Genomic DNA, 57,671 nt, shown 5'->3' on the forward strand with positions numbered 1-57,671 from the left:
TTATGCGGTGGCAGTGAAGCGCGGCTATCCGGCCGGAAAATTCCCGGGCTGGCCCGCGGTGTTTCGCTCGTTCGCAGCCGCGTTGCCCGGCCTTCTGATCGTCGGCATCATCCTTGCCGGCATCCTTTCTGGCGTCTTCACCGCAACTGAATCCGCGGCCGTCGCGGTCACCTACACGATCCTGCTGACGTTCTTCATCTACCGCACCATGACCTTGCCGAATTTCCTGCGGGCTGCAGCGAAGGCGGTGAAGACGACGGGCGTGGTGCTGCTGCTGATCGGCGTCTCCACCATGTTCCAATATCTGATGGGGCTCTACGAAGTCGCCGACTTTGCCGGCGATCTGATGAGCAAGGTCTCCCAGCAACCGTGGGTCATCTTCCTGCTGATCAATATCATCCTGTTCGTGCTCGGCACGTTCATGGACATGGCTGCGACCATCCTGATCTGCACCCCGATCTTCCTGCCGATCGCGATGAAGGCCGGCATGGATCCGGTGCAGTTCGGCATGCTGATGCTGATCAACTGCGCGCTGGGGCTGAACACCCCGCCGGTCGGAACGACGCAGTTCGTGGGCTGCGCCATCGGCGGCATCTCGGTGGGCGCGGTGATGCGCACCATCCTGCCGTTCTACGCCGCCCTGATCGCAGCTCTGATGTTCGTGACTTACGTGCCCGCATTCTCGCTGTGGCTGCCCCGCCTTTTGATGGGTTACAAGGGATAGCAGCAACACAGGGAGACACCGTCCGTGACTGACTATCGCAAGCTCTTCGACCTCACCGGCAAGACGGCCGTCGTACTCGGCGCCGCCTCCGGCATCGGCAAATCGTCCGCCGAAGCGCTGGCGGGGCTCGGCGCCCGCGTCGTCTGCGCCGATCGCGCGCTTGACGCAGCGGAGGCGACGGCCGCGGGCATCCGCGACAAGGGCGGATGGGCCGAGGCTGCCGCGTGCGATGCCGCGAGCGCTGCGGACGTCAACGCGCTGGCCAAAACCGTGATGCAGAAATTTTCGCGGCTCGACATCGCCGTGACGACGCCCGGGCTCAACATCCGCAAAACCATCCTCGACTACACCGAGGAGGATCTCGACCGCGTCCTCAACCTCAACGTCAAGGGCACCGTCTGGTTCTTCCAGGCTTTTGGCCGCATCATGGTTGCGCAGAAGGGCGGCAGCATCATCGCCTGTTCCTCGGTCCGTGCGGTGACCATCGAGCCCGGCCTTGGCGTCTACGGCTCGACCAAGGCAGCCATTGGCCTGCTGGTGAAGGGCTTTGCCTCCGAGGTCGGCCACGCTGGCGTGCGCGTCAACGCAATTGCGCCGAGCATCGCCGAGACCGCGCTGACCGGCCCGTTCAAGCAGCGGCCCGACATCTATAATCTCTACGCCGGTCACACCGTGTTCAACCGCTGGAGCAGCGCCGACGAGGTCGCCACCGCCGTGGCCTATCTTGCCTCGGACGCCGCGAGCTACGTCAGCGGCAGCACGCTGTTCGTCGATGGCGGCTGGACCGCGGTCGACGGTCCGCCGACCGGTCTCACCCAACTGCACAAATAGGGCGCCCATCCGCACCTAGCCGGCAAAACCCACGCGCTGGCGCAACTCCCTGTGATCCGCGCCGGTCAGCAACGCGATCAGCGCGGCGGCCTCCTTCGGGTGCGCGGCCCGCGTGGTCACCCCGGCCGTGTACATCGTCACCAGCTCACATCCCGGGGGCAGAGATCCTGATAGTGCAATGCCATCGGTCGCGATGATCTCGGTCGCCTGGGTGCAACCGATGGGCCTTTGCGCTGTAGAGTTCGCAAGCTCCCGCATCGCAGTCGCGCCGTTCGGGAATATCTTGAGGCGCGATGCGATCTCATAGGCGATGCCGAGCTGGTCGAGCACTCCAGCGAAATGTTGTCCCGCGGTGGAGGCCTTTGTGTCGGGAACGTAGATGGCGTCGGCGGAACGCAGCACCTCGCGCAAGTCGGGTTCGGACTTCACCACCACCTTGGGATCACGGCTGCGGACCGCCAGTGCGGTCTCGACCTTGCCGATGTCCGCGATCGAGGTGGGGACGACGAGCTTGTCTCCGGCCAGCTTCGCAAGGAGCGCCTGCGTCAGGATGACGAGATCGGCCGGTGTGCTCGCGCGCAGCTTGTCGGCCATGATACCGACCGCACCGAATTCGCCGTCGATGCCGAAGCCGGTCTGCGCCTTGAAGGGCTCGGTGAGGCCGCGCACCAGGCCTTGCGCCGCGCCGCCGCTCAAAATGGTCACTGTCGTCACGATGCAAGCTCCATGGCTGCGATGATCCTGTCGCGCGTGATCGGCAGGTCGCGCACGCGAACGCCGAGGCAATCATAGACCGCATTCGCGATCGCGGCGGTCACGGGGCCGTGGGCGGCTTCGCCGGCGCCGACCGGCTCGATCTCCGGCCGCTGGATGATCTCGACATCCACCGCCGGCACGTCGCTGAAGGTCAGGATCGGATACTCCGTCCAGGACGTCGATGTGATGCGGGTCCGGTCGAAGCGGACGCGCTCCTTCAGCACCCAACTTGTGGCCTGAATCGCGCCACCCTCGATCTGGTTGATCACGCCATCGGGATTGATGGCCTCGCCGACGTCGACCGCAAGCGTCAGCCGCCTCACGCGGATGTCGTCTGCGCCTTCGATCTCCGCGATCGCGGCGCAATAGGCGCCCGTGTTCTTGTAGCGCGCGAATGCGACGCCGTGACCGACACCGGATCGCCTCTCGGGCTTCCACGCCGCGCGTCGCGCCGTGGCGCGGATGACGTCCTTGGCCCGATCGTCACGGAGATGCCGCAAGCGAAATTCGATCGGGTCCTCACCACGCAAGGCGGCGATTTCGTCGAGCACGGATTCGATCGCGAACACATTGCCTTGCGCACCCAGGGTCCGCAGCGCCGAGGTGCGCACTGGCATTGTCAGCAGCCGGTGGCTCGTGATCGTCCAGGCCGGAAGATCATAGAGCGGGACGGAGTTGCGGTCGCCGCCGCCGCCATTGGCCGCGGGCGGGTTCGTTGAGATCATGCGGGGGTAGGGATTTGCGATCTCGGATGCGGCGAGCAGGGCCGGCTGCGTTGCGCGTCCCGGCCGCGCCGCATGGCCGTTGCTCCAGATCGCATGGCGCCAGCCCACGATCTCGTTATCCGCGTCGAGATCGGCCTCGATCTCGATGGCCATGGCCGCGCCGAACGGCGCGTGGGACATCTCGTCGTGGCGCGACCACTGCACCCGGACCGGACGGCCACCGCCGGCTTTCGCCAGCAGCACGGCATCGAGCGCGACGTCGTCGGCCGCATTGTGACCGTAACAGCCCGCGCCCTCCATGTGCTCGACGACGATGTTTTCGGCGGGCAGCTTGAGCACGATCGCGAGATCGGCGCGCAGCAGATAGACGCCCTGGCTGTGCGTCCAGACATGGACGCGACCGCCATCCCATTGCGCTATGGCGCAGGAGGGCGCGATCGAGGCGTGTGCGATGTAGGGACGGGTGTATTGCCGGCGGACGGTGCGTGCAGCTTTCTTCGTCGATGCCGCCGTCCTGGTGTCGATGACGGTCGTCTCGACCGGCTGACTCTTCAGGAAGCCTGCCAGATCATCTTCATCAGGCAGCGGCTCGGCTGCCGACCACGTCGCGCCTTTGCGCAAGGCTTTCAGTGCGACTTCCGCCGCCGCCTCGCTGTCGGCGACCACGCCGGCAAATCCGCCGTCACGGACGATCGCAATGAAGCCGGGGACGGCGTGCGCAGCCGTCTCGTCGAGCGAGATCAATTTGGCGCCCGAGATCTCCGGCCGCAGCATGCGTCCGTGCAGGAGGCCCAGTCGCGCATGATCATGAATGAAGCGCGGCCGCGCGAACACCTTGTCGGGAATGTCGACACGCTGGGTCGAATGTCCGGCGACCGCGCGCTTGGCAATGCTCTTCGCCCGTGCGCCTGTGGTCGCGTCGTGGTCGAGCGAGACCTCGCCAGCCAGCTCCCAATAGCTGGTCCTGACATTGCCGGTGCCCAAGATCGTGCCATCATCGACTTCGAGCAGCGACGGGTCGACACCAAGACGCTCCGATGCAGCAGCGAGGATGCGCTGGCGCACCTCGGCGCAGGCGTGTCGCAGCGCGCGGCCGGATTGCTGGATCGACAGGCTCCCCGAGGTGACACCTTCGTTCGGGCTGGTCGCCGTCGAGGCGCGGATCATCTCGATCCTGGTGATATCGACGTCGAGCTCGTCAGCCGCGATCTGGGCCAGCGCCGTGACGATGCCCTGGCCGATCTCGACCTTGCCGGGCGAGATCGTCACGCGGCCTTCGCCGCTGAACCTCACCCAGGACGACAGTCTTGGATTGGCGACGAGGCTGACCGGCAGCTTTGGGGCAGGGGACGGCTCGCTCATGACGTCGCCATTTCCGAGGCGGCCCGTAGCACGGCGCGGACCATGCGGTTATGCGATCCGCAGCGGCACAGATTGCGATCCAGCGCCGCTCTGACCTCGGCCTCTGTCGGCGACGGATTGCGCTTCAGCAGTGCCGCCGCGCTGATCAATATCCCCGAGACGCAATAGCCGCATTGCATAGCCTGCTCGGAGATGAAGGCGCGTTGCAGGGGATGCGGTTGCTCCACTGTACCGAGGCCTTCTGTCGTGACGACGTCCTTGTCCGCAACCGACCACATCGGCATGTCACAGGACGCCATCGCGCGGCCATCGACCATGACATGACAGGCGCCGCATTCACCGGCCCCGCAGCCGAAATGCGCGCCGGTGATGCCGAGCCGGCCGCGCAGCACATCGAGCAGCGACTGATCCGGATCGGCATCCACGGCCATCGCCGCGCCGTTGAGCTGGAATTCAATGACGGGCATTCTCGATCTACCGCCTCACGATTTGTCGAACTTCTTGACGACATCTGCCCATCTCTCGATGTCGCCGCGCAGGAATTTGTCGAATTGCTCCGGCGTCATGGACATGGGTACGGCACCCTGTTCGGTCCAGAGCTTTATGATGTCGGGCCGCTTCACCATTGCGTTCACGGCGGCATTGAGCTTGTCGATGACAGGCTTTGGCGTGCCGGCCGGCGCCATCAGGCCGAGCCAGATGGTCGCCTCATAGCCCGCGACGCCCGCCTCGCCAGCGGTGGGCACGTTCGGCAGCACGGCCGAGCGTTGTTTGCCCGTGGTGGCCAGAGCACGGACCTGGTTCTCGCCGACGTTCGGCGCCATTGCCGTGACCGCGTCGATCATCATCTGCACCTGTCCGCCGATCACGCCGCTACGCGCCTCGCCGCTGTTGCGATAGGGCACATGGACGACGTCGATGCCCGCCATCGCTTTGAACAGCTCGCCGGCCATGTGATAGGGCGTGCCCTGCCCGGAGGAGGCGTAGTTCAGCTTGCCCGGTTGCGCCTTGGTGAGTGCGATGAACTCTTGCAACGTTTTCGCCGGAACCTGCGGGTTCACCACGATGACGAGATCGGAAGAGTTCACCGGCGCGATCGGCGCGAGGTCGCGCATCAGCTCGTATTTGCGCTTGTCCGGCGTCAGCAGCGATTCGTTCGCCGTCTGGGTGTTGGACATCATCAGCAGCGTGTAGCCGTCGGCCGGCGATTTTGCCGCCTCGACCGTGCCGATGACGCCGCCCGCGCCGGTGCGGTTCTCGATCACGAAGGGCTGGCCAAAACTCTCCTGGAGCACGTTGCCGATCAGCCGGGCCGCGACGTCGGCCGGGCCGCCTGCGCCGAAGGGCACGACGATCCGGACCGCGTGGTTGGGATAATCCTGTGCGAATGAGGGGGCGGCGGCGCATACGCCGAGCAGGCCGGCCAGCGCCAGCATCAATCGTCGGGCCATTGCGCCCACCTCCCTGATATCGTTCTTGTTGGCCGGCACTCTAGCGGCAGGGGATGCGGACTGTCGACGCCTCACAAAGCCGATCGGGCGGGGAATATCGGGCTGTTTTCGGTGTGACCGCGCCGCATTTCGCGGTCGCGGCAGGAACCGGCGGCGCATGCGGTTTGAGCAAATCGCATAGGCATTGCGGATAAATGCCCTCGGCGGGCTGGTATTTTGGTGTTACGAACTGGGACATGAACCAGCACGCCAAGATCGAAATCCGCCATTCGACCTGTCCGCATGATTGCCCCTCGGCCTGCGCCCTCGATATCGAGGTGGTCGAGGGACGCAGCATCGGTCGCGTCCGTGGTTCGAAAAAGCAGACTTACACGGCGGGCGTGGTGTGCGCCAAGGTCGCTCGCTACGCCGAGCGCATCCATCACCCCGGACGGCTGTTGCATCCGCTGCGCCGAACGGGTCCGAAGGGCTCCGGGCAGTTCGCGCGGATCACCTGGGACGAGGCGCTGGACGAGATCGGGCATCGCTTCAATCAGGCCGAGCGCGCGTTCGGCGCGGAATCGATCTGGCCTTATTACTATGCCGGCACGATGGGGCTGGTGATGCGCGACGGCCTCAACCGTCTCACGCATGTGAAGAAATATTCGCGCTTCTATCAGACCATCTGCGCCAATGTCGGGCGGATCGGTTTTGCGATCGGCACCGGCAAGATCGCCGGCGTCGATCCGCGCGAGATGGCGCTCTCCGACCTCGTCGTGATCTGGGGCACCAATCCCGTCAACACGCAGGTCAATGTGATGACGCACGCCGCCCGTGCCCGCAAGGAGCGCGGCGCGAAGATTGCGGCGGTCGACATCTACGACAACGAAACGATGAAGCAGGCGGACATCAAGGTCCTGCTGCGACCCGGTACCGACGGCGCCTTTGCCTGCGGCGTGATGCACGTTCTGTTCCGCGACGGCTATGCCGACCGCGCCTATATGGACAAATACACCGACTGCCCCGCCGAGCTCGAGGCGCATCTGAAGACACGCACGCCGGAGTGGGCGTCTGCGATCTGCGGCGTTCCGGTGGCGGAGATCGAGGCCTTTGCCAAGGCGGTCGGCGAGACCAAACGGACCTTCTTTCGCCTCGGCTACGGCTTCACCCGTTCGCGCAACGGCGCGACGCAGATGCATGCCGCGAACTGCATTCCCGCGGTAACAGGTGCCTGGCAATATGAAGGCGGCGGCGCTTTCTTCAACAATTACGCGCTGTGGCATTTCAACGAATCCCTCATCGAAGCCCACGACGCGATCGATACGACCACGCGCGCACTCGACCAATCGCAGATCGGCCGCATCCTCACCGGCGATGCCGAAGCCCTGCTCGGCAAGGGGCCAGTCAAGGCAATGCTGATCCAGAATACCAATCCGATGACGGTGGCGCCGGAGCAGGCGCTGGTGCGTCAGGGATTTGCACGCGAGGATCTGTTCGTCGCAGTGCACGAGCAGTTCATGACCGAGACGGCACAGATGGCCGACATCGTGCTGCCGGCGACCATGTTCATGGAGCATGACGACCTCTATTACGGCGGCGGCCATCAGCACATCTCGGTCGGGCCGAAGCTGATCGACTCGCCCGGCGAATGCCGCTCCAACCATCAGCTGTTGCAGGCGCTGGCGCCGCGGCTTGGCGCGCAGCACAAGGGTTTTGAGATGACGCCGCGCGAGTTGATCGACGCGACGCTGAAGCTCAGCGACCACGGGGACATCGCCAGCCTCGAAGCCGATATCTGGCGCGATTTGCAGCCGGACTTCCGCACCTCGCATTATCTCGACGGCTTCGCTCATGCCGACAAAAAATTCCATTTTAAAGCCGATTGGGCGCATCCGCCGTTCGGCCGGACGATGGGCGATTTCGACAAGATGCCTGATCTGCCGGACCATTGGGCGGTGATCGAGCACACCGATCAGGCCCATCCGTTCCGGCTCGCGACCAGCCCCTCGCGAAGCTTTCTCAACACCACCTTCAACGAGACGCCGTCCTCGCAGGCGCGCGAGGGCAAAGCGAGCGTGATGATTCATCCGCTGGATGCGGCAGCACTCGACATCGCCGACGGCGATGCCGTGACGCTCGGCAACACCCGCGGCGAGACCTCGCTGGTCGCCGTATTGTTCGAGGGTGTGCGGCGCGGCGTGCTGATCGCGGAGTCCGTGCACCCCAACAAGAATCATATCGGCGGTCGCGGCATCAATACGCTGACGGGGGCCGATACGATCGCGCCGATCGGTGGCGCTGCATTCCACGACAACAAGGTGTGGATCAGGAAAGCGGCCTCGGCCTGAGGCGCACTCGCGCGTCGATCGTCTGCAAATTTGTGTCGAGGCGCTAAAGCGGCGCCGCGCCGCAGATTGCCCTTGCACCTCGCACCCGAGCTGCCGCAAATGGCTGCAAAACGGGAGCAAGGAAGCGATGTCATGACCGACACCACAGCTGTCATCACCGAGAAGCGCGGGCAGGCGTTCTGGATCACCATCAACCGGCCGGAGAAGCGCAACGCGCTGAATGGCGATGTCATCGCCGGCATCACACGCGGCTATCGCGACGCGCATGACGACAAGGACGTTCGCGTCATCGTGCTGACCGGCGCGGGCGACAAGGCGTTCTGCGCCGGCGCCGATTTGCAGAATTCCGGCGCGGCCTTCGCGATGGATCATTCCAGGCCGAATGTCGATTATGCCGATCTGCTGCGCCTGTCGCAGAACGCCACCAAGCCCGCGATCGCGCGGGTCGGCGGCGTCTGCATGGCCGGCGGCATGGGCTTGCTCTGCATGACCGACATGGCGGTGGCTGCCGATCACGTCATCTTCGGCCTGCCGGAGGTGAAGGTCGGCGTGTTCCCGATGCAGGTGCTGAGCCTGTTGCAGTCCATCGCACCGCCGCGCCTCGTCAACGAATGGGCGCTCACGGGCGAGCCCTTTGACGCGAGAGCGGCGCAAGGGGCGGGGCTGCTCAACTACGTCGTGCCCACGGCCGAGCTCGACGCAAAAGTCGATTGGCTGATCGACCGCATCGTCGACAAATCCCCGACCGCGATCCGCCGAGGCAAGTACGCCATGCGCGCCATCGCCTCGATGTCGTTCGACGAGAGCATCGCCTACACGGAAAGCCAGATCGCGCTGCTGGCGATGACCGAGGATGCCAGGGAGGGGCTGAAGGCGTTTGGGGAAAAGAGGAAGCCGGTCTGGACGGGACGGTGAGAGGGCGCTCGCGTGTCCCGGACGCGCTGCAGCGTGCAACGCTGCTGCGCAGAGCCGGGACCCAGAACGCGGCAGGGTAACACGCGGTAAGATGGGCCCCGGCTCTGCAGCGCACCGCTGAAGAAGCGCTGCGCTGCGTCCGGGGCACGAGACCCCCGGCTAGATCGACCAAGTTCACATGTCAAACAGCAGACGCAGATTCGCCTTCTCGCGGCGCAGTGCGCCCGAGCTTTGCTCTTCGCTTCACGCCCTCTCCGAGGAAAGGGCGCAGGGAAGGCCGGGTGCCGGCTGGCACCCGCAAGACTCCCGTGCAAGAATGATGCACACGCAAGGCACAGGAGCGATGACAGGGCAGCCAGACATCCGGCCTTCCCTGCGCAGTGGTTTGACGGCTTATGCGCGCTCTCCCCGGAGACGAGTTCCCTTTTGCCTCCGTCACCTCCGCGAAATTCACGGACGCCGCCCCGGTTGAAGCGGCGTCGCATTCGCAGAGGCTTGACCGTAGCAACGACGGCCAGGACCACGCGGTTTCGCCGTACGCATTCAGCGCCGTCCGTCGTGTGCGGGAGGTCGCGCGCTCACGGGGTTCATCCCGCCCTGCACACGTCCTTTCCGCATCGACGCTGATCGCGTCCACCGCAGCCCGATCCGCGGCTCGTGACGACGTACGACCGCCCCTTTCCCGGATCGGGATGGCGAGAGAATGCGTCAAAACAGAAATTCTGTAAAGGCGAATATTTTGTCGGGCGGTGGTTGACCGAGGGGATGGGTGTTTTGCCCGTCGGGCAGCGCAAGCGCTGGTGCGTAGGGGGGTTACGCCCTGCGGACTACGCTTCGCGCAGCCGCAGTGCTAACCCACCCGACGGCGCCTCACCCCGCGTTGGCCTTGAGGCCCGCCGCCTGAATGCCCGCGACCGCGCAGGCCTCGTCATTGTCGGAGGTGTCGCCGGACACGCCGACGGCGCCGAGCAGCGTGGTGCCGTCCATGATCAGCACGCCGCCGGGGACCGGCACCAGAGCGCCCTTCGCCATGGTGTTCACGGCATCGATGAAATAGGCCTGCTCCTGGGCGCGCTGGAACAGCGCGCGCGAGCCCATGCCCATGGCGAGCGCGCCATAGGCCTTGCCGTGGGCAATCTCGGCGCGCATCAGGCTGGTGCCGTCCTGCGCCGCCGCGAGCTTGAGCACGCCGCGCGCGTCCAGGATGGTGACGACCAGCGGCTTCAGCTTCAGCTCGCCCGCTTTTGCGAAGGCGGCGTCGAGGATTTTTCGAGCAGTGTCGAGCGTGAGATCAGCCATAGCTGGTTTCCTTTTCAGTGTGAGGAAGTGGAATTGGTTCCGGCGCGGTCGAGGCTCATTGCCAGCACGCGTGCGACGTGAAGTGCCTCGCGCTGGGCGCCGTCGTGGATCTGGTGCCGGCAGGAGGTGCCGTCGGCGACGACCAGTGTATTTTGATCCGCGCGGCGCACCGCCGGCAGCAGCGACAGCTCGGCCATCTGGATCGAGGCGTCATAGGTGTCGGCGCCATAGCCGAAAGCGCCGGCCATACCGCAGCAGCTCGACTCGATGGTCTCGACTTTCAAGCCGGGGACGAGCCGCAGCACCTGCTCGACCGGCTTGAAGGCGCCGAAGGATTTTTGGTGGCAATGGCCGTGGACCACGGCCTTCTCGGCGAGGGTGCCGAGCGGCAGTTGTAGCCGGCCCGCTTCCGCCTCGCGCACCAAAAATTCCTCGAAGGTCAGCGCATGCGCGCCGACGGCCTTGGCATCGCTGTCCTTGCGCAGCGACGCGAGCTCGTCGCGAAGCGTCAACAGGCAGCTTGGCTCCAGGCCGACGATCGGCACGCCGCGCGCGGCAAAGGGCGCGAAGGTGGCGACGAGACGATCGAGCTCGGACCTGGCTTCGTCGACGAGACCGGCGGACAGGAAGGTGCGGCCGCAGCAGAGCGGGCGGCTGCCGCTCGCAGGTTTTGGCATGTGCACGCGATAGCCGCCGGCAGCCAGCACGCGCAGTGCAGCGTCGAGATTCTCGCGCTCGTAGATGCGATTGAACGTGTCGGCGAACAGAACGACTTCGCGGCCGGTTTCAGGCCCCAGGCTATCGGCCGGCGACACGAACACGTCGCTGCGGAAAGCGGGGATGGCGCGGCGCGCGCTGATGCCGGCAAAGCGCTCGAACAGCTTTCGCAACAGCGGGCTGTGATTGCGCAAATTCGCCAGCGGCGCGAAGCGAGACGCGAGGCCGGCGTAGCGCGGGAGATAGCCGACCAGGCGATCGCGCAGCGTCAGGCCGTGCGAGGCTGCGCGGGCGGACAGCACCTCGATCTTCATCTTGGCCATGTCGACGCCGGTCGGGCATTCGTGGCGGCAGGCCTTGCAGGAGACGCAAAGTTTTAGCGTCTCCATCATCTCGTCGGACGACAACGCGCCCGCGCCGAGCTGGCCGGAGATCGCCAGCCGCAAGGTGTTCGCACGCCCACGCGTGACATCCTTCTCGTTGCGTGTCGCGCGGTAGGACGGGCACATCACGCCGCCCTCGAGCTTGCGGCAGGCGCCGTTGTTGTTGCACATCTCGACCGCGCCCTGAAAACCGCCGCCGGCGCCGGGATAAGCGGACCAGTCGAGCTTCGTCTTCAGTTCGCCAACGCGATAGTCCGGCTTGAAGCGGAACAGCGAGCGGTCGTCCATCTTCGGTGCATCGACGATCTTGCCGGGGTTGAGCGTGCCGTCGGGATCGAAGCGGCTCTTCACCTCCCTGAAGTCGGCGACGAGGCGCTCGCCGAACATCGTCTCGTGGAATTCGGAGCGCACCAGGCCGTCGCCATGCTCGCCGGAATGCGAACCCTTGTACTCGCGGACCAGCTCGAAGGCTTCTTCGGCGATGGCGCGCATCGCCTTGACGTCCTTCTCCAGCTTCAAATTCAGCACCGGGCGCACATGGAGGCAGCCTTCGGAGGCGTGCGCATACATCGTGCCGCTGGTGCCGTGCTTGGCAAAAACTTCGCCCAGCCGCTGCGTGTAGTCGGCGAGATGCGGCAGCGGCACGGCGCAGTCCTCGACGAAGGAGACCGGCTTGCCCTCCTGCTTCATCGACATCATGACGTTAAGGCCGGCGGCGCGGAAATCGGCGATGCCGCTCTGGAGCGCGGGCTCTGATATCTCGACCACGCCGCCCCATTTGCGCTTCTCGTTATTCCAGCCGAAGCCGAGATCGCCCATCAGCTCGCTGAGCTGCTTGAGACGCGCCAGATTATCCGCCTGGTCTTCTTCGGCGAACTCGACCACCAGCACGGCATCCGGATCGCCCTTGATCGCCGCGTTGATGATCGGCTTGAACATCGCGATGTCGCGGCCGAGCGCGACCATGGTGCGGTCGACCAGCTCGACCGCGATCGGCTTCAGCTTGACCAGATGCTGGGCCGCATCCATCGCCTCGTAGAAACTGCCGAAATGGCAGATTCCGAGCGCCTTGTTGCGGATCACAGGCCAAAGCTTCAATTCGACCTTGGTGGTGAAGGCGAGCGTGCCCTCCGAGCCGACCAGCAAATGCGCCATGTTGTTGCGCGCGTTGCGCGGCACCAGCGCATCGAGATTGTAGCCGCCGACGCGGCGCTGCACTTTTGGGAAGCGCGCGGCGATCTCGTCGGCCTCACGCGTGCCGAGATCGAGCATATCGCGGAACAGGGCGCGCATGGTGTCGCCTGCGTCGCTATCGGAGAGGTCGCGCGAGACCTCGCCAAAGCGGCTCAGCGTGCCGTCAGCGAGGGAAGCCTCGAGCGACAGTGTGTTGTCGCGCATGGTGCCGTAGCGAAGCGAGCGGCCGCCGCAGGAATTGTTGCCGGCCATGCCGCCGATGGTGGCGCGCGAGGCCGTGGAGACGTCGACCGGAAACCACAGGCCGTGCTTTCTAAGCTGGCGGTTGAGGTCGTCGAGCACGATGCCGGGTTCGACCACGCAGGTGCGGCCCTCGACGTCGAGCGACAGGATGCGGTTGAGGTGTTTTGAGAGATCGACCACGAGGCCGTCATTGACGGTCTGGCCACATTGCGAGGTGCCACCGCCGCGCGGGGTGACCTTCAGCCCCTCCTCCCGGGCGATCGCCAGAGCCCGCAGGGCCTCGTCCATGGTTTTGGGCACCACCACGCCCGCGGGCATGATCTGGTAGAACGAGGCGTCGGTGGCGTAGCGGCCGCGGCTAAAGCCGTCGAACAGGACGTCGCCGGTCATTTCCGCGCGCAGGCGCCGTTCGAGCGAGGAGGCGTTTGTCATCCCTGATCCTGGACTGCCTCAGCGAGGCAGCTCAGCCCTGCTGAGTTATTCATTATATTTCCCGATCGATTATATTATGAATTCAAAATGAGCAAGCCGACAGCCCTCAGGGCGACGCCGGCGCGTCCTCTTGGGGCTCGGTCAGGTGCTCGATCGCGGCCGCCCGCTTGTTGCGCAGGTGCTGGAACAGGATGTCGCTGAGTTCGCTGCCGGCGCGACGGCGCAGGGCGTCGAGAATGGCCTCGTGCTCGCGCATCGCCTCCGCCCAGCGCTGCCGCTTGCGGGCGAAATTGGCGGAGTAGCGGACGCGGCGGATTCGCCCGGCGAAATTGGCGTAGGTCGTCTTCAGCGTCTCGTTGCGCGCGGCGGCGACGATGCTCTCGTGGATGCGCTGGTTGGCCTGGAAATAGCCGTGCATGTCGCGGTGCAGGTAATGGCCGTACATCTCGTAATGCATCTGCTCGATCGCGATGATCTCTTCATCCGTAATGGCCTCGCAGGCGAGGCGTCCGGCGAGGCTCTCCAGCCCCGCCATCACGTCGAACAGTTCTTCCAGGTCGCGCTGGCTGAGCTGGCGCACCCGCGCGCCGCGGTTCGGCAGCAGCTCGATCAGCCCCTCGGCGGCGAGCACCTTCAATGCCTCGCGCAAGGGCGTGCGGGAGATGCCGAGCATCTCGCAGAGTTGCCGCTCGGGGACGCGCGCACCGTCGGGAATGTTGCCTTCCACGACGTAGTCGCGCAGCCGCAGCAGGACCTCACCGTGAAGCGAGGCCTCCTGGCGGTCGCCGCCATTTTGGGCGGGCGGGGCGATCGGAACCCCAGCGTCGGGAATCGTGGATTTCATTTGCAGCACAATAGTTTGCTCGTTTGGTCGCGTCGACGTCCGCAATCGAATACCAAATTTTGATTGAAAGGACAAAAAATGAATGCAAAATGACTTCCGAGCCGGCCAGAATCCGCCGGCAGGGAGGTTTTCATGCATCAGGGACGCCATTTCCTTCAGATTCCGGGCCCGAGCCCGGTCCCCGAGCGCGTCCTGCGCGCCATGGATATGCCTGTCATCGACCACCGGAGCGCGGAATTCGGCGAACTCGGCCGGGCTGTGCTCGAAGGCAGCCAGAAAATCTTCCAGACCGCTGGCCCGGTCGTGATCTTCCCCTCGTCGGGGACCGGCGCCTGGGAGGCCGCGATCGTCAACACGCTGTCACCGGGCGACAGAGTGCTGATGGTCGAGACCGGCCATTTCGCCACGTTGTGGCGGCAGATGGCCGGCCGGTTCGGCATCGAAGTCGATTTCGTGCCCGGCGACTGGCGCCGCGGCGCCGACCCCGCGGTGATCGAGGCGAAGCTCACCGAGGACAAGGCGCGTGCGATCAAGGCCGTGATGGTCGTGCACAACGAGACCTCGACCGGCGCGACCAGCCGCATCGCCGACATTCGCGCCGCGATCGACCGCACCGGCCATCCGGCGCTGCTGATGGTCGACACCATCTCCTCGCTCGGCTCGGTCGACTACCGCCACGACGAGTGGAAGGTCGACGTCAGCGTCAGCTGCTCGCAGAAGGGTTTTATGCTGCCGCCCGGCCTCGGCTTCAACGCGATCTCGGAGAAGGCCCGCGCCGCTGCGAAGACCAACAAGATGCCGCGCTCCTATTTCGACTGGGAGGAGATGCTCAAGCCGAACGCCAACGGCTTCTTCCCCTACACGCCGGCGACCAATCTGCTGTACGGCCTGCGCGAGGCGATCGCGATGTTGCTCGAAGAAGGGCTCGGCAACGTGTTCGCGCGCCATCAGCGGCTGGCTGCCGCAACCCGTGCGGCCGTCAATCATTGGGGGCTCGAAGTGCTCTGCCAGGAGCCGGCTGAGTTCTCGCCGGTGCTCACCGCTGTGCTGATGCCGCCGGAGCATGATGCGGACGCGTTCCGCAAGATCGTGCTCGAGAATTACAACATGTCGCTCGGCTCCGGCCTCTCCAAGGTCGCCGGAAAAGTCTTCCGCATCGGCCATCTCGGCGAATGCAATGCGCTGACATTGCTTGGTGCGCTCACCGGCGTGGAGATGGGCCTGTCGGTTGCGGGCGTGCCGCACCGCTCCGGCGGCGTCGATGTCGCGATGAAGCTCCTGGAGCAGCGCCCACAGGGCAATGCGTCGCCGCATCTGAAAGTGGTCGGGACTTAAGTCGCGCGGGACACGCGGGCGGCAATCATAAAAAACGGTCAGGGAGGGTGGAGATGGGTGTCAGGTTCAAGGCGACGCATGTCGTGCTGGCGATGCTCTGCGCGATGTATTTCATCACCTATGTCGACCGGGTGAACATCGGCACCGCCGCGAGCGAGATCCAGAAGGAGCTCGGCCTGTCGAATACCCAGCTCGGCCTCGTCTTCTCCGCCTTCGCTTATCCCTATCTCCTATTCCAGGTGATCGGCGGCTGGGTCGGCGATCGTTTCGGGCCGCGCAAGACGCTGTTCTGGTGCGGCATGATCTGGGCGGTGGCGACCATCTCGACTGGCTTCGTCAACGGTCTCTTCGCGCTGTTCATCGCGCGGTTCGCGCTCGGCTTCGGCGAGGGCGCGACATTCCCCACCGCAACGCGGGCGATGCAATATTGGACACCCGCGAACCGCCGTGGTTTTGCGCAGGGGCTCACGCACTCTTTCGCCCGGCTGGGCAATGCCGTGACGCCGCCGGTGGTGGCGCTGCTGATTCTGTGGCTGACCTGGCGCGGCGCGTTCGTCGTGCTCGGCTTCGTCAGCCTGATCTGGGGCGTGATCTGGGTCTGGTACTTCCGCAACGAGCCGAAGGAGCACGCCTCCATCACCGAGGCCGAGCTTGCCGCATTGCCGCCGCGTCCGACCGGCGAGCGGCCGCGCGTGCCGTGGGGCCCGCTATTGGGCCGGATGTGGCCGGTGACGCTGACCTATTTCTGCTACGGCTGGTGCCTGTGGCTGTACCTGAACTGGCTGCCACTGTTCTTCAAGAACAACTACAGCCTGGACATCAAGAACTCGGCGCTGTTCGCCTCTGGCGTCTTCTTTGCCGGCGTGGTTGGCGACAGCGTCGGCGGCGTGCTGTCGGACAAGATCCTCGATCGCACCGGCAATGTCCGCCTGGCGCGGCTCAGCGTTACCGTTGCGGGATTTGCGGGGGCGCTGCTCTCGCTGTTTCCGATCCTGTTCGTCCATGACATCACGATCGTGGCGCTGTGCCTGTCGGCGGGCTTCTTCTGTGCTGAGTTGGTGATCGGCCCGATGTGGTCGATCCCGATGGACATCGCCCCGAAATATTCCGGGACCGCCTCAGGCCTCATGAACACCGGCTCGGCCTTCGCCGCGATCGTCTCCCCGCTGGTTGCCGGCTTCGTGATCGACGCGACCGGCAATTGGTACCTGCCGTTCCTGATGTCGATGGGGCTGCTGCTGCTCGGCGGGGCCTCCGCCTTCCTGATGCATCCGGAGCGCCCGTTCACGGACGCCGAGGAGCGCCTGCCGTCCGGCAGGGTGGTGGCGGCGGAGTAGGGCGGCGGAGGACCGCCGGTTATGCATGGGAGTGGCCCTTTGGAGAGGGGACAAGCTGGTCAAATGGTGCTATTCGGCGGCCATCAAAATAAGGCAAGACCGGGAAGGACGCCGATGACCGTGCATACTGGAAGGCATTTTCTCCAGATTCCAGGACCGACCAACGTGCCCGACCGCGTGCTGCGGGCGATGGACATGCCGACGCTGGACCATCGCGGCCCGGAGTTCGCCGAGCTCGGCTTCGGCGTGCTTGCCGCGATGCAGCGGGTGTTCCGCACCAAGCAGCCCGTGATCATCTTCCCCTCGTCCGGCACCGGTGCCTGGGAAGCGGCGATGGTCAACGTGTTCGCCCCCGGCGACAAGGTCCTGATGTGCGAGACCGGCCAGTTCGCCGTGCTGTGGCGCGGCATCGCCGAAAAATTCAAGATCGACGTCGACTTCATCCCGAGCGACTGGCGCCATGGCGCCGACCTCGGCGAGATCGAGAAGCGCCTCGTCGCCGACAAGCAGCACGCGATCAAGGCTGTCTGCGTCGTCCACAACGAGACCTCGACCGGCTGCGTGACGCCGCCGCTGGAGGTGCGCAAGATACTAGATCGCACAAAACATCCGGCGTTGTTGATGGTCGATACCATCTCCGGCCTCGGCTCGATGGAATATGAGCACGATGCCTGGGGCATCGACGTCTCGGTCGCCGGCTCCCAGAAGGGCCTGATGCTGCCGCCGGGCCTCAGCTTCAACGCCGTCTCGGACAAGGCGCTCGCTGTCGCGAAGGCCAATCCCGGCATGCGCTCCTACTGGGATTGGCAGGAGGTCATCTCCTTCAACAAGCTCGGCACCTTCCCGTATACGCCCGCGACTAATCTGCTCTACGGCCTGCGCGAAGCGGTCAAGATGCTGGAGGAAGAGGGGCTCGAGAACGTCTGGTCCCGCCACAAGCGCCACAGCGCCGCGACGCGTGCCGCAGTCAAGGTCTGGGGCCTGGAGACGCAGTGTGCCGATCCTGCCGCGCATTCGCCGGCGCTGACCGGCGTGCGCGTGCCTGATGGCCACGACGCCGACGCCTTCCGCAAGGTGGTGCTGGAAAACTTCGACATGTCGCTCGGCACCGGCCTGAACAAGGTCAAGGGCAAGGTGTTCCGCATCGGCCATATCGGCCACTTCAACGATCTGATGCTGATGGGCACGCTCGCCGGCGTCGAGATGGGCCTGGATCTTGCAAAGATCCCGCATCGGAGCGGCGGCGTATTGGCGGCCATGGACGTCCTGAAGGGACGCGACGCGGTGCCGATGGCCAAGGCACAGGTTGCATAATGGTTCAGGCGGCCTGAACCACCTTAAGAGAAGAAGAGACGCGCGATGAACGCACCGACCACGACCAACGAAGACCTGCTCTACTCCGTCACGGACGGCATCGCGCGGATCACCTTCAACCGCCCGCAGGCGCGCAACGCCATGACCTTCGCCATGTATGACCGCATGGCGGAGATCTGCCAGGAGATCAACGCCGATCGCTCGATCAAGGCGCTGATCCTCACCGGTGCCGGCGACAAGGCGTTCGCCTCCGGCACCGACATTTCCCAGTTTCGCGCGTTCAAAACCGCGCAGGACGCGCTCGACTACGAGGCGCGGATCGACCGCGTGCTCGGCACGCTCGAACAGTGCCGCGTGCCCGTGATCGCGGCGATCGCGGGCGCCTGCACCGGCGGCGGCGCCGGCATTGCGGCCTGCTGCGATCTTCGCATCGGCACCGAGACGACGCGCATCGGCTTTCCGATCGCGCGCACGCTCGGCAACTGCCTGTCGATGTCCAACATCAGCCGCGTCGTGTCGCTGGTGGGTCCCGCCCGGACCAAGGATATGATCTTCAAGGCGCGCTTGGTCGAGGCGCCGGAAGCGCTGGCGCTCGGCCTGCTCAACGAAATCGTCCCCGATGTCGAGACGCTGCAGCGCCGCGCGGATGAGACCGCAAAGCTCGTCGCGAGCCACGCGCCGCTCACGCTGGAAGCGACCAAGGAAGCGGTGCGCCGCATCCGCCGCACGCTGTCGCGCGAGGAGGGCGAGGACCTGATCCTCAAGGCCTATATGAGCGAAGACTTTCGCGAGGGGATGGACGCTTTCCTCAACAAGCGTACGCCGGTCTGGAAGGGCAAGTAGCGGGCCCTCGGCCCACACGCCGGCTTTTCGCGCCGGATGCGCGGCGCGAAAAGCCAAGGCGATTGCTGACGATATTCGTCAGCTGTCCAGCGCAGCTCCTGTTGTCGCAAGGGTTTCAAGCGGTTCCGTCGCTCGGAACCGCGATTGCACGCGTGTGCGTCCGCGCGTTCACGTTGACGGCGCGACGAGCTCCGGCATAAGATCGTAGAGGTTGCATTCCACCGTCTCGTTTTTGAGGCGGCGGACCGGCCGGGTGATTCAAGTCCAGTCGAATTGAGTGACGTGAATTGCACGAAACGTTCTGTAGGGCCGTGCTCCAACCGGACGTCATTGAACTGAAATTGAACTGTAGAAATAGCGAACTAGTTTTCGACGACGCGAGACGCGCCAGAATTTCATTGCCGACATCCCAACGCCAGGCACGGCCTCGCGAATAAGCCCAAGCTCCTGAACCAAGACCCTTAAGCCAAGGCCTCATTCACGACCGTTGAGTCTCGTCTGATTTCTCAGACCGATTAGTCACGTCGCCGCGCCCCATGCGGCGGCGCCTTCATGGCAACGCAGGCAGGGATTTTTCATGACCAATCATACGCCGGTTTTCACCTCGTCTTCCGCGACGGGCAGCTTCACCGAATTCGCCAACCTCACCGATTCAACCACGCTGCACACGCTGTCGGGAACCATGAGTTTCAAGGACAGCGACAAGACCGACACCCATACGACGACCGCGACGCTGCATTCCGCGGTGGTCTCCGGCGGAACAATCGTCCCTGCGGCCTCGCTTGCGCATTTCCAGGCCGCGATGCAATCGCAAATCCTGAGCGATTCAAACGGCAACGGTCAGCTCAAATGGAGCTTTAGCGACCAGGACGAGGATTTCGATTTCCTCGCCAAGAACCAGACGCTGGTCCTGACTTACGACGTCAAGGTCTCCGACAACCACGGCGGCTATGCGATCCAGACGGTCAAGATCACCGTCACCGGCACCGACGACAAGCCCGTGATCAACATGACGACCGCCGCGACCGTCACCGAGCAGACCAACCAGACGCTGTCGCTCTCGCCTGACACGGTTCATGTCGCGCTCAATTTCACCGACGACGACCTCGCCAACACCGGCCATACCGCAACCGTGATCGGCGTCTCCGCCTCCGGCGCCACCGCGGGCCTGTTGCCGGGTTCGCTCGGCGATGCAGAGTTGATGTCGTTTTATCACGTCGACAACGTCGTCAAGGCGTCAGGCTCCTCGGCCGGCACCATCAACACCACCTTCTCCGCGCCCGATCTTGCCTTCGACTATCTTGCCGCGGGCCAGCATCTCGACATCACCTACACGGTGCAGCTCGACGACCATGCCGGCGGCGTCTCGACCCAGACCGTCATGGTCACCGTGGTCGGCACCAACGACAAGCCGGTGTACCTGTCGTGCCCGGAATCGGCTGCGCTCGTCGAAGATCAAAATGTCAGCCCGACCGGCAATCTCACCGCGCATGACAGCCTGCTCTTCGCCGACGTCGATCTCGCCGATGCGCATACCGTCTCGACGACGGTCACCGCGACGCGCTCGGGCGGCGGCGCGATACCCCTGACCAATGCGCAATTGCTGGCGGCGTTCGGCACCTCGCTCCAGGATTCGACCGGGCATGTGATCGGCGAAGTCGACTGGAATTTCGCGTTCCCCAATTCATCGGCGAATTTCCTCAACGGCGGCGAGACGCTCAAGCTCGTCTATCACGTTGCGGTCGACGACGGTCATGGCGGCTCCACCACCCAGGACGTCACCATCACCATCCTCGGCGTCAACCATCCGGTCGTGATCACGAGCGGGGCAGAATCCTCCACCGTGGTCGAGCAGGACGCCACCACGGGTTCGTCAGCGCCCGACACGACGCCGACGATACCCGCCGGCACGCTCGCTTTCACCGACCAGGACACCAACGACACCCATACGGTGACGGTTACGCTGGATTCGAGCTCCGGGCCGACGCCGCCGGCGGCGACGCAGGCCGATCTCGCCGCGGCGCTGACCACTGTGCTGCACGATTCCACGGGCACCGGTACCGGCAGCATCGACTGGAATTTCGCGATTCCGGATAAGGACCTCGATTATCTCGCGGCCAACGAAACACTGACGGTGAACTACAACGTCAAGGTCGCCGACGGCTCGACCAGCTCGACGCAGACCGTCTCCGTCGTCATCACCGGCGCCAACGATGCTGTTACGATGACCGGCGGACCGGGGTCGGCTTCGCTGTCCGAGCAGGCCGGCGTGACCGGATCGAATGCGATGGACACGACGAGCCCGGTGCCGACGGGGACGCTGAGCTTCAACGACGTCGACCTGTCGGACGTTCACTCCGTCAGCGTCGTGCTGAACTCCGCGGTGTGGTCGTTCGATCCGAGCTTCGTACCACCGGATACGCTGGCCGACCTCCAGAATGCGCTCACCACGGCCTTGCACGATTCGACCGGAACGGGCACGGGCAGTCTCGACTGGACATTCTCGATCCGGGACGGCGACCTCGACTTCCTCAGCCCCGGTGAGACGCTCACCGTGCAATATGACGTCATCGTCGCCGACGGCAGCACGACCTCGACCCAGACGGTGACGGTCACGATCAACGGCGCCTCGGACCCGCTGCTGGTGACACCGGTCACGGTGGAGACGTCCGACACCGCGGCGCCCGACACCGGCACCGTGCTTGCCAGCGGCGCGATCTCCGACGTGAGCCATCCGATCGACCTGTCTACGCCGCGGACCATCTCGGAGGTGAACGGCAGCGCCGCCAATGTCGGCGCGATGGTCGCTGGCGCCCATGGTTCGCTGCTGCTCAATTCGGACGGCAGCTACGCCTATTACGCCGACGCCTCGGTCGATCCGCTCCAGGCCGGCGACAATGTCAGCGACGTCTTCAGCTTCACCGTCGACGACGGTCAGGGCCATCAGGCCACGACGACGATGACCTTCAACATCGCAGGCACCAACGACTATCCCGTCATCACCGCGGCCAATGCGAGCGGATCGGTCACCGAGGACGCGGGGCCTACCTCGATCGTCAACGGCGATTTCGAGACCGGCAATCTCACGGGCTGGAGTGTCAGCGGGTCGCATATCCACGTTCTGCAATATGAGCTCGGCGGCAGCTTCGGCCATTATTCGGTGCAGCTTGCCCCGACTGACGTCGACGAGACGCTCTCCCAGGCCATAGCGACCACGCCCGGCCAGCACTATTTCCTCAGCTTCGACCTCATCGGCGATCCCGAACAGGCCAGCACGCCATTTTCGGTGATCTGGGACGGTATCACGCTGATGTCGACCGGCGTCTCGCCGGGCATTCATCACTATGCATTCGACGTGACCGGCGACCCGGTGCTGTCCACCTCCACATTGCAATTTAGCTACAACGACTTCACGGATGGCATGATCCTCGATTCCGTGAATGTCAGCCCGGCGACGGGGCCGGCGACCGAGTCCACGTCAGGCTCGTTCTCATTCTCCGACGCCGAGACGACCGATACGCACACGGCCAGCTTCGTGCCCGCGGATAGCAATTATGTCGGTACGTTCTCGCTCGATCCGGTCAGCGAGTCCGGCGGGGCGGGCTCGGTCGGTTGGCACTTCACGGTGAACAATGCCGACATCCAGTTCCTGGCGCAGGGGCAAACGCTGACCCAGGATTATTTCGTCACGGTCGACGACGGTCACGGTGGCACCGTCATTCAGGATGTCACCGTTACCATCGACGGCACCAACGACGCGCCGACTGCGGTCAGCGAGACTGTGGTGACGGATGCGGGAGCAGGCGGATCAGTTGCCATTGCGGCCTGGGCCTTGGCGCTGAACGACACCGATCCCGACACGACGGACAGCCACGCGCTCGGGGCCGTCACGTCGAGCTCCGGCGGCAGCGCCGGCGCAGCTTTCGGCTTTGCGTTCTTCACCGACGACGCAACGGCCGGCGGCTCGTTCGACTACACAGCCTCGGACGGGATGACGACGTCCTCCAACACCGCGACCGCTACCGTGATCAACAACGCCGCCAGCGCCTCGGTGCTGAACGGGACGAGCGGCGACGACATCATCGTCGCCACCAACGGGACTGAGGCCTTGAATGGCGGAGGCGGCAACGACGTCCTGATCGGGACCGCTTCCGGCCATGTCATGACCGGCGGCAGCGGCAACGATGTGTTCGCGTTTCTTCAGCCGCCGACCGCGCCCGGCCAGATCACGGACTTCAACAACACCACCGAGCACGACCGCATCGCCATCTCTGCGAACAGTTTTGGTGGCGGCCTGACGGCGGGCATGGACGTGACATCGACATTCGAGACCTCGGCCGACAACACCTTCTCCGGTGCGGCCGAATTCCATTTCGATAGCGGCAACCAGACGCTCTATTTCAGCGCGGATGGCACGCAAGGCTCGGCGGTCGCGGTTGTGGTCGTCCAGGCCGGTGCGGTGATCAACCCGCACGACATCCTGCTGGTGTAACCCGGCTGGCACCTGCTTGCGAGTGGCGCGGGCTCCGCAAGGGGCCCGCGCTTTTTTGCGGGGCGGCCGTGCTTGCAATCGGTCTCATTCCAAAGTCATAAGCGGTGCGGCGCCGGGCCGGCTTGAACTGACCGGCGATCGCCCGCACAATGCAGTCCGCTCGACATCGCGAATTGCCAATCCAAACAAGAACATAGGGAAGATGCGCGTGAGACATGGAATGAGGGCCGCAATGACGCTGGCAGCCGCGCTTTGCGGCACGCCGGCTTTTGCCGGCTGGGAGCCGACGAAGCCCGTTGAGATCGTGGTGGCGGCGGGCGCCGGCGGCGCCTCCGACCAGATGGCGCGGATGATGCAGGCCGCGATCCAGAAGAACAATCTGATGAAGCAGCCGATGGTGGTCTCGCTGAAGGGCGGGGCGTCGGGCGCGGAAGCGCTGATGTACATGAAGTCCAGCGAAGGCGACCCGAACAAGGTGCTGATTGCCTATTCGCTGATCTACATGCTGCCGCTGTCGGCGAAGATCCCGTTCAATTGGCGTGAGCTCACACCGGTCTCGGTGATCGCGCTCGACCAGTTCGTGCTCTGGGACAACAGCGAGGGTCCCAAGACGGTGAAGGAGTTCGTCGCCGCCGCGAAGGCTGCGAGCGCGCCGTTCAAGATGGGCGGCACCGGTTCCAAGCGCGAAGATCACGTGCTGACCGTGTTCCTGGAGCAGAAGACCGGCGCAAAGTTCTCCTATCTGCCCTACAAGTCCGGCGGCGAGGCCGCGACCCAGCTCGTCGGTAACCACACCGAATCCAACGTCAACAACCCGTCCGAAAATCTCGAGGTCTGGCGCGCCGGCCAGGTGCGTCCGCTCTGCGTGTTCGACAAGGAGCGCATCTCCTACACCAGCAAGGTGACGGACACGCAATCCTGGGCCGACATCCCGACCTGCAAGGAGGAGGGCGTCGACGTCCAGTACCTGATGCTGCGCGCGATGTTCCTGCCCGGCAAGGTCACGCCGGAGCAGCAGGCGTTCTATGTCGAGCTGTTCCACAAGGTGACACAGACCACGGAATACAAGGACTACATGGAGAAACAGGCATTGAAGCCGATCTTCCTCACCGGCAAGGATATGGTGCAATTCCTCGAGGAGGACGATGCCATCAACAAATCGCTGATGACGGAAGCCGGATTCGTCGCGAAGTGACCACATCCACCGCGTCATGCCCCGCGAAGGCGGGGCATCCAGTATTGCACAGAACTCGACGAAAGACGGCTTCTGCACGGCGTACTGGATCATCCGCTTTCGCGGATGATGACAGCGCAATTTGATCTTGCAGAGCTCATGTCCCAAACCGATCTTGAAATCGTCGTCGACGATCCGACCGCGCCTGAAGACGACTCGCCCTCCGTCGTCTCCTCCGGCACGGTGGAGATATTCGTCTGTCTGCTGCTGCTCGCACTGGCCATCACGCTCGGCTACGACAATTGGCGCACCGGCGCGTCCTGGGACGCAACCGGGCCCGAGCCCGGCTACTTCCCGTTCTATCTCTCCATCATCCTCGGCGGCGGCAGCCTCTACGGCCTGATCGCGGCACTGGTTGCACACCGCAAGGCGGCAGAGACCTTCGTCACGCGCGCGCAGGCGCGCCGCGTGATGGCGGTGTTCGTGCCGACGCTGCTGTTCTGCGGGGTGACGCAGTTCCTCGGTCTCTATATCGCGAGCTTCCTGCTGATCGCCGGCTTCATGCGCCTCGTCGGCAAGATCGCGCTGTGGAAGTCACTGCTCACCGCTTTTGTGTTCACGGCGATCATGTTCGTCACCTTCGACATCGCCTTCGACGTCATCATGCCGAAGGGGCCGTTCGAAGCGGCCTTCGGCCATTAGGCGGACCTGCGATGGAAGCTCTCGGTCTCTTGCTTCACGGCTTCGCCGTCCTGCTGACGTGGAAGACGCTCGTGCTGATGATGGTTGGGCTGGTGCTCGGCATTTTCGTTGGCGTGCTGCCCGGGCTCGGCGGCCCCAACGGCGTTGCGATCCTGCTGCCGCTGACCTTCACGATGGATCCGACCTCGGCGATCGTGATGCTGTCTTGTATCTATTGGGGCGCGCTGTTCGGCGGCGCGATCACCTCGATCCTGTTCAACATTCCCGGCGAAGCCTGGTCGGTCGCGACCACGTTCGACGGCTATCCGATGGCGCAGCAGGGCAGGGCGGCGGAGGCACTGACCGCGGCGTTCACCTCCTCCTTCATCGGCTCGCTGGTCGCGGTGCTCTTGATCACCTTCCTCGCGCCGATGATCTCGTCCTTTGCGCTGAAGTTCGGCCCGCCCGAGTTCTTCGCGGTGTATCTCTTGACCTTCTGCTCCTTCGTCGGCCTCGGCCGCGAAGCCAAGCACAAGACTGTCATCTCGATGTCGCTCGGCCTTCTGCTCGCCGGCATCGGCATGGACACGGTGTCGGGCAATCTGCGCATGACCTTCGGCTCGTCCGAGCTGTTGCGTGGCATCAATTTCCTCGTCGCCGTGATCGGCCTGTTCGGCATCAGCGAGATCCTGCTGACGATGGAGGAACGGCTGGCGCTGCGTGGGCACGCCGCGAGCATCTCGCTGCGAGTCGTGCTGAATGTGTGGAAGGACCTGCCGAAATATTGGGTGACGCTGCTGCGCTCCTCCTTCATCGGCTGCTGGCTCGGCATCACCCCGGGCGGCGCGATCGCAGCCTCCTTCATGGGCTACAATCTCGCCAAGCGCTTTTCGAAGGATCCCGAGAGTTTTGGCAAGGGCCGCATCGAGGGCGTGTTCGCGCCGGAAACGGCGGCCCACGCCTCCGGCACCGCGGCGCTGCTGCCGATGCTCGCGCTCGGCATTCCCGGCTCCGGCACCGCCGCGATCCTGCTTGGCGGCCTGATGGTGTGGGGACTCAATCCGGGCCCGCTGCTGTTCGTCGAGCACAAGGACTTCGTCTGGGGCCTGATCGCTTCGATGTATCTCGGCAATGTCGTCGGCCTCGTGCTGGTGCTGACGACGGTGCCGATCTTCGCCTCGATCCTGCGTGTGCCCTTCGCGGCGGTGGCGCCGATGATCGTGGTGTCCTGCGCGATCGGCGCCTACGCGATCCAGAACGCGATGTTCGACATCTGGCTGATGCTCGGCTTCGGTGTCGTCGGCTACGTCTTCAAGAAGATCGGCATTCCGCTTGCGCCCTTCACGCTGGCGCTCGTGCTCGGCAACCGTGCCGAGGATGCCTTCCGCCTGTCGATGATCGGCTCCGGCGGAACCCTGAAAGTGTTCTGGTCGAACGGCCTGGTCGGGTCGATCACAACCCTGGCGATCGTTCTGCTGTTCTGGCCGGTGATCGACGGCTTGCTCGCCCGCGTCGGATGGACGCAACGAACCAGAGCGACGTGAGGCGCTCACACCACCTTGGCGTTTCTGAGCCCTGCGATCTCGTCCGCGCCGAAGCCGAACTCCTTCAACACCTCGTCGGTCTGCTCGCCGAATTCCGGCGGCCGCGCCACCATCCTGCTTGGCGTGCGCGACAGCGTCACGGGCTGGCCGACCAGACGGATGTGGCGATCCTCCCCGTTCGGCACGTCCTGTGCGATGCCGAGATGTTTGACCTGCGCGTCATCGAACATCTGGTCGATCGCATAGATCGGCCCGCAGGGCACACCGGCGTCGTTGAACTCGCGGACCCAGGTCTCGGTCGACTTCGTCAGGGTGCGCTTCTCGATTTCGGCGTTGAGCGCGTCGCGGTTCTTGGAGCGGCTGGGTGCCGTCGCATAATCGGGATGGCTGTAGAGCTCGGGGGCACCGATCGTTTGCGCGCAACGCTCCCAGATCCGACCGCCCGTGGTGGCGATGTTGATGAAGCCGTCCGAGGTCTTGAACACGCCGGTCGGGATGCTGGTCGGATGGTTGTTGCCGGCCTGCTTGGCGACCTCCTTCTCCATTAGCCAGCGTGCGGCCTGGAAGTCGAGCATGAAGATCTGGGCCTGGAGCAGCGAGGTCTGCACCCACTGGCCCTTGCCCGAGACCTCACGCTCGAGCAGCGCGGTGAGGATGCCCATGGCGCAGAACAGGCCCGCGGTGAGGTCGGCGACGGGAATGCCGACCCGCATCGGCCCTTCGCCCGGCGCGCCGGTGATCGACATCAGCCCGCCCATGCCCTGTGCGATCTGATCGAAACCGGGCCGCTTGTGGTAGGGGCCGTCCTGGCCGAAGCCGGAAATGCTGCCGTAGACGATACCGGGGTTGATCGCGGCGAGGCTCTCATAGTCGATGCCCAGCTTTTTCTTGACATCGGGCCGGAAGTTCTCGACCACCACGTCGGCCTTAGCGGCGAGGCGCTTGAACACGGCAAGCCCGCGCGCGTCCTTCAGGTTCAGCGTCATCGCCCGCTTGTTACGGTGCAAATTCTGGAAGTCGGAGCCCCGGCGCGGTCCGCCCGGCTGCTCGCCGCCGGAATCCTCGGTGAGCGCGTCGATTTTGATCACCGTGGCGCCCCAGTCCGCGAGCTGCCGCACACAGGTCGGCCCGGACCGGACCCGGGTCAGATCGAGCACGGTGAAGCGCGACAGGGCTTCGGAGGCATGAGGGATGGGCATTGCGGACTCCGGCGGGGAGATTGGAAGGCAATCTCTTTCTCAGATGTCACATTAGCTCAAGAGCCGATTGCGTACACGTGAACTGCAAAAAAGCAGCCATGACCTGTAGTAGAGGCAACTTTCCGCTCACAACGCAGGATGATGGCGTGTTAATTTTTGCTAGGCTGAAATTTGTCGCGGCTCCGAAGTCGGACGCCCTGAGCGCCGACGGTATCGTAGGTGGTGGATTTGCGGCGAGGACCAAGGCTATACGATGAAAATCGCGGTGGCTGGCATCTCGTGACCTGAGCCTGCGCATGGTCTGTCTCGCCATGTGAGGCAGGCCAGCGATACGGCCCCGCGGGGGCATTGGGCCAGCCCTTGATTCGCTCCAGCGGCATCGCCTACACTTGTTTCGGCTCTCGCGCGCGTTCCATGCCTGCCGCTTGAATCCGGGCAGCAGATGGGGTCCTGTGGATGTCGCCGTCCTGTCGGCCTGGACGCACCGCACCATCCGAAAGGACGACAATTGAAATTGTCCATTGTCACCACTCTCTATCGCTCGGCAGCGACCGTCGATGAGTTCTATCGCCGTGTGATTGCGGCGGCCGAGCCGATCACGGGTGACATTGAGCTGGTGATGGTGAACGACGGCTCGCCCGACGACAGCCTTGCGCGCGCCATAGCGCTGCACCAGGCCGACCCCCGGGTTGTGGTGGTCGACCTGTCGCGCAATTTCGGCCACCATAAGGCGCTGATGACCGGCCTTGCGCAGGCGAGTGGCGATCTCGTGTTCCTGGTCGATAGTGACCTGGAGGAAGAGCCGGAGCTCTTGACGCGGTTCCACGAGCGGCTCTCACAGGGCGATTGCGACGTGGTGTACGGCGTTCAGGAGGTTCGGCGTGGCCATTGGTTCGAGCGCGTCACGGGCGAACTCTTCTTCGCGCTCGTCAACGCGCTCGGTGATCAGCCCCTGCCGCGCAACGTTCTGGTGGCGCGGCTCATGACCCGCGCCTATGTGCGCACGCTGGTCGCGCACGGGGAGCGCGAATTCCTGATCGGAAACCTGTTTCAGCTGGCGGGCTATCGCCAGGTCCCGCTTCAGATCCGGAAGCTGTCGACCTCGCCGACGACCTATTCGTTCCGCATGCGGCTGGAGATGGCGGTCAAGCATCTCACCACCACATCGACGCGATTGCTGTACTACGTGATGTATGGCGGCACCGCGATCTTCGTGACGTCGCTATTTACGATCGTCTATTATCTCTTCCGCTATTTCACCTCCGGCATCGGTGTCAGCGGCTACACATCGCTGATCATTTCGATCTGGTTTTTCGGAGGGGTGACAACTCTCGTTCTTGGCACGATAGGCATCTATGTCGCTGACATACTCGTCGAGGTCAAACAGCGTCCTTATACCGCGATACGAGAGATTTACCGGGCTGAAGTCGCCGAGAACGTCATCCACGTGATACCGCGAGACCAGAGGCATGAGACTGGTCGAGGTGTGCAATGAGCGATCATGTCGAGGGCGCGGAGTCTGCCCACGAGCATGATGTCATTCGCAGGCAAGTGACGTCTTACTACTCCTCGAAGCTTGCAGCTTGCGGACCGACATCGAGAGGTGTGGATTGGAACGGAATGGCCTCACACGAACTGCGCCATCGCCAATTCCTGCGTCTCTTGGACGGCGATCGAGAAGCCTCCGTACTGGATCTGGGCTGCGGTTACGGGGATTTTTGCCGATTCCTCCGCGCCGAGGGATATCACGGAGCCTTCACGGGCTACGACGTGGTGCCGGGCATGATCGCGGAGGCTCTGCGTCTTCATGGAGATCAAGGTTGTCGCTGGCGGGTTGGCGGTGAGCCGTCGGAGCCAGCCGACTTTGCTATTGCCAGTGGCATCTTCAACGTCAGGGGAAGTGTGGCTGTTGCGGCATGGACGCAATACGTTCATCAGACCATCGACATTCTTGCAGCCTCGAGCAACCGCGGCTTTGCATTCAATATTCTCAGCCTGTCCAGCGATCCTGAACGTCGCGCGACGCATCTCTATTACGCGGATGCCGCCGAGATGTTGTCGCATTGCTTGAAGCGCTTTGGCCGGTCCGTCGCGCTGCTGCAGGACTATGGTCTGTTCGAATTCACGGTCATCGTTCGACACCCTGTCGGGTAATGCTCAGTCCTGCTCGAGTATGGCTAGTCCGAAGCCGGCGTCACCGTACCGGCCGCCATTGTAGAGCATCAGCCGACCTATGTCTGAATCGAACACGAAAGGGTAGCAAATCATCGGGCCTTCCCAGCTTTCCGCATCGTTGTGGATTCCGGCAAGGGCGTCTCGGCGAGTCCAGGCCAGGCCATCAGGCGAGGTTGCGTAGCCGATCTGATAACCCCAATCGTTGCCGCGATAGGAGTACCAGGCCTTATAGCTGCCGTCGGCTTCGCGCAGGGGACAGAAGCGCGCGATCGCAACTTCGCCTGGATGCTCGAAAGTTAGTGCGTTCGTGCCCTCGATAGTCCAGTGGATTCCGTCGGCTGACTCCGCATAACGGATGTCGTAGGAGGGAAGCGCCCTGCCGTCTTGCAAGGTCCAACTGCGTCCGGACTGATACCACATGCGAAAGGTCTGACCTTCCACCATTACGGCGGGGTCGGCGACGAAGACGGGCTCCCGCATGCAACGATCCAGGATCGGACCAGAGCTGATGCGCTCAAAGGGGAGGTCCAGTCTGCCGGCCGGCCGCTCGGCAGCCCCGATCGCAGCATAGAAGCCTACGGTCACTCCAAGCGTCCAGCCTTGATAATAGAGCCGCTCAATTCCGTGGTGCTCTACGATCCAGCAGCCGATCGCGCCGCTGTCGTCGAAGCCGCCGAGAGGGCCCGGCGACAAGAGGGGATCGGTCGCCAAGCGCAGTATCCGAGTTGGATCGCGGACGTCGATGTCCAGCCACGACACGTTGGATCGTTTCTTTCGATCACGCGGCGTAAAATAAACCCTGTACCGATAGTCGCCCAGGCTTTTTGCGATAGGAAGCATGGCGTGACTGTGCGACCATTCCGAGTGGCCGCTCGCAACAAAAATGTGGCCGAGTTTTCTCCACCGCATGAGCCGCTTCCTTCAGATGCGACGCAGCCGGGTGCTCGGAACGGGAGAACGTTCGGTGCCGCGCGGTGCAACAACCGAGAAGTCGGGTTGATCCTCCAGGATCAACGCTCCGGCGCCCAGCACACATTTTTGTCCAATCGAGATATGGTCGCGCAAGGTCACGTTGACGCCGACGAAGCTTCCCCTGCCGATCTTCGCTCCCCCCGAGACCACCACGTGGGAAGCGAGGAAAACATCATCCTCGATTACCGAATGATGTCCTATATGGTTGCCGCTCCACAGGGTTACATTGGCTCCGATCTGCGCAAAGGGCTGGATCGTGTTGTCTTCCAGGATGAAGCAATTCTCCTTGATGCTCAGGCCGGGGAATATCGTCGCGCGGCTGCTGACGTAGGAAACCAGTTGATAACCTGCGTCACGTGCTGCTGCGACCTTGGCAGCTCGCAGTTCGTTCAAATTCGAGTAGCTGACGGCCACGAAGAGCCCATAATGCTCAGCGGGAAAATGCGTTGCGACAGCCTCGAAAGGCACGACAGGTCGCCCGCGAAACGTGGGGCTAGTAAGGTAGGGCTTATCGACGGTGAACCCCACGACTTCGAATTCGGAATCATGCGTGAAGTAAAAATCCGCAAGCTCGGCGAGCTCGCCGTTGCCGAATATGACGATCTGCTGCTTCACGCGTGTCGCTCCCGGACGAACGCTAGTCGGTTTCAGTCGCCTTGCGCAAGGTCTTCTCGAGCCACGCGACGATCGACAGTCCCTCGGCCGCCGCCTGCCTGACGATTGTCTCGCGCAGTTGCGGCGACACGCCTTCGAGCCGGCCGAAATAGCGGGTGCGGTGCGAGCCGCCGCGCCATCCGGGAAACTCGACGTCGAGGTCGAGCTGAGGCTCGCCGGCGCCGACCTCGAACGAGATCAGGTAGAATGAGCCATTGAGGACCCAGCGGCAGCTGACGTCGCGCGCATTGACCGGAATCCTGTCGAGCGGCGCCACATGCGCGAACAGGGGATTCGAATTCTTCAGGATCTTCGCGAATTCGGTTTCCGCGAGCCACGGGCCCACGCTCTCGTCGCCGGCGACGACGCGGCCCCCCGGTTTTACCACGCGCGCCATCTCCTTGAGCGCGCCGGCGATGTCGGGAAACAGGTTCAGGCCGCCGAAATGAAAGGCCGCATCGAAAAAGCCATCCGGGAACGGCAGCCGCATCGCGTCGCCTCGAAACAAGCGGACGCGGCTGAAATCGGCTCGGACGTCTTCCAGGCGCTGCTTGCCGATCGCGAGCATCTCGTAGGAGAGGTCGCCGGCATAGACAGTTGTGTCCCTGCGGAGCAGATGGACGGTGTCGCGGCAGGTCCCGCAGCCGATCTCCAGCACGCGCGCGCCGGGCAGGAGCTTGAGGCTCGCGACAATATCCTCGCGGACCGGTTCCTCCTCGGCGAGCAGCATCCGGAACATGACGCTGTTGCCGAGATCATATTCATGCGCCCGGGTGCGGTAGAAATCCTGGTTGCCGTGCAGCGGCTGCTCGCCGCCGGTCGCAGGGACGAAATCGGGGATGCCGTCGTGAATGGGATAGCGGGCGCCGTCGGCACCGACGAGCGCTGAGCCATCCGCGGCTGGGGTAAGGGGCTGGTAGTTTTCTGGGCTAACGAAGTCGAGCACGCGATATTCCGGTTTGGCGTCGATCCGAACTGAGCTTGTACAGATTGGGCCGGGACGTGTCACCCGCCAGCGAACCGGCCGACGATCGGCTCCTGGACGACAGTCGTCCGAATGCTTCCGCTCAGCGCGGCAGGCGTTTCAGGTCGGCGCGCGCCTTCTCGGCCAGCGGGTCGTCGCCATGGCGGGCGATGAAGAGCTCGTAGGCTTCCGCCGTGTTCTTGCGGCGGGCGGCCTCGTACTCCTCCGCAACCGCGGCGGACGGATCCCGGGCCGGTGGAACCGACGGAGAAGGTACTGATTTGCCGCTTTCGGCCGCTTTGGCCTTCCCGTCCATGATGGGCAGTCCTTCGGAGCTGTGATGGTCCGCCATGGCGAGAGCAAATATGGCGCCGAGAACACCGGCCGACAGTCGTGATATTCTCATGGTTTTCGTTGCAAATTCATCGCGCTGGACGGTTGCCGCCGCCTTTTCCGCGGTCCCGTATCAATACAGGATTTGATGTTTAACGGCTCGTTACGCAAGCCGCCGGGCATTGGCGCCAAAATTAAGCCAAACGTATCATTCTCAAGCTAGAATCGCCTGCCTGCACCCCGAATCGCGTCCGACGCGTTGCTCCGGAGAGTCCATTGGCCACGTCCGTCACCGTGAGTGCCACCAACAACGCCGATATCGATGGCCTGCTGTCGGGCTACAAATGGACCGGCGCGATCACCTACAGCTTTCCCGACTCGTCCAGCGACTACGCCAGTTCTTATGGCGGCGGCCACAGCGAGCCGATCACCTCGGGCTTTGCCTCGGCGCCGACCCAGATGCAGGCGGCGATCAACTACGCGATCGGACTGATTCTCGGCTACACCAACGCCAGCATCACGTATGCGGGCACAAACGGCGCCGATATCATGATCGCGCAGTCGCCCGCGGCCAATCCGACCTCCTACGCCTACTACCCCGGCAACTATGCGGCCGGCGGCGACGTGTGGTTCGGGACCCAGTACAATTACACACTGGCGCAGCTCGGCAATTACTATTTCACAACGGCGCTGCATGAGCTTGGCCACGCCCTCGGCCTCAAGCACAGCCAGGAGACTGGTGGCCCCGCCAATGTCGCGGTGCCGAGCGCGCATGACGACAGCGAATACACCGTCATGAGCTATCGCAGCTATGTCGGCGCCTCGACGACGGCTGGCTACACCAATGAGGCCTACGGATATCCGCAGACCTACATGGCCAACGATATTCTCGCGCTGCAGACGATGTACGGTGCGGACTACACGACCCAGAGCGGCAACACGGTCTACACCTGGAGCACGACGACCGGGCAGGAGTTCATCAACGGCGTCGCGCAGCTCGCGCCCGGCGGTGGCGCCGGCGGCTCGGCCAACCGTATCTACGAGACGGTCTGGGATGGTGGCGGCGTCGATACCTACGATTTGTCGAACTATACGACGAACCTGAACATCAATCTCAATCCCGGCGCTTCGTCGGTGTTCTCCACCGTGCAGCTGGCAAATCTCGGCGACGGCCATGACGCCTCGGGCAACATCTACAATGCCTATCTCTACAACGGCGACGCGCGGTCCTATATCGACAATGCCACCGGCGGCTCCGGCAACGACAGCCTCCTCGGCAACGCCATCGCCAACGTGCTGAACGGCGGCTCCGGCGACGATGCGATCACAGGTGGTGGAGGCAACGACACCATCATCGGCGGTTCCGGCACCGACACCGCAGTGTATTCGGGCAACGAAGCCAATTATGTCATCGTCTACAATTCGGCCACGCAGACGTTCACCCTGACTGACCAGCGATCCGGCACTCCAGACGGCAGCGATACGGTCACGGGTGTAGAGTATTTCCAGTTCGCTGACGGAACGGTCACGAGCGCCGCTCTCGCGGCTTTCGCCGCCGGCCACGCCGCAACCCGGGAGCCTGATTTCAACGGTGACGGCAAGACCGACCTGCTATTCCTCAATGACACCACGCACGGCGTCGCCGTCTGGGACATGAATGGCACCCAGGTGCTCGACAACACGCAGGTCGGCACCTCGTCCACCGGCTCCCACTATGCCGCGAAGGGCGACTTCAACGGCGATGGCAAATCCGACCTGTTGTTCCTGAACGACTCGACGCACGAGCTGTCAGCGATGCTGATGAACGGATCGCAGAGTACTGCGCCCGCTGTCATCGGTACCATCAATGCCGCAGGCGGATGGCAGTTCACCGACGTTGGCGATTTCAACGGCGATGGCAAGACCGACCTTCTGTTCGTCAACCCGACCACCAACGGGATCGCCGAGTGGCAGTTAAACGGCACGCAGGTCGTTACCAGTCCGCAAGTGGGTGTCGCGCCGTCCGGCTTTCATTTTGCCTCCACCGGTGACTTCAACGGCGACGGCAAGACCGACCTGCTGCTGATCAACGACGCGACGCACGACGTCCAGATGTGGCAGATGAACGGCACGCAAGTTTCGTCCGCGACCACGATCGGCACGATCAACGCGGCGGGCGGATGGCATTTCGCGGCGACCGGCGACTTCAACGGGGACGGCAAGACCGACCTGTTTTTCCTCAACGACACCACCCATGGTGCCGCGGTCTGGTTGATGAACGGAAGCCAGATCACCGCCAGCCCGCAGATCGGCGTCATCAACGCGGCCAGCGGCTGGCAGTTCACTGACATCGGAGATTTCAACGGCGACGGCAAATCCGATCTCTTGTTCGTCAACAGCGCTACCCGTGGCGTCGCCGTCTGGCAGCTCAACGGGACGCAAGTCACCGACAATCCTCAGGTCGGGATCGCGGCTTCAGGCAACGTCTATGCGGGCTTGCAGGACATTAACGGCGACCACAAGTCCGATATCCTGTTCGAGAACGCGACCACCAACGCGCTGACGGTGTGGGAAATGAACGGCACCCAGGTCGCGGTCAACCAGCAGATCGGCACGACAAACTCAGCTGGCGGCTGGCATCTCGTCACCTGACGCGTTTTCGAACGCCGCTGGCTCATTGCGCGTCTCGATCTCGCGCGACTTGATCACCGTTAGCGGATTTCCCACCCCGACCGACCATGGCGGGACGTCCTTGGTGACCACCGACCCGGCGCCGATCACTGCGCCTTCCCCGATTTCGACGCCGGGAAGGACAAGCGCGTTGGCGCCGATCCAGGCGCGATCGTGAATGCGGATCGTGCCGGCAGTGTCGGGAAGTTCGAGCGAACCATGATCATGACTGGCGCCGCACAAGGTCACGCCGGGAGACAGCGCAACGCCCTTGCCGATCACGATCTCCGCGCCTTTGACCAGAAAAGACGGATAGATCCTGCAACCCTGGTTGAGGATCGAGCCGTCGCCGATGGAAACGATCCAAGGGTATCTGACATAGACGCCGTAGTCGATGATCGCCCCGGCGCCCAGTCGCTTGAACGCGAGCTTAAAGATCAGTCTGCGCAGGAACGGCGGAAGCAGGTCGCAGACCGTCCAGAACAGGTGCTCCGCGTAGCGATAATATTGAAACCTGAGCATCAAGAGGCCAGACGTCTGCCGATCAAGACGGCCTGAAGGAGGAAGTCGATCCGGACGGCCCGGAAGGGCAGAACAGGTGACGAGCTTAGACCATCGAAATCTGTCCGGCAAACCCGTCGCGGCAACCCCGGTGACGCAGCATGCCGGGCCCAACGTCGCCGAGGTCCAACGTCCCGTGCCGGGCCGCTTCGTGCGGACCGGTGCGATGTCGCGATAAGTTGTCGCAGGATCCCACGAACCGTTCGGCGAGCCGGCGCGCTTCGTGGCTGCTTGCCGGTGCGGAACACGCAAAAATGGGAGGTGAAAGCCCATTGTCGCTCCGTGGCGCGTGCGCCATACGATGTCGACAGTGACGATTGAAGGTTTTCATCGCTTGTTTCCAGGCAGGTCGAAACGAAAAAGCCTCGCATGATTTGAACCTCCCTGTGGTTGCAAAGACCAATCCAAGCAGGTTCCGACGTGCAGTGGGCTAGCGTCAGATCATTGTGGATGAATCGATTGATCTCCACGACGGCATGTCGCAAAACTTTCTGCGATACGAAATAGAATTTGCGAAATAATAACAAGCCCGCGACAAGACGAGAATTGCGCTAATCGACAGGGGGGCCTGTCAGTTTCGAAAACGCTTCTATTGTCCCATGCCTTCCCGAGCCACGAGTATTGGCTCGCGGAAAAACTGCATTCCCCAGCAAACACTGCTTTAATGGAGATTTACCCATGCGTCGCATTGCCCTGGTGGCTTTGGCCCTCGGACTGTTCGTTCCACTCCTCGCGTCGGCACCCGCCAACGCGCAAGCGACCCGAACCTGGGTGTCAGGTGTCGGTGATGACGCCAACCCCTGTAGCCGCACTGCACCCTGCAAGACCTTCGCAGGCGCAATTTCCAAGACTGCCGCAGCCGGCGAGATCAACTGCCTGGATCCGGGCGGCTTCGGTGCGGTGACGGTGACCAAGTCGATGACGATCTCCTGCGAGGCGGGAACGGCCGGCGTGCTGGTGTCTGGCACCAACGCCATCATCTTCAATGCCGGCGTGAACGATTATCTTTTCCTGAAGGGGCTCGATTTCGAAGGGCTTGGAACTGGCATCAACGGCGTCAGCTTCCTGAACGGCGGATTCCTCCATGTCGAGGATTGCGTCTTCCGGCGCTTCACGGGCAGCGGCATTTCGATCACGGCTGGTGGCGCCACCGGCTTCGAAATCACCCGCACGACGGTATTCAGCAATGGTAACGGCTCGACCGGGGCCGGCATTCGCATCGCGCCGGCAGCCGGCGGGACCAGCAAGGGTATGATCGATCGCGTGGTTGCTGACCGCAACACCTTCGGTTTCGCTGCGGATGCAAGCGGAGGCAGCATATTGCTCAACGTGGACCACAGCTCGGCGACCAACAGCACGCTCGCCGGCGTCATCGGCACGGCCACTTCCGGCACGGCCAACGTGATGATCATGCGTTCGACGGCGTCCAACAATGCCACCGGCATTCAGAACGCCGGCGGGACCACCACGATCCGCGTCGGTGAATCTGCGATCCAGGGCAACACGACCGGCGTGTCGGGTGTGGTGTCGTCCTATACGACCAACCAGCTCAACGGCAACACCACGGACGGGACGATGTCCACGATCCCGCTGAAGTAAGCTGCTTCGTTACCGCTTCGGACCGACGCTCCGGACGATGAACTCGTCCGGAGCGTTTTTCTGTCCGTATCGCCGATCAGGCGTTCCGCTCGAGATAGCGCGCGGCCTCGCGCCCGGTGTTGAACAGCAGGTCGAGCGCGCTGACTTCGTGGACGAAGTCGCCGTGCAATTGCGTGTATTCGGGATAGCCGCGGTAGCTCATCCATTCCGTCGTCACGCCGGCGGCGCGGAACATCTCCTCGTCGAAATAATCGCGTGCGGAAGGGCCGCTGAGATAGCGGTCGGCGCCCGCCGCGCGGGCGATGGCGAGCAGCCGCTCGGTCTTGGCCCCTTGCGCCGGATAGGCGGTGTCGCGCGTCATCCGCGTCCCGATTCCGAGCAAGCCGGCGATGCCGTGCAGGAAGATGGCGTTGACGTCGGTCAGCCTCTTCTCGCGCTCGGCCTGTTCGTACCAGCTCTTCACCACCTCAGCGAAATCGTCGAAGAAGGCGGCGCGGCGATAGGCGAGCGCGATCGCGCGCCAATGCTTCTCGGCCCAGGGCCCCGCGATCTCGACCTCGTCGATCGGCTGCTCGAAGCGGCCCTTGACCACGACGGGGATGGTCAGCCAGGTCGGGCCGTTCGCCGTCTTGATCAGGTTGCGATTGTGCCAATGCCGCTTCACGTACTGGACGCGGTCGAAGATCACGTATTCGTCGCAGCTCCGGATCAGATCGAAGAAGCCCTTCCAGGGGATGTAGCAGGACTGGATGATGCAAATCCGCACAACGCGCGATCCTGTACCCGTGACGGCCGTGTCGGCGCATTCCGCGCGGTGGCCAAGCGACATTCGAAGAGATTCTGGCCCGTCTTATAGTCGCGCCGGCTCTGCTCCCAAAGCATCAAATCGCCGGGCAGCCGTGCACTGGATTCTCGTGGTGCGGCAGACTAGTCTGGCGCGCAGGCAGGGAAGGGACGGCATGACATCTCTCGGCAAATGCGATTCCGTGCGTCGGCGCCAGGCCGGCCTCATCCGACGGGCCGGGTGGGCCGTCGCTTTTGCCGTGCTCGTGCTGCTGCCGGCGATGCCGGCCCACGCCCAATCGGTCCGCCAGGGCGTCTCCGCGTTCCAGCGCCAGGACTATGTGGCGGCCTCCCGTATTTTCATTCGGCTCGCCGAGCGCGGCAACGCGGCGGCGCAGACCCATCTCGGCTTCCTGTTCGAGACCGGCCGCGGCGTGCCGCAGAACTACACGGAAGCCGCGATGTGGTACCGCCGCGCGGCGGAGCAGGGCGACACCCGGGCCCAATACTCCCTGGGCCTGCTCTACGACCGCGGCTTTGGCGTGCCGCAGGACATCGTCGAGGCCTCCAAATGGCTCAACCTGTCGACGGCCGCAGCGCCGCCGCCGGTGCGGGAGTCGCGGGCCCGGATCCGGGATGCCGTCACCACCAAGATGACGCGCGGGGAGATCGCCCAGGCCCGCCTGAGGGCCCTGGAATGGGCGCCGAGCCGGGAGCACTGATCCCCGACGGCCACCTCCCGACGCCCGGCTTTCCCAGGTCGTTCGGTTCCCCAAAACAAAAAGTGCGAAAACAACCCCATGCATAGTAGCCGACGGCCGTCGGCGGGGCGTGTTCGTGGTATTATGATACCATGACATCCGTCGACTCGACTGAGGGAAGGCCGCCGCGGCTGCTGCGCTCGTCGGGGCGGTTGCCGGCGCTTCGGGGATATTATACTTTGCGTACCCAAGCGCCTGGTGCTACCATGAGTAGCGCCGGGGGATTCGTGCCCGGCAGGCTATGGGGCCTCTGGGAGCTCATGCAAAAATATTCAGTCGGCGAACTGGTGGACTTGCAAAGCTTCGTTGTCTCGTTCGGTTCGATGATGAGGCACAACCCGCATGGTATTCACGTAGACACCCAGCAACTCGAAAACATGAGAGCTAAGTTCTCTCGCTACGCTGATCTGGTCAGCGCGCTTGAGTTGCCCATCTCAAAGAATGCAGCAAAACGACTTCTTGCGAGTCTCAATGAAGGCGATCCAGCGCCCGCTGGCGATGGCTTGATTTTCAACGGACAGAAGAAGTTAAACTTGATGGCGAATACCGATAGGCTAACGGACCTCCTAGGCGAGGAGATGGGCGCAAAGCTATTCGTGATGCTCTCACCCCGAATGGCAGATACCTTTGAACAAACCGACCCCCTTTTTGGCAACGAGGTGGAAGCGAAATTTCCAAGGGCGGCTGAAGACATTTCCGAAGCGGGCAAATGCCTCGCATTCGGCCGCGCTACTGCTGCTGTCTTTCATCTAATGAGAGCGCTTGAAAGTGCCACCCAAGCGATCGCCGACAAGATCGGCGCTACCGTTCGCGATTCAAATGGCAAGGGGCTCCCGTGGGGTGTCATCGCGGACAATATGAGGCCGAAAATCGATGCGATGACGAAGGGGAGCGACGAGCAGATAAAATGGTATCGCGTGCAGCACGATCTTGTCGTCGTAAATCGCGCGTGGCGAGTGCCGACAAATCATCCAAAGGAAACATACACTCCAGAACAAGCAGAAGAGGTTTTTGACGCGACGAGGGCCTTCATGAAGGAGCTCGCTCCCCTGGTTTAATGATCCTTCCTATCGCCTCTTCGAAGCTATCTCCGCTTTCATCAACGCCAAGCTTCCGAGCGGTTTGCTTGAACCGCTCAGATTGCTCTTTGTCACTCAGCTTTGGTTTCGGTTTTGCCTTTTTCCCCCCTGGGGGAGCGGCGGCTTTTGCCATATGGGGCCTCTTGGCTAATTAGTCGTTCGATAGGTGAGCCGCTTTCCAGCGACGCCCTTCAATGCACGCTCTGCGCGGTCGGTATCGTTCACACCAAGCGCAACGCGATCGCTGTAGCGGAAGTCAAATTCGTTCAAGTAGCGATGCAGGTGCTTTTCCTTGCAGTGCTGATAGGTGCCCTTCATACCGCGCTTGAACACGGAATAGTAGCCCTCGACGGTGTTGGTCGAAATCATCTTCTCGCCTTCGCGGCGGACATACTCGTCCCTGCCGTGAGCAACGGTGTCGTGGTTGAGGCCATCGACTTCCGCGATGAATTTGTAGGAGTTGGCTTCATCGGTCATCATCTGAGCGTCGCGGCTCATGTTGGCGCGGATGATTGGCTGAATGTCGGCAACGCGCACGCCATCAACGTGGAAGCTGCGGGCCGAGCCGCCGCGCTCAACGAGGGTCACGACAACGTTCTTATTCGCCCAAGCGGTGCGGCCCTTCTTGGGAGCGCCTTCAACGTGGCCGTAGAAGGTCTCATCGACTTCAACGGTGCCGCCGTTGCTGCCCATGGGCGAGGTGTCAGTCGAGCGCATGGCTTCGCGGATGCGATGGGACAGGAACCACGCAGTCTTGAGAGTGCAGCCAAGGGTACGGTGCAGTTGGTTGCTGCTGATACCCTTCTTGCTGGAGGCCATCAGGAAGATCGCCTGAAGCCAATGGCGCATGGGGATGTGGCTGGACTCGAAGATGGTCCCAACCTTCACGGTGAAGGGCTTGCGGCACTGGTAGCACTTGTAAGCGCCGATCCTGGTGGACTTGCCGCCCATCTTGGAAATGCGCTCCACGCCGCCGCAATGCGGGCAGACGGGACCATTTGGCCAAAGCCGCTTCTCCACGAAGTTATACGCAGCTTGTTCATCGTGAAAATGGCGGGCTTCCAGAATCGATTTCATGGCAAAATCCCCTTGTAAAATAGGATATCACGCGCTTTTGGGTACGTCAAGTTTTGATTATGGGGTCAATCCTCAATCAAGAACAAAGCATAAATCACGAAATCGTGAAGTTCTATCAGGCTGAATAGGGTTATATATGGTTCCATGAGTTCAGAAGCAGACACCATCCGCGAGCGCAAGAAGCGCAACCTCGACGAGATCGCCAGACTCCAAAAGGAGAACGACGAGTTCGATGTGGCTTTGCGCGTGCTGGAGCTGGTGCGCCCCAAGCTTCCCATTAAGCCTGCACCCATTGGACGCGTCGTCACCGTCAAATTGCCCCCAAGGCCCGAGGGCATTCCATCCACCTTTGAAATGGTGGAGACCATTCTGAGAGACGCAGAGCGGGCCGGTAAAGGCTCCCTATCGAGTCGTGAGTTGATGGACGAGATAAGGGCCAAGTACTGGCCGGGTGTGCAGAACAAGCAAATCCTCCCGTCCATCTTCGGCTTCGGCAAGGCGGGGAGAATTATCCGGGACGGGGAGCGGTGGAGACTCAAACAAAGATCATCTCCGCCCGAACCGACACTTGAATTGATGAAATAGAAACGGCGGCCGAAGCCGCCGTTTAAGAGACAGGACGTGGTGTAAGAAACACAGCACAGTTTCTAGGGTGAACCATCCAAAAGGACCCCGCTGTGAAAATGCTGGTCGAGCCCAGTCGTTCTACCTTCCTAGCCCCGGTGTATCGGGGATGTAGAGCCCTCCGCCGCGACCTCGCCAAAGGCGCGGAGGTAGGGTGCAGTAGCTGCCCTGTCAGTAGACAGGTGTAAGAGCCGTCACGACCGACCGCGAGTGGCATCAAGGCGGTCGTGACGGGGCTCTTTTAGCAAATCCAGCAGATTCCGTCAAGATTTACAGTTACTTAATAAGTTGAGTCACTTAGCTATCGGTTGGGTACGCGAAGTATAATATAATATTCCCGGCGCTTCTGAAGAACAGATTCAGATCGAAACTGTCGTCAGGCCCCCGAAGTGCCGTGCCTCGCGCCGGCCAATCGACAGCGATCAAACGGTGCTGCTGGCCGATGGCGCCGCACTGCTGATCGCCGCGAGAACGTTTGATAACATTTCTTATGATACATTTCTTTAATTTGAATGTTAATTTCGGTCGCTAGAGACCCGCCTACCGTCGAAACTTCGACCGGGTAGCAACAGGCATTCTTCCATGAGCAATGACGACATCGACCGCGCCGGAAACGATCGTTCCGGCAGCAATACTTCCACGCGCCAAATGATCGATCGCCGCGCGGTCCTTCAGGGCGCCGCCAGCCTGTCCGTGCTGGCGCTCGGCGCGGGCGCGGCAAAGGCGCAGACCAGCACTCCGTCATTGACCAGCTTCACGATCGCGGTGCTGCCCGACACGCAGTTCTATTCGCGTTACGCGACGACCGACGAGAGCCAGCAATTCCAGAAGGCCTACGGCTCGACGCCCTACGACGCGCAGACCCAGTGGATCGCCGACAACGCCGCGAAGTACGGCATCCGCTTCGCCATCCATCTCGGCGACGTGGTCGACCAGCAGAACAAGCCGAACCAGTGGATCATCGCCGACGCCGCGATGAAGAAGCTGGAAGATGCCAAGGTCCCGTATTCGATCCTGGCCGGCAACCACGACGTCGTCACCGACATCGACTACCATAACCCCTGGGATCAGAACTCGGGCACCGATGCCCAGCGCAGCCTCAACGCCGAGCCCTATTTGAAGTGGTTTCCGAGCAGCCGCGCGGCGCAGCAATCGACGTTCCGCGAGCGCGACAGCAGCGGCTTCCACGAATACCACATCTTCCAGGCCAACGGCGTCAAGTTCATGGTGCTCTCGCTGTCCTGGCGCATTTCGGACGGCGCCATCGCCTGGGCGCGCGATGTGATCGATCGCAATCCGACGCTGCCGGTGATTCTGTCCAATCACCAGCTGCTCAACATCGACAGCGACGGCCTGTCGCCGCTCGAGACCGATTACGGCCTGATGCTGTGGGAGAAGCTGATCCGCGACAAGGATCAGATCTTCATGACGCTGAACGGCCATTACCATGGCGCGACTTATCTCTCGAAGACCAACAATTTCGGCAATCCGGTCCATCAGATGGTGGTCGACTACCAGATGGACTATCAGGGCGGCAACGCCATGATGCGGCTCTACGAAGTCGACTTCACCAACAACAAGATCGACGTCATGTCGTTCTCGCCCTGGGTGGTGCAGAAGCCGAAGGCCACGCTCAACCAGTTCGATCATGCCGAACTGACGGCGCCGAACAACAGCTTCTCGATTCCGATCAACTTCAAGACCCGCTTCGCCCGCTTCACGCGCTTCAGTCCGAGCAAGGTGCTGACGGGACCCGCGATCATTCCGGCGGTGCGCGCCGACCTGCTCGCCGGTTATGTCGATCCGCCGACGCCGGAAGTCGTGCTGCCTGCCGATACCGAGGACTATCCGCACGTCGCCGATACCGTGGCGCACTGGCGCGCGCCCGCCGCGATCGTCGACGGCCAGATCGTCCCGGTCGGCGGTGTGCTGCCTGATGTTGCCGGCGGCAACGATCTGGCACGTGTGGCGCTCATCAAATCCGCCCAGCTTGGCGACGTCGTGTGGACCACCGACAAGCACCGTCTGTCGTCCGCCGCGGGCAGCGTCGCGTTTCTCAACACCGACAACACGGTCGGCCGCCTCAACGCCTTCCTGACGGCGTCAGCGGCGTCGCTCAATGGCCGCAGCTTCTGGAACGGCTACACGGTCGAGGCCTTCGTGAAGATCCCGGCCGGCTGGACCGCGAACCTGCACAAATGGGGCAATATCCTCGGTCGCGAGGGTAACCGCGGTAACGTTCCCGGCGGCTATCAGGGCGGCGATCCCGAAGCGTCGAGCGTGCTGTTCGCGATCTCGAACCTGCGCGAAGTGCAGTGGGAAGTGGTGCCGGCGTCCGTCTCGCATAATGCGCAGACCAACTGGTCGGGCGAGATCATCCGCGACAGCTGGTATCACATCGCGATCGTGAACGATCCGTCGACGCTGACCACCACCATGTACATCGACGGCGCGCCGGTGCTCCGCAACGTTGGCAATGCGGCGATCGGCATGCGCTCGCAGAACACGCCGCAGCCCTGGATCCTCGGCGCGGGCTGGTGGGATGGCGTGCTGTCCGACGGCTTCTTCGGTGCGGTCGGAGAGATCCGCATGGTCTACCGTCCGATCGGTCGCGACCAATGGCTGACTGCGCGCAGGACCTGATCTGACATGACCTGATCGCGTTGCGGCGACGCGATCGCCGAGAAAGCCAATGTGGGGCTCGTTTCGACGAGCTCCACATTTTTTTGTCGCGTCCGCGGCGCGACAGCGCAATCGGATCAATGATCGCATCATTCACATAATACATAACATATCATCAAAAATATGATATATCGCGATGCAATACGGACGCTCTCGTAACCTTTTGCCGTGGGCCAGCGGACGACATCCGCGGCCGGCACAGTTTGAATGAAAGCGATCCAGATCTATGGCTGCTCCCGTTGTAAAAGTCGGCTCCGAATTCTCCGTGAACACCAATGCGACCGGCAGCCAGGAGGCGCCTGTAGTCACCGGGCTCGCTGGTGGCGGCTTCGTGGTCACGTGGGATGACGCCAGCGGAACGCTGGGCGATGCCAGCGGCACCAGCATCAAGGCCCAAGTTTATGCGGCCGACGGCAGCAAGGTCGGTTCGGAATTCCGCGTCAACACCGAGACCGCCGACGACCAGCTCGCGCCCGTGATCACGGGTCTTTCCAATGGCGGCTTTGTCGTCACCTGGTTCGACAACAGCCAGACGCTCGGCGACAGCGAGGGCACCAGCATCAAGTCACAGGTGTTTTCGGCCAACGGCACGCCGGTCGGGTCGGAAACCCTCGTCAACGCCTCGACGTCCTATTCGCAGTTGGTGCCTGCAGTCACCGGGCTCGCCGGTGGCGGCTTCGCCGTCACATGGACCGACGACAGCGGCGAGGGTGGCGACGACGACGGCACCAGCATCAAGGCGCAGCTGTTTGCGGCCGACGGCAGCAAGATCGGCTCGGAATTCCTCGTCAATACCGAGACCGGCGGCAGCCAGGACAACGCGACCATCACCGGGCTCGCCAATGGCGGGTTCGTGGTGACCTGGGAAGATCTCAGCGGAACGCTCGGCGATGGCGATGCGACCAGCGTCAAGGCGCAGATCTTTGCCGCCGACGGCAGCAAGGTCGGCTCGGAATTCCTGGTCAACACCGCGACCGCCTCTGACCAGCTCAAGCCGACCATCTCGGCGCTGCCCAATGGCGGCTTCGTCGTGACCTGGTACGATTTCAGCAAGGTCGGCGGCGACAGCAGCGGCAGCGGGATCAAGGCGCAGATCTACGCGGCCGATGGCAGCAAAGTCGGCGGCGAATTCCTGGTCAACACCACGACGGTCAACTCCCAGTTCACGCCGACGGTGACCGCGCTCAGCAACGGTGATTTCGCCGTCGCCTGGCAGGACTGGAGCGGTACGGGCGGAGATGCCAGCGGCAGCAGCATCAAGCTGCAGGTGTTCACTGCGGACGGTCGTAAGGTCGGGGCTGAAATGCTGGTCAACACAAGCACGACCTCCAATCAGCTGCATCCCTCGATCGCCGCCTATGCCGACGGTCGCTTCGTCGTCACCTGGCAGGATGCCAACGGAAACGAGGTCAAGGCGCAGGTGTTCTCGGTCGATACCGTGAAGCCCACGCCGGTCCTGTCGGCCGTGACGCCCACGGGCTCGGGGATCGTAACGCTCGCCGGTTCGGTCGACATTGACGCTGCCGGTCAGACCCTCACGGTGCGCGACGGTACCTCGCAAAACAGTGGCTGGAGCACGAAGGTGACCGTGGACAGCAACGGCGGCTGGAGCGCCAATCTGGCGTCGGACCTGCTCAACACCGCCATCGATCTTGTCGTCACGGACGCGGCCGGCAACACCGGCGTGTCGAACTACGTGTTCGGCACCGCCAGCGGCCGAACCTTCGGTGCCGGCAGCCATCAACACATCTACGGTGCGGCGACCGGCTACGTCATCGGGAACGGTGCGGAGCAGCACATCTATGCAGGCGGCACAGCGATCAGCACGACGCTGAACGCCGGTAGCGTGCAGATGAACTGGGGCACGGAGCACGACACGGCCGTGACCCAGGGCGCTTCAGATTATGTCTATGGTGTCGCGACCGGTTCGACGATCGCCGGCCGGCAAATGATCGGAGCGGGCGGCACCGCCAGCGCGACGACGATCGCCGCTGGCGGCGAGCAGGACATCTACATTGGCGGCACTGCAACCGGCACCGCGATCCAGGGCGGGTTGCAGGCGGTCTATGGCGGCACCGCCGACCAGACGGTGATCGGCAGCGGCGGCGTGCAAACCGTCCAGGGCACGGCTTTGCACACCACCGTTAACGACGGCGGCGAGCAGCGCGTCCATGTGGGCGGAACGGCCATCGGCACGACGCTGAATGCCGGCGGCGTGCAGGTCGACTGGGGCAACGCCAGCGGCACCACCATCGACGGCGGTGTTCAGTACGTCTGGGGCACGGCGAGCGACACCACGATCGCGTCCGGTGAGCAGCATGTCGGTGCCGGCGGCAGTGCCAGCAGCACCACCATCGGTGCGCACGGTCTCGAATACGTCCACACCGGCGGCACGCTGACCGACGTCACCTTCGGCGGGGCATCCGCGAAGCTGGTGCTCGATCAGTCGTCGGCCTTCAGCGGGACGATCACCGGCTGGCAGGATAGCGCCGAGCTCGATCTCGGCGACATCGCCTTCGGTGAACACACGTCGCTTGCCTACGCGGCGAACGCGGGGAACACCGGCGGCACGCTGACGATCACCGACGGCTCTCATACGGCCGCGCTGCACTTGCTTGGCCAATACAGCGCTGCGGACTTCGCTCTCGCGGCGGACGGCCATGGCGGCTCGCTCATCACCAATCCGGTGGATCAGCCCCAGGCCCAGCTTTCGATGTCGCACGCGGCGTAAGCTGAGCAAATCACCGAAGGGGCTTGCCTCATTGGCACGCCCCTTCGGGCTTCTGCGCTGTTCATTAGCCCGGCCAGCCGCCCAGCCAGTTCACATACCAGGTCTCGCCCAGCCAACCGATCCAGATCGCCGGGGCCAGGAACAGTCCGAAGGGCAGGAAGGCGGTCCCGCGCAGCGGTCTTCTTCGCAGGGTGGCATTGGCGACATAGACGCCGATCGCGAGCAGCGCCGCCAGCTCGATTACCGCGGCGACGGTCGCAAGATCGAGCCACGCCCCGCAGACCGCGGCGAGCTTGACATCGCCGAGCCCGAGCCCGTCGCGGCCGCGCCAGCGCCGGTAGAGCACCATCAGCAGCAGCAGCGGGAGCGCCACGGCCGCAGCACGAGCCAGCGGCCAGAGCAGCGCCTCGATGCCGATATCGGGCACGAACGCGGCGGCGCGGAGCAGGGCGAGGGCGAAAGCGGCCCCCGTCAGCTCGTTGGGAATGAGGTAGTGGCGGGCATCATACGCCGCGATCGCGAGCATCAAGGCGGCGAGGAACGCGCCGTACAGGCCTTCGGCGCCCGGCGCGGTGACGAGGCTTGCAAAGACGCCCAGCAGCAGGGCGACGCTGAGTGCGAGCGCGGGGCCCGTTCCCTCGTACACATGCTGTTCGGGCACGCTGCTAGCGTGCCGCCTTGGGCACGGTGACGACGGGATTGCTGGTGCCGACCAGGCGGCTGTTCATCTTGCTGCGCATCTCCTCGGCGATGACATGCGCGTCCACGGGATCTCTGATCAGGGTCGGACGGATGAACAAAATCAGTTCGGTGCGTGCCCGGGTGTTGGTCTGGTGCGAGAAGGCGTCGCCCACGCCGGGAATGGAATCCAGCACCGGAATGCCCTGCCTTTGCTTGTTCTCGGTCTCGCTGATCAGGCCGGCAAGTAGCACGGTCTGGCCGGTGGTCACCGCGATGGAGCTCTTGACACGGCGCTGCGAGATGGTCGGGGTCAGTGTCCCCGAACTGGCAGCGGACACGCTGGAGATTTCCTGCTCGATGTCGAGCACGATATTGCCGTTGGCGTTGGCGCGCGGCAGCACGCGCAGGATGATTCCGGTGTTCTTGTAGTCGATGGTGTTGACCACGGTGTTGTTCGCGGTCAGCACTGTCGCAGTGCCCGTTGAGAACGGCACCTGGTCGCCGACCTGCAAGGTCGCGGCCTGGTTGTCCAGCACCACCAGCGACGGGTTCGACAGCACCTTGACGTTGGTCAGGTTATGCAGCGCGTCGAGAATGACGCGGGGCGAGCTTTCCGCGCCCACCAAGAGATTGAACCCTGGGAGCACGCGCCCCAGCAGGGCGCCGGCCGCCGCATTGACGGCATTGCTGGCGGGCTCGATCGCCGTGGTGCCGTTAGTGGCGACGCCCGGGATGGTGCTGGAAATCGAGCCCTTCTGGCTTGCGAGGAAATATTGCACGCCATAATTCAACTGATCGTTCAACGTCACTTCGGCGATCGTCGCCTCGATGGCGATCTGGCGCTGTGGGCGGTCGATCTGGCGGATGGTCTGTTCGACGATGCGCTGCGATTCCGCGTTGGCAAAAACAAGGATGGCGTTGTTGCTGACGTCAGCGGTGATCCGGACGTTCGGGAGATAGCCGTTGCCGCCGGAGGTCTTGGTACCTGAGGTGCTCGCGCCGCCGAGTTGCGAATCCTGAGTCGGGGCGGGCGCGGGACGGGCACTTTGCGACGCGCCAGGACCGCCGGTGATCGGCACGGCAGCGCCAGCGCCAGCGGTTGGCAGCGCGCTCAAGGAGGCTACCGAATTGTTGGCAGACGACGAAACCGAAACGCCGCCGCCGGGCGAAATCTGGCTGGATGCGCTGTCGAGGCTGAAACCGCCGCTCGAAGGGCCGATCAGCATTTCGTTCAGTAGCGCGACCACTTGTTTCGAGTTCCCATAGCGCAAGGGATAGGACTGCATGTTGGCGGCGTCGGTATCGGATTTATCCAACCGCGCGATCCAGGTCATGGCACGTTTGAGATATTCAGGCTTCCTGCTGACGACGAGGATCGAATTGAGCCGGCTGATCGCCTGGAATTTGAGAACGTTCTGGCTCAGGCCGCCTTCGCCGGAATCCATGATCTTTTCCAGCTCGGAGACCAGAGGCTCGGGGGTGGAGTTCCGCACCGGAATTATGCCGATCGATTGCCCGCGCATCCAGTCGGCATCGAAGGAGAGGATGGTGTCGACCGCGGTCGCCCGGTCGGTGCCGCTGCCGCTGACGATCAGCGTGTTGCGGGCACTGTCGGGACGCATGGTCGAGGCCTTCACGCCGAAGGCATCGAGCAGCTTGAAGATGTTCTGGGCCGAGACATAGCGCAGCGGCACCACAGTGATGCCCTGGCCGGCTTCGGCGTTCGCCGAGCGGTCGATGCCCCCGGGACCTGCTTCCGGTGCCGGCAGCAGGCGATAGCCGGTGCGGTCGCGCACCAGCGCCACGCCGGACATGCGCAGCGCATTCTCCAGCACATAGAGCGCGTCCGCTTTGGACACCGGACGCACCGAGGCAAGCGTCACGGTCCCCTGCACCCGGGGATCGATCGTGTAGCCGAGGTTGAGCACGTCACCCAGGATGACCTTTGCGACGGTCGCCACCGGCGCGTTCTCGAAATTGAGGTCATAGCCGCTGCCGCCGGCATCGTCGCGTTCGGCGAGCGCGGCGCCTTGTGGGGTCGTGCCGTCGCTGAGATAGATCGCAGGGCGTGAAGCGTTAGGCTGCTTGAGGCCCGTGGCGCCGGTGTCGGTCGTCTGGCGCGGCAAAAGATCAATCGAGCGGATCTTGTCGGCGAGGTCCTGGGCGCGTGGATCTTTGGGGTCGGCCTCGATCGACTGATCGGCGGTCACGATGCACGCGCTCAGTGCAAATCCGGACAAAAGTAGAACGAGCGTTCCAGTCAACGCTGAGCGCCGGCGCGAAAGCGGCTGTACCACTTCAAACAAAATACGCCTGCCAACGCTGAGAGTGACTGAAAAGGCGTCCGATCCCCTTGGCCCGGACGCGCAATAATTTGCGCCGCGATTATGTTTTTGCTAATAAATAAGTCAAGGGTAAAGGCCCTCCATGCCGGTCGAAGCTGTTGCATTCAGGTAACAAGGTCAACGCTGTGAATGCGATGCGAGACCGCTCCGCCGATAGCTTCCGACAGCACCTCCTGGAAAAGTATTCACTGCCGCCACGGGCGCATGCTCGCGTGGAAAATTCGGCCAATCCCGCGGTCTTGCGGCCTTTACGGGAGTTTTGGGAAACCACCGATCTCTCGGCGGCCGAATTCGCCGATGAAGTCTCCGATCATTTTGCACTGCCGCGGCTGAGTCTTCCGCAACTGCTCGCGGCCACGCCCCGTCTCGACGGCTTTTCGCGCCGCTTCCTGCGTGAATCCACCATCTTTCCTTTCAGCGCGACCAATGACGTCTTCCAGCTGGCTGTTGCCGATCCCTCCGACACGGCTGCCATTCGCGCCGCCGAAATCGTGTTCGGAACGCCGGTCGATGTCGTCGTGGCGTCATATGAGGACATTACGACAGTCCTCGATCAACGGGCCGAGGCCGACGACGCAAATGCCGATCGAAGCGGCGGACGCGTTGCGCAACAATCCGACGACGACATCGAGAGTCTGCGCGATCTCGCCAGCGGTGCGCCGGTGGTGCGCGCGCTCAATGATCTTCTGGAGCGCGCCGTGGACTTGCGCGCGAGCGACATTCACGTCGAGCCGTTCCGTGCCGGGCTCGTGGTGCGCATGCGCGTCGACGGCCTGTTGCGCGCGTTGCCGTCGCCGCACGGCATCCCGCCGCAGGCGCTGATCTCGCGCATCAAGATTCTCGCCAGCCTCAACATCGCGGAACGGCGCCTGCCGCAGGACGGCGCGGCGCGCGTGCGCGTCGGGCGCAGCGAGATCGACGTTCGCGTCGCGACCATGCCGACGCAGCATGGCGAAAGCGCCGTCATCCGCCTGTTGCCGCGTGACCGCGGCCTGCTGGAGATGAGCAAGCTTGGTCTGGCCGCGCGCGACGAGAGCGTGATGACGCGGCTGCTGGCGATGCCGCACGGCATGATCGTCGTCACCGGGCCAACCGGAAGCGGCAAGACCACGACGCTTGCGACCATGCTGTCGATCCTGAACGAGCCGACGCGAAAGATCCTCACCATCGAGGATCCCGTCGAATACGAGATCCCCGGCATCAACCAGTCCCAGGTCAAGCCGTCGATCGGGCTGACCTTCGCCTCGGCGATGCGCGCCTTCGTACGCCAGGACCCCGATGTGATCATGGTCGGCGAGGTCCGTGACGCCGAGACCGCCCATATTGCGATCCATGCCGCGCTGACCGGCCATCTCGTGCTGACGACGCTGCACACCGAGACGGCGGCGGCCGCCATGCCGCGCCTGATCGATCTCGGCATCGAAGGCTTCCTGCTGAAGTCCACGCTGCGTGCTGTGGTCGCACAGCGCCTGGTGCGCATGCTCTGCGACCGCTGCAAGGTACCGCATGCGCTGAGCGAGGCCGATCTCGCCAAGGACCCGCGCTTTGCCATCATCGGTTTCAAGTGCGGCGAGGTCGTGCACGAGGCCGGTGGCTGCGAACGCTGCGGCGGGACCGGCTATCGCGGCCGCAACGGCGTGTTCGAGATCCTCGAAATGTCCGACGAGGTGCGTGCGCTGGTCGGGCCGCAGACGGATTCCCACAGCATCGATGCCGCTGCGATGCGGGGCGGCATGACCACGATGCTGGAGGACGCGGTGGCCAAATGCCGGGCCGGGCTCACCACCGTGCCCGAAGTCTTCCGCGTCACGACGGTGCGCTGACGCCCATGCCGAACTATCGCTACCGCGCGCTCAATGCCAACGGCGAACTGGTCTCCGGCGCCATCGCTGCGCCGGCGCCGGGCGACGTCGCGCAGCGGATCGAACGGCTCGGCCTCGTCCTCGTCGACAACGTCACGCCGGAGGAGGGCGGCGCCTCCGGCCGCGTGACCAGCCTCTTCAACAGGCCGAAGCCGGAAGACGTCACCATCCTCACCCGCGACCTCGCGCTGCTGCTGCGTGCGGGGGCGCGCATCAATGACGGACTGGAGCTGCTCGCGGCCGATCCCGATCTCGGAAGGCTGCGCTCGGTCGTGGCCGACATCCGCTCGCGCGTCATCTCGGGCGACAGCTTTGCCGAGGCGCTGGCGCGGCACGAAGGGCTGTTTCCGCCGATGTATATCGCGCTGGTGCGGGTCGGCGAGGCGTCGGGATCCCTGGATCAGGTGCTCGAGGTGCTGGCCGGCGAACGCGCGCGCAGCGAGGCGTTGCGACGCCGGCTGTCGGATGCGATCCGCTATCCGCTGTTCGTGCTCGGCGCGGCCGGCTGCGTGCTGCTGTTCTTCCTCACTTTCGTGCTGCCGCAGTTCGCATCCGTGTTGCAGGATTTCGGCGCCAAGGTCGATCCGGTCGTCGGTGTCTTCCTCAACATCTCGACCTTCCTGCGCGGCAATTCCGATGCGGTGCTGGCTGGCCTTGCGGCCATCATCGCCGCGACGTGGCTTGTACTGCGGCAGGAGCGTATCCGTCGCGGCATCGCCAATGCGATCACGCGGCTGCCGGCGATCCGCAACATCATGAGCGCGTACCGCACCGCGCTGTTCTGCCGCAATCTCGGCCTGCTGCTCGGCAGCGGCGTCAATCTCACCACCACGCTGCGCATCCTGGTCGACATGATGGCGACGACCGGGCCGTCCGCGGTCTGGAGCGATGCCGCCGACCGCGTTCGCCATGGCTCGAAGCTCTCCGACGCGCTGGCCGAAACCGCGGCGCTGCCGGCGATGGCGGTACGGATGCTCCGGCTCGGCGACGAGACCGGTCAGTTGCCGATGCTGTCGGGGCGCGTCGCCGAATTCTACGAGACCAAATTGCAGCGCACGCTGGACCGCGCCGTCGGCATCGCGGGGCCGGCGGCGATCATCGCGATCTCGCTGGTCGTCGGCGGCCTGATCACCTCAGTGATGACGGCGCTGATGTCGGTGAGCCAGATTGTCGGTTAGGACATGGAACGAGAGAGGCTTGAAGTGACCAAACATCCAACGCGCGGCCGGCGCGCCGCACGCCGAGGGGAGGCGGGCTTCACGCTCGTCGAGATGCTGGTCGTCATCACCATCATCGGCATGATCATGGCGCTGGTCGGCCCGCGGGTGCTGAACTATCTCAGCGAGTCCAAGGCGAAGGCGGCGAAGATCCAGATCGAGAGCTTCTCCAGTGCGCTCGATCTCTATTATCTCGATCTCGGGCGCTATCCGACCTCGAACGAAGGCCTCGCTGCGCTGACCCGCAACACCAATCAAGCCGGCTGGAACGGGCCATATTTGCGCGGCGGCTTGGTGCCGAACGACCCCTGGGGCCACATCTATGTCTATCGCTCGCCGGGGGCGAGCGCGCCCTATGACATCATCTCGCTCGGATCGGACGGTCAGGAAGGCGGCAGTGGCACGGCAGCCGACATTGTCAGCGGCACGCGCTGAGCACATCCGCGATGCGCACGGCTTCGCGCTGATCGAGATCCTGTGCGTGCTCGCGATCATCGGCCTGCTCGCGTCGATCATCCTGCCGGCGATCCCGCGCACGACGACGCGCGCCAGGCTAGAGAGCTATGCGGTCGAGACCGCGGCGTTGCTGAAGGCCGACCGCAACGCGGCGCTGCGCCGGCAAGTGCGCGTGACCACACAGGTGGACGCGGAGGCGCGTTCGATCCGCTCCGGCGTCACCGGGCGGACCATCCGCCTGCCGGGCGACGTGGTGGTGCAGGCGATGCTGGCCTCGCGCTGTGCCGACCGCGCGGCGGGGCGGTCGATCGACTTCTTTCCGTCGGGCATGTCGTGCGGCGGGACGATCGCGCTGGCGCGGCCCGGCATGGGCTATGAGGTGCGCGTCAACTGGCTGACCGGAGGCGTCGAGATTGTCCCGCAGAAGCTGCTCTGACGCCGCCGGCTTCACCCTGGTCGAGGCGCTGGTCGCGCTCGCGATCATCGCGGTCGTGCTCGGGGCGATCGGGTCGGTGATCGCCACCACGACCAGGGGCACGCGCGCGATCGACCAGCGCCTGGCGCTGGCGGGCACGGCCGAGACGCTGCTTGCGAACCTGCCGGCGCGGGGGCTGCTCAAACCCGGGAGGCAGAGCGGCGAGATCGCCGGCAGCCGCTGGCGGGTCGACGTCACGCCGATGAATGTGGCGGGCGGCAATCCCGACACCGACCGCTTCGTGCCGATGGCGGTCAATCTGCGCCTCCAGCGCGCCGACGGAGCCGCGATCCAGCTCACCACGGTGAAGCTGGTGCCGAGGGCTTTGCAATGAAGGGCCTTGCCATGAAGCGCTTGCGCCATGCGCTCGCCGATGAGGCAGGCTTCACCCTGCTCGAAGTGTTGCTCGCGACGCTGCTGATGACCGTGATCCTGGGGGCACTTGCGACGGTGACGGCGCAATGGCTGCCGAATTGGAATCGCGGCATTGCCCAGGTGCAGCGGGCCGAGCGCCTCGCAACCGGCATCGACCGCATCGTTGCCGACCTCCAGGTTGCCGAGCAAATGACCGTCAACGGCGATGCCAAGGCGCCGCTGTTCGACGGCGCCGAATTGTCGGTGACGTTCCTGCGCACCGCGCTCGGCCCGAGCGCCCGTCCGGGCCTCGAATTCATCCGCTTCATCGAGAAGGCCGACGCGCAAGGGCTGGCGCTGGTGCGCGAACGAGCGCCGTTCCAGCCGATGCCGACGGACGGGCAGATCCGCTTCGTCGACCAGGTCGTGCTCATCCGCGCGCCGTTCCGCGTCAGCTTCGGTTATGCCGGGCCTGATGGTCAGTGGCTGCCGACCTGGCGCGGCCAGACGCAATTGCCGGACCGCATCCGCATCACGGTGCGCAACAGCGCCACCGGGCAGGTGCTGGCGGTCTCGGGTGCGGTGATCCCGCACATCACGGCACCGGCCGAATGCGCGCGGGCCAAGAACCCGACGACCTGCGTGGCGGCGCGCGGCCGGCCGCAACAGGCCGAGAAAAAAGAGGAGCAGCAGCTGTGAGCGGCGCGAACTCCCACCGCGCGAGCCTTCCTGACGGCCGCGGCTTCATAGTCGTCGTGGTGCTGTGGATGCTGGCGGCGCTGGCCGCGCTCGCGCTGATCTACCTGAGCTATGTCACCAACACCGCGGTCACGGTCGCCGTCGGCGCCGACCGGCTCCAGACCGATGCGCTGGTCAACGCCGGCCTCGAACTGGCGGCCTACCGGTTGACGACGCAACCCGAGGCCACGCGCCCGACCAGCGGCACCTTCAACGCGCGCGTCGGGGCCGGGAGGGTGAGCGTGACATTCCGCTCGGAGGCGGCGCGCGTCGATCTCAACTCGGCGCCGAAGGCGATGCTGGCGGGCCTGATGACGGCGCTCGGCGTTTCCGAGGCGGATGCGTCGGTCTATGCCGATCGGATACTCGCCTGGCGCTCCTCGACGGAGCCGGGTCTGGAGAATCCGGAGGATTCCTATTACCGCACGCTCGGCACCTCCTACCTGCCGCGCCATGCGCCGTTTCCGCACAGCGACGAGCTTTGGCTGGTGCGCGGCATTCCGTCCGCGGTCGTGGAACGCGTGCTGCCCTTCGTCACCGTCTTCAGCAACATGAAGACGGTCAACGTGCTGGACGCGGCGCCCCAGGTGGTGGCGGCGCTGCCCGGCATGACGCCGGAGACGCTGCAACAGGTGTTGCGCGCCCGCGCGGACCCCAATATCGACCCGCGAGCCCTGGTCGGGGCTGCCGGCAGCACCAATGCGACGACCGAGGGCTCGAAGGCCTACCGGATAACGATCGCCGCCGAGGCGCCGTCGCACCGGCTGAGCTCGGCCGAGATCGTCATCCTGCTTCTCGAAAGCGGCGATGAGCCCTATCGTGTATTGTCGTGGCACAACGCCTTCGACGGCTCCGCCGGAAAGCCTCTGTAAGATGAGCTCGCTCAATTCCCTTCGCGGCATGCTCGATGCCTGGACCGGCACCGTCGCCGGCACGATCGTTGCCGCGCTGGAGCGGATGGTGGCGCCGCGCGTGGTGCGCCTGGTCGAGACCGAGGCCGGCGCGTTCGCGCTCGAGGCGGCGAAATCGGACAATGGGCCGAAGCAGCTCTCGTTCGCGGACGGCAAGTTCGAGGGGGCCAATCTCGCGCAGATCGTCCGCGGCAGCCGGGTCGAGATCGCGCTGCGGCCGGCACGCTTCCTGTTCCGTCCGCTGGAGCTGCCGGCTCGCGCAGCGGACTTCATCGAGGGCATCGTGCGGGCGCAGATCGACCGGTTGACGCCGTGGAGCGCGGCTGAAGCCGTGTTCGGGTGCAGCCCGCCGGTGGCGCATGGCAGCGAGAGCATCACCACGGAGATCGCAGCAGCGCCGCGCAGGCTGGCGATGAGCTATGTCGAGGCGGTGTCGCCGTTCCATCCGTCTGCGATTGCGATCGTGACGGAGGCGGGCGGGGGCGGACGCATCAAGGTGTTCGAGCAGCGATCGCGCGGTGCGATCGATCCGGTACGGCTGAGCCGGACGCTGCAAACGGTGCTGGCGCTTGCCGCGGTCGCCGCGGTCGTCGGGTCGGTCGCGGCAAGCTACCTCGCCGACAGCCTCAGTGCGCAGGAGGGCGAGCTCGGACGGCAGATCACCCAGCGCCGCGCCGCGCTTCGCGGCGATGGCGGCGGCGAGCGCTCGCCGCTCGCGCTGCTCGAGCGCCGCAAATACGAGACGCCGGCAAGCGTGATCGTGCTGGAATCGCTGAGCCGGATCTTGCCTGACCACACCTATGTCACCGAGATGCATCTGGCCGGCAACAAGATCCAGATCGGCGGCATCACCCGCGATGCGCCCG

At 63.9% G+C, this 57,671-nt stretch carries 45 protein-coding genes and 1 pseudogene (2 of these 46 only partly in view); 29 read left to right on the forward strand and 17 right to left on the reverse strand.

Annotated features, from left to right (window positions below):
- Positions 1–724, forward strand: partial view of a TRAP transporter large permease gene (locus tag B5V03_RS34700; RefSeq protein ID WP_129274855.1) — the 3' portion only. It extends 569 nt beyond the left edge of the window; 724 of the gene's 1,293 nt are visible here — the last part of the coding sequence; its start codon lies beyond the left edge, outside the window; the stop codon is at positions 722–724.
- Between the two features lie 24 nt (positions 725–748).
- Positions 749–1,555 (forward strand): SDR family NAD(P)-dependent oxidoreductase, encoded by an 807-nt coding sequence (locus tag B5V03_RS34705; RefSeq protein ID WP_063688210.1) that lies wholly within the window; start codon positions 749–751, stop codon positions 1,553–1,555.
- Between the two features lie 15 nt (positions 1,556–1,570).
- On the opposite strand, the gene B5V03_RS34710 is transcribed toward B5V03_RS34705, so the two are convergent.
- The 4 genes from B5V03_RS34710 to B5V03_RS34725 are packed head-to-tail and all read right to left on the reverse strand — an operon-like array spanning position 1,571 to position 5,849.
- Positions 1,571–2,269 (reverse strand): molybdate ABC transporter substrate-binding protein, encoded by a 699-nt coding sequence (locus B5V03_RS34710; protein WP_129274856.1) that lies wholly within the window; start codon positions 2,267–2,269, stop codon positions 1,571–1,573.
- Positions 2,266–4,398, reverse strand: a complete 2,133-nt coding sequence (locus tag B5V03_RS34715) for a xanthine dehydrogenase family protein molybdopterin-binding subunit (protein ID WP_129274857.1) — start codon at positions 4,396–4,398, stop codon at positions 2,266–2,268. The genes B5V03_RS34710 and B5V03_RS34715 overlap by 4 nt, the downstream gene beginning before the upstream one ends.
- A complete protein-coding gene (locus B5V03_RS34720) occupies positions 4,395–4,865 on the reverse strand; it encodes a (2Fe-2S)-binding protein (protein WP_129274858.1) in 471 nt (156 codons plus the stop codon). Before B5V03_RS34720 ends, B5V03_RS34715 begins: the two co-directional genes overlap by 4 nt.
- Positions 4,866–4,880: 15 nt before the next feature.
- Entirely contained in the window at positions 4,881–5,849 is a 969-nt protein-coding gene (locus tag B5V03_RS34725) for a tripartite tricarboxylate transporter substrate binding protein (RefSeq protein WP_164988479.1), read from the reverse strand.
- 236 nt (positions 5,850–6,085) lie between these two features.
- Between B5V03_RS34725 and B5V03_RS34730 the strand changes: the two genes are divergently transcribed.
- Together B5V03_RS34730 and B5V03_RS34735 are read left to right on the forward strand one after the other, a co-directional pair.
- Complete coding sequence (locus B5V03_RS34730; protein ID WP_129274860.1) at positions 6,086–8,176, forward strand: molybdopterin oxidoreductase family protein; 2,091 nt, start codon at positions 6,086–6,088, stop codon at positions 8,174–8,176.
- 132 nt (positions 8,177–8,308) lie between these two features.
- Positions 8,309–9,091, forward strand: coding sequence for an enoyl-CoA hydratase/isomerase family protein (locus B5V03_RS34735; RefSeq protein WP_129274861.1), 783 nt, complete (start codon positions 8,309–8,311; stop codon positions 9,089–9,091).
- A gap of 870 nt (positions 9,092–9,961) precedes the next feature.
- Here the strand turns inward: B5V03_RS34735 and B5V03_RS34745 are convergent.
- The 3 genes and pseudogenes from B5V03_RS34745 to B5V03_RS34755 form a co-directional block, all read right to left on the reverse strand.
- Entirely contained in the window at positions 9,962–10,390 is a 429-nt protein-coding gene (locus B5V03_RS34745) for a GlcG/HbpS family heme-binding protein (RefSeq protein ID WP_129274862.1), read from the reverse strand.
- Positions 10,383–13,359 (reverse strand): annotated as a pseudogene (locus B5V03_RS34750) (FAD-binding and (Fe-S)-binding domain-containing protein). Before B5V03_RS34750 ends, B5V03_RS34745 begins: the two are co-directional and overlap by 8 nt.
- Before the next feature lie 106 nt (positions 13,360–13,465).
- Positions 13,466–14,203, reverse strand: a complete 738-nt coding sequence (locus B5V03_RS34755; RefSeq protein WP_164988480.1) for a GntR family transcriptional regulator — start codon at positions 14,201–14,203, stop codon at positions 13,466–13,468.
- Between the two features lie 132 nt (positions 14,204–14,335).
- Here B5V03_RS34755 and B5V03_RS34760 point away from each other — a divergent pair, with 132 nt between their 5' ends.
- From B5V03_RS34760 to B5V03_RS34795, 8 genes are all read left to right on the forward strand, one after another.
- The gene (locus B5V03_RS34760) at positions 14,336–15,538 is read left to right on the forward strand and encodes a pyridoxal-phosphate-dependent aminotransferase family protein (RefSeq protein WP_129274865.1); all 1,203 of its coding nucleotides are present in this window, start codon (positions 14,336–14,338) and stop codon (positions 15,536–15,538) included.
- 53 nt (positions 15,539–15,591) lie between these two features.
- Positions 15,592–16,875, forward strand: a complete 1,284-nt coding sequence (locus B5V03_RS34765) for an MFS transporter (RefSeq protein WP_129274866.1) — start codon at positions 15,592–15,594, stop codon at positions 16,873–16,875.
- A gap of 114 nt (positions 16,876–16,989) precedes the next feature.
- A complete protein-coding gene (locus tag B5V03_RS34770) occupies positions 16,990–18,189 on the forward strand; it encodes a pyridoxal-phosphate-dependent aminotransferase family protein (protein WP_129274867.1) in 1,200 nt (399 codons plus the stop codon).
- Positions 18,190–18,234: 45 nt separating this feature from the next.
- Positions 18,235–19,032: an enoyl-CoA hydratase/isomerase family protein gene (locus B5V03_RS34775; RefSeq protein WP_129274868.1), complete on the forward strand. Its 798-nt coding sequence runs from the start codon at positions 18,235–18,237 to the stop codon at positions 19,030–19,032.
- Between the two features lie 577 nt (positions 19,033–19,609).
- Positions 19,610–23,524, forward strand: a complete 3,915-nt coding sequence (locus B5V03_RS34780) for a beta strand repeat-containing protein (protein WP_129274869.1) — start codon at positions 19,610–19,612, stop codon at positions 23,522–23,524.
- 220 nt (positions 23,525–23,744) lie between these two features.
- Entirely contained in the window at positions 23,745–24,719 is a 975-nt protein-coding gene (locus B5V03_RS34785; protein ID WP_164988481.1) for a Bug family tripartite tricarboxylate transporter substrate binding protein, read from the forward strand.
- Positions 24,720–24,857: 138 nt separating this feature from the next.
- A complete protein-coding gene (locus B5V03_RS34790; protein WP_129274871.1) occupies positions 24,858–25,400 on the forward strand; it encodes a tripartite tricarboxylate transporter TctB family protein in 543 nt (180 codons plus the stop codon).
- Between the two features lie 11 nt (positions 25,401–25,411).
- Complete coding sequence (locus tag B5V03_RS34795; RefSeq protein WP_129274872.1) at positions 25,412–26,923, forward strand: tripartite tricarboxylate transporter permease; 1,512 nt, start codon at positions 25,412–25,414, stop codon at positions 26,921–26,923.
- Positions 26,924–26,928: 5 nt separating this feature from the next.
- On the opposite strand, the gene B5V03_RS34800 is transcribed toward B5V03_RS34795, so the two are convergent.
- Positions 26,929–28,122 (reverse strand): CaiB/BaiF CoA transferase family protein, encoded by a 1,194-nt coding sequence (locus tag B5V03_RS34800; RefSeq protein WP_129274873.1) that lies wholly within the window; start codon positions 28,120–28,122, stop codon positions 26,929–26,931.
- Positions 28,123–28,630: 508 nt separating this feature from the next.
- Between B5V03_RS34800 and B5V03_RS34805 the strand changes: the two genes are divergently transcribed.
- Entirely contained in the window at positions 28,631–29,617 is a 987-nt protein-coding gene (locus B5V03_RS34805) for a glycosyltransferase family 2 protein (protein WP_129274874.1), read from the forward strand.
- On the forward strand, positions 29,614–30,276 hold the full coding sequence (locus B5V03_RS34810; RefSeq protein ID WP_129274875.1) for a class I SAM-dependent methyltransferase: 663 nt from the start codon (positions 29,614–29,616) through the stop codon (positions 30,274–30,276). Before B5V03_RS34805 ends, B5V03_RS34810 begins: the two co-directional genes overlap by 4 nt.
- A gap of 3 nt (positions 30,277–30,279) precedes the next feature.
- Here B5V03_RS34810 and B5V03_RS34815 read toward each other — a convergent pair whose 3' ends face one another.
- The 4 genes from B5V03_RS34815 to B5V03_RS34830 all read right to left on the reverse strand — a co-directional run bounded on the left by B5V03_RS34815 (position 30,280) and on the right by B5V03_RS34830 (position 33,203).
- Entirely contained in the window at positions 30,280–31,206 is a 927-nt protein-coding gene (locus B5V03_RS34815; protein ID WP_129274876.1) for a hypothetical protein, read from the reverse strand.
- Positions 31,207–31,218: 12 nt separating this feature from the next.
- A complete protein-coding gene (locus B5V03_RS34820; protein ID WP_129274877.1) occupies positions 31,219–31,884 on the reverse strand; it encodes an acetyltransferase in 666 nt (221 codons plus the stop codon).
- 22 nt (positions 31,885–31,906) lie between these two features.
- On the reverse strand, positions 31,907–32,869 hold the full coding sequence (locus B5V03_RS34825) for a methyltransferase domain-containing protein (protein ID WP_129274878.1): 963 nt from the start codon (positions 32,867–32,869) through the stop codon (positions 31,907–31,909).
- Positions 32,870–32,990: 121 nt separating this feature from the next.
- Positions 32,991–33,203 (reverse strand): hypothetical protein, encoded by a 213-nt coding sequence (locus B5V03_RS34830; RefSeq protein WP_349643411.1) that lies wholly within the window; start codon positions 33,201–33,203, stop codon positions 32,991–32,993.
- A gap of 293 nt (positions 33,204–33,496) precedes the next feature.
- On the opposite strand from B5V03_RS34830, the gene B5V03_RS34835 reads away from it, so the two are divergent.
- The gene (locus B5V03_RS34835) at positions 33,497–35,851 is read left to right on the forward strand and encodes an FG-GAP-like repeat-containing protein (protein WP_129274880.1); all 2,355 of its coding nucleotides are present in this window, start codon (positions 33,497–33,499) and stop codon (positions 35,849–35,851) included.
- Here the strand turns inward: B5V03_RS34835 and B5V03_RS42845 are convergent.
- Positions 35,822–36,391 (reverse strand): acyltransferase, encoded by a 570-nt coding sequence (locus B5V03_RS42845; protein WP_164988482.1) that lies wholly within the window; start codon positions 36,389–36,391, stop codon positions 35,822–35,824. The genes B5V03_RS34835 and B5V03_RS42845 overlap by 30 nt on opposite strands.
- Before the next feature lie 717 nt (positions 36,392–37,108).
- On the opposite strand from B5V03_RS42845, the gene B5V03_RS34845 reads away from it, so the two are divergent.
- Positions 37,109–38,029: a hypothetical protein gene (locus B5V03_RS34845; protein ID WP_129274882.1), complete on the forward strand. Its 921-nt coding sequence runs from the start codon at positions 37,109–37,111 to the stop codon at positions 38,027–38,029.
- A gap of 76 nt (positions 38,030–38,105) precedes the next feature.
- Here the strand turns inward: B5V03_RS34845 and B5V03_RS34850 are convergent, their stop codons facing one another.
- Positions 38,106–38,795 carry a WbqC family protein gene (locus B5V03_RS34850; RefSeq protein WP_129274883.1) on the reverse strand — a complete coding sequence of 230 codons (690 nt, stop codon included), beginning with the start codon at positions 38,793–38,795 and terminating at the stop codon, positions 38,106–38,108.
- Positions 38,796–38,946: 151 nt separating this feature from the next.
- Between B5V03_RS34850 and B5V03_RS34855 the strand changes: the two genes are divergently transcribed.
- Positions 38,947–39,534, forward strand: a complete 588-nt coding sequence (locus tag B5V03_RS34855; protein ID WP_245502429.1) for a tetratricopeptide repeat protein — start codon at positions 38,947–38,949, stop codon at positions 39,532–39,534.
- A 299-nt stretch (positions 39,535–39,833) separates the two neighbouring features.
- Positions 39,834–40,631 carry a hypothetical protein gene (locus B5V03_RS34860; RefSeq protein ID WP_129274884.1) on the forward strand — a complete coding sequence of 266 codons (798 nt, stop codon included), beginning with the start codon at positions 39,834–39,836 and terminating at the stop codon, positions 40,629–40,631.
- A 168-nt stretch (positions 40,632–40,799) separates the two neighbouring features.
- Here B5V03_RS34860 and B5V03_RS34865 read toward each other — a convergent pair whose 3' ends face one another.
- On the reverse strand, positions 40,800–41,729 hold the full coding sequence (locus tag B5V03_RS34865; protein WP_129274885.1) for an IS1595 family transposase: 930 nt from the start codon (positions 41,727–41,729) through the stop codon (positions 40,800–40,802).
- A 144-nt stretch (positions 41,730–41,873) separates the two neighbouring features.
- Between B5V03_RS34865 and B5V03_RS34870 the strand changes: the two genes are divergently transcribed.
- From B5V03_RS34870 to B5V03_RS34880, 3 genes are all read left to right on the forward strand, one after another.
- Positions 41,874–42,314 (forward strand): hypothetical protein, encoded by a 441-nt coding sequence (locus tag B5V03_RS34870; RefSeq protein ID WP_129274886.1) that lies wholly within the window; start codon positions 41,874–41,876, stop codon positions 42,312–42,314.
- Between the two features lie 621 nt (positions 42,315–42,935).
- Entirely contained in the window at positions 42,936–44,996 is a 2,061-nt protein-coding gene (locus tag B5V03_RS34875) for a LamG-like jellyroll fold domain-containing protein (protein WP_129274887.1), read from the forward strand.
- 265 nt (positions 44,997–45,261) lie between these two features.
- The gene (locus B5V03_RS34880; RefSeq protein ID WP_129274888.1) at positions 45,262–47,766 is read left to right on the forward strand and encodes a hypothetical protein; all 2,505 of its coding nucleotides are present in this window, start codon (positions 45,262–45,264) and stop codon (positions 47,764–47,766) included.
- 64 nt (positions 47,767–47,830) lie between these two features.
- Here B5V03_RS34880 and B5V03_RS34885 read toward each other — a convergent pair whose 3' ends face one another.
- Positions 47,831–48,427 carry a prepilin peptidase gene (locus tag B5V03_RS34885; RefSeq protein ID WP_129274889.1) on the reverse strand — a complete coding sequence of 199 codons (597 nt, stop codon included), beginning with the start codon at positions 48,425–48,427 and terminating at the stop codon, positions 47,831–47,833.
- Between the two features lie 4 nt (positions 48,428–48,431).
- A complete protein-coding gene (gene gspD / locus B5V03_RS34890) occupies positions 48,432–50,744 on the reverse strand; it encodes a type II secretion system secretin GspD (protein WP_245502443.1) in 2,313 nt (770 codons plus the stop codon).
- A gap of 182 nt (positions 50,745–50,926) precedes the next feature.
- Here gspD and B5V03_RS34895 point away from each other — a divergent pair, with 182 nt between their 5' ends.
- The 8 genes in view from B5V03_RS34895 to B5V03_RS34930 are tightly spaced (at most 24 nt apart) and all read left to right on the forward strand, a layout consistent with a single transcriptional unit that may run on beyond the window.
- Positions 50,927–52,615 (forward strand): GspE/PulE family protein, encoded by a 1,689-nt coding sequence (locus B5V03_RS34895; RefSeq protein ID WP_433995361.1) that lies wholly within the window; start codon positions 50,927–50,929, stop codon positions 52,613–52,615.
- Between the two features lie 5 nt (positions 52,616–52,620).
- On the forward strand, positions 52,621–53,832 hold the full coding sequence (locus tag B5V03_RS34900) for a type II secretion system F family protein (protein ID WP_129274892.1): 1,212 nt from the start codon (positions 52,621–52,623) through the stop codon (positions 53,830–53,832).
- A gap of 24 nt (positions 53,833–53,856) precedes the next feature.
- On the forward strand, positions 53,857–54,306 hold the full coding sequence (gspG, locus tag B5V03_RS34905) for a type II secretion system major pseudopilin GspG (protein ID WP_129274893.1): 450 nt from the start codon (positions 53,857–53,859) through the stop codon (positions 54,304–54,306).
- Positions 54,269–54,763 carry a prepilin-type N-terminal cleavage/methylation domain-containing protein gene (locus tag B5V03_RS34910; RefSeq protein WP_129274894.1) on the forward strand — a complete coding sequence of 165 codons (495 nt, stop codon included), beginning with the start codon at positions 54,269–54,271 and terminating at the stop codon, positions 54,761–54,763. The genes gspG and B5V03_RS34910 overlap by 38 nt, the downstream gene beginning before the upstream one ends.
- Positions 54,741–55,136, forward strand: coding sequence for a PulJ/GspJ family protein (locus B5V03_RS34915; protein ID WP_129274895.1), 396 nt, complete (start codon positions 54,741–54,743; stop codon positions 55,134–55,136). The genes B5V03_RS34910 and B5V03_RS34915 overlap by 23 nt, the downstream gene beginning before the upstream one ends.
- Entirely contained in the window at positions 55,133–55,855 is a 723-nt protein-coding gene (locus B5V03_RS34920; protein WP_129274896.1) for a general secretion pathway protein GspJ, read from the forward strand. Before B5V03_RS34915 ends, B5V03_RS34920 begins: the two co-directional genes overlap by 4 nt.
- The gene (locus B5V03_RS34925; RefSeq protein ID WP_129274897.1) at positions 55,852–56,766 is read left to right on the forward strand and encodes a general secretion pathway protein GspK; all 915 of its coding nucleotides are present in this window, start codon (positions 55,852–55,854) and stop codon (positions 56,764–56,766) included. Before B5V03_RS34920 ends, B5V03_RS34925 begins: the two co-directional genes overlap by 4 nt.
- Position 56,767: 1 nt before the next feature.
- A protein-coding gene (locus tag B5V03_RS34930) for a PilN domain-containing protein (RefSeq protein ID WP_164988483.1) crosses the window boundary here: on the forward strand, positions 56,768–57,671 show its 5' portion. 134 nt of this gene lie beyond the right edge of the window; the window shows 904 of its 1,038 coding nt (coding positions 1–904); its start codon is at positions 56,768–56,770; its stop codon lies beyond the right edge, outside the window.

Source organism: Bradyrhizobium betae, from assembly GCF_004123905.1.
GTDB lineage: Bacteria > Pseudomonadota > Alphaproteobacteria > Rhizobiales > Xanthobacteraceae > Bradyrhizobium > Bradyrhizobium betae_A.

Coding starts and splice junctions, on each gene's coding strand:
- B5V03_RS34735 (WP_129274861.1), top strand. CDS start 8,309: ATGACCGACACCACAGCTGTCATCACCGAGAAGCGCGGGCAGGCGTTC.
- B5V03_RS34830 (WP_349643411.1), bottom strand. CDS start 33,203: ATGGACGGGAAGGCCAAAGCGGCCGAAAGCGGCAAATCAGTACCTTCT.
- B5V03_RS34765 (WP_129274866.1), top strand. CDS start 15,592: ATGGGTGTCAGGTTCAAGGCGACGCATGTCGTGCTGGCGATGCTCTGC.
- B5V03_RS34880 (WP_129274888.1), top strand. CDS start 45,262: ATGGCTGCTCCCGTTGTAAAAGTCGGCTCCGAATTCTCCGTGAACACC.
- B5V03_RS34895 (WP_433995361.1), top strand. CDS start 50,927: ATGCGAGACCGCTCCGCCGATAGCTTCCGACAGCACCTCCTGGAAAAG.
- B5V03_RS34865 (WP_129274885.1), bottom strand. CDS start 41,729: ATGAAATCGATTCTGGAAGCCCGCCATTTTCACGATGAACAAGCTGCG.
- B5V03_RS34795 (WP_129274872.1), top strand. CDS start 25,412: ATGGAAGCTCTCGGTCTCTTGCTTCACGGCTTCGCCGTCCTGCTGACG.
- B5V03_RS34730 (WP_129274860.1), top strand. CDS start 6,086: ATGAACCAGCACGCCAAGATCGAAATCCGCCATTCGACCTGTCCGCAT.
- B5V03_RS34790 (WP_129274871.1), top strand. CDS start 24,858: ATGTCCCAAACCGATCTTGAAATCGTCGTCGACGATCCGACCGCGCCT.
- B5V03_RS34900 (WP_129274892.1), top strand. CDS start 52,621: ATGCCGAACTATCGCTACCGCGCGCTCAATGCCAACGGCGAACTGGTC.
- B5V03_RS34845 (WP_129274882.1), top strand. CDS start 37,109: ATGCGTCGCATTGCCCTGGTGGCTTTGGCCCTCGGACTGTTCGTTCCA.
- B5V03_RS34745 (WP_129274862.1), bottom strand. CDS start 10,390: ATGGCTGATCTCACGCTCGACACTGCTCGAAAAATCCTCGACGCCGCC.
- B5V03_RS34920 (WP_129274896.1), top strand. CDS start 55,133: ATGAAGGGCCTTGCCATGAAGCGCTTGCGCCATGCGCTCGCCGATGAG.
- B5V03_RS34870 (WP_129274886.1), top strand. CDS start 41,874: ATGAGTTCAGAAGCAGACACCATCCGCGAGCGCAAGAAGCGCAACCTC.
- B5V03_RS34800 (WP_129274873.1), bottom strand. CDS start 28,122: ATGCCCATCCCTCATGCCTCCGAAGCCCTGTCGCGCTTCACCGTGCTC.
- B5V03_RS34875 (WP_129274887.1), top strand. CDS start 42,936: ATGAGCAATGACGACATCGACCGCGCCGGAAACGATCGTTCCGGCAGC.
- B5V03_RS34715 (WP_129274857.1), bottom strand. CDS start 4,398: ATGAGCGAGCCGTCCCCTGCCCCAAAGCTGCCGGTCAGCCTCGTCGCC.
- B5V03_RS34810 (WP_129274875.1), top strand. CDS start 29,614: ATGAGCGATCATGTCGAGGGCGCGGAGTCTGCCCACGAGCATGATGTC.
- B5V03_RS34785 (WP_164988481.1), top strand. CDS start 23,745: ATGAGGGCCGCAATGACGCTGGCAGCCGCGCTTTGCGGCACGCCGGCT.
- B5V03_RS34770 (WP_129274867.1), top strand. CDS start 16,990: ATGACCGTGCATACTGGAAGGCATTTTCTCCAGATTCCAGGACCGACC.
- B5V03_RS34775 (WP_129274868.1), top strand. CDS start 18,235: ATGAACGCACCGACCACGACCAACGAAGACCTGCTCTACTCCGTCACG.
- B5V03_RS34725 (WP_164988479.1), bottom strand. CDS start 5,849: ATGGCCCGACGATTGATGCTGGCGCTGGCCGGCCTGCTCGGCGTATGC.
- B5V03_RS34780 (WP_129274869.1), top strand. CDS start 19,610: ATGACCAATCATACGCCGGTTTTCACCTCGTCTTCCGCGACGGGCAGC.
- B5V03_RS34755 (WP_164988480.1), bottom strand. CDS start 14,203: ATGAAATCCACGATTCCCGACGCTGGGGTTCCGATCGCCCCGCCCGCC.
- B5V03_RS34760 (WP_129274865.1), top strand. CDS start 14,336: ATGCATCAGGGACGCCATTTCCTTCAGATTCCGGGCCCGAGCCCGGTC.
- B5V03_RS34815 (WP_129274876.1), bottom strand. CDS start 31,206: ATGCGGTGGAGAAAACTCGGCCACATTTTTGTTGCGAGCGGCCACTCG.
- B5V03_RS34720 (WP_129274858.1), bottom strand. CDS start 4,865: ATGCCCGTCATTGAATTCCAGCTCAACGGCGCGGCGATGGCCGTGGAT.
- B5V03_RS42845 (WP_164988482.1), bottom strand. CDS start 36,391: ATGCTCAGGTTTCAATATTATCGCTACGCGGAGCACCTGTTCTGGACG.
- B5V03_RS34860 (WP_129274884.1), top strand. CDS start 39,834: ATGCAAAAATATTCAGTCGGCGAACTGGTGGACTTGCAAAGCTTCGTT.